This is a genomic window from Luteibacter sp., assembly GCF_009912395.1.
In the GTDB taxonomy this organism is placed as follows: Bacteria; Pseudomonadota; Gammaproteobacteria; order Xanthomonadales; family Rhodanobacteraceae; genus Luteibacter.
Window position 1 is genome coordinate 335,007 of the sequence record NZ_WNDO01000002.1, and the last position, 55,804, is coordinate 390,810.

Annotated in this window: 56 protein-coding genes (2 of these 56 only partly in view); 35 read left to right on the forward strand and 21 right to left on the reverse strand. The window is 65.9% G+C overall.

Annotated features, from left to right (window positions below; translation table 11 throughout):
* From GAK28_RS03990 to GAK28_RS04030, 9 genes are all read left to right on the forward strand, one after another.
* Nucleotides 1-495, forward strand: the 3' portion of a protein-coding gene (locus GAK28_RS03990) for an XrtA system polysaccharide chain length determinant (protein WP_291775354.1). The gene continues 1,038 nt to the left of window position 1, outside the view; 495 of the gene's 1,533 nt are visible here — the last part of the coding sequence; its start codon lies off the left edge, out of view; it ends in the stop codon at nt 493-495.
* Nucleotides 496-498: 3 nt separating this feature from the next.
* Entirely contained in the window at nt 499-1,251 is a 753-nt protein-coding gene (locus tag GAK28_RS03995; protein WP_291775357.1) for a polysaccharide biosynthesis protein, read from the forward strand.
* Nucleotides 1,252-1,289: 38 nt separating this feature from the next.
* Nucleotides 1,290-2,648, forward strand: a complete 1,359-nt coding sequence (locus GAK28_RS04000; protein WP_291775360.1) for an outer membrane beta-barrel protein — start codon at nt 1,290-1,292, stop codon at nt 2,646-2,648.
* A 2-nt stretch (nt 2,649-2,650) separates the two neighbouring features.
* Complete coding sequence (locus tag GAK28_RS04005) at nt 2,651-3,406, forward strand: alpha/beta hydrolase (protein ID WP_291775363.1); 756 nt, start codon at nt 2,651-2,653, stop codon at nt 3,404-3,406.
* Nucleotides 3,403-4,233: an alpha/beta fold hydrolase gene (locus GAK28_RS04010; protein WP_291775366.1), complete on the forward strand. Its 831-nt coding sequence runs from the start codon at nt 3,403-3,405 to the stop codon at nt 4,231-4,233. Before GAK28_RS04005 ends, GAK28_RS04010 begins: the two co-directional genes overlap by 4 nt.
* Complete coding sequence (galE, locus tag GAK28_RS04015; RefSeq protein ID WP_291775369.1) at nt 4,230-5,237, forward strand: UDP-glucose 4-epimerase GalE; 1,008 nt, start codon at nt 4,230-4,232, stop codon at nt 5,235-5,237. The genes GAK28_RS04010 and galE overlap by 4 nt, the downstream gene beginning before the upstream one ends.
* A gap of 62 nt (nt 5,238-5,299) precedes the next feature.
* Nucleotides 5,300-6,865 (forward strand): hypothetical protein, encoded by a 1,566-nt coding sequence (locus tag GAK28_RS04020; RefSeq protein WP_291775371.1) that lies wholly within the window; start codon nt 5,300-5,302, stop codon nt 6,863-6,865.
* Nucleotides 6,862-8,412, forward strand: coding sequence for an oligosaccharide flippase family protein (locus GAK28_RS04025; protein ID WP_291775375.1), 1,551 nt, complete (start codon nt 6,862-6,864; stop codon nt 8,410-8,412). The genes GAK28_RS04020 and GAK28_RS04025 overlap by 4 nt, the downstream gene beginning before the upstream one ends.
* Complete coding sequence (locus GAK28_RS04030) at nt 8,409-9,524, forward strand: GNAT family N-acetyltransferase (RefSeq protein WP_291775378.1); 1,116 nt, start codon at nt 8,409-8,411, stop codon at nt 9,522-9,524. Before GAK28_RS04025 ends, GAK28_RS04030 begins: the two co-directional genes overlap by 4 nt.
* A gap of 253 nt (nt 9,525-9,777) precedes the next feature.
* Here the strand turns inward: GAK28_RS04030 and GAK28_RS04035 are convergent, their stop codons facing one another.
* Complete coding sequence (locus GAK28_RS04035; RefSeq protein WP_291775381.1) at nt 9,778-11,082, reverse strand: NAD(P)/FAD-dependent oxidoreductase; 1,305 nt, start codon at nt 11,080-11,082, stop codon at nt 9,778-9,780.
* A gap of 703 nt (nt 11,083-11,785) precedes the next feature.
* Between GAK28_RS04035 and GAK28_RS04040 the strand changes: the two genes are divergently transcribed.
* Complete coding sequence (locus GAK28_RS04040) at nt 11,786-12,073, forward strand: hypothetical protein (RefSeq protein WP_291775384.1); 288 nt, start codon at nt 11,786-11,788, stop codon at nt 12,071-12,073.
* Nucleotides 12,073-12,378, forward strand: a complete 306-nt coding sequence (locus GAK28_RS04045) for a hypothetical protein (RefSeq protein ID WP_291775385.1) — start codon at nt 12,073-12,075, stop codon at nt 12,376-12,378. The genes GAK28_RS04040 and GAK28_RS04045 overlap by 1 nt, the downstream gene beginning before the upstream one ends.
* Nucleotides 12,379-12,816: 438 nt before the next feature.
* On the opposite strand, the gene GAK28_RS04050 is transcribed toward GAK28_RS04045, so the two are convergent.
* Nucleotides 12,817-13,164 carry a carboxymuconolactone decarboxylase family protein gene (locus tag GAK28_RS04050; protein WP_291775388.1) on the reverse strand — a complete coding sequence of 116 codons (348 nt, stop codon included), beginning with the start codon at nt 13,162-13,164 and terminating at the stop codon, nt 12,817-12,819.
* Between the two features lie 209 nt (nt 13,165-13,373).
* Here GAK28_RS04050 and GAK28_RS04055 point away from each other — a divergent pair, with 209 nt between their 5' ends.
* From GAK28_RS04055 to GAK28_RS04075, 5 genes are all read left to right on the forward strand, one after another.
* Nucleotides 13,374-14,114: a cyclic nucleotide-binding domain-containing protein gene (locus tag GAK28_RS04055; RefSeq protein ID WP_291775390.1), complete on the forward strand. Its 741-nt coding sequence runs from the start codon at nt 13,374-13,376 to the stop codon at nt 14,112-14,114.
* Nucleotides 14,115-14,210: 96 nt separating this feature from the next.
* Nucleotides 14,211-14,825, forward strand: a complete 615-nt coding sequence (locus tag GAK28_RS04060) for an OmpW family outer membrane protein (protein ID WP_291775393.1) — start codon at nt 14,211-14,213, stop codon at nt 14,823-14,825.
* 89 nt (nt 14,826-14,914) lie between these two features.
* A complete protein-coding gene (locus GAK28_RS04065) occupies nt 14,915-15,823 on the forward strand; it encodes an AraC family transcriptional regulator (RefSeq protein WP_291775396.1) in 909 nt (302 codons plus the stop codon).
* Nucleotides 15,824-15,918: 95 nt separating this feature from the next.
* Nucleotides 15,919-16,053: a hypothetical protein gene (locus GAK28_RS04070; RefSeq protein WP_291775400.1), complete on the forward strand. Its 135-nt coding sequence runs from the start codon at nt 15,919-15,921 to the stop codon at nt 16,051-16,053.
* A gap of 119 nt (nt 16,054-16,172) precedes the next feature.
* Nucleotides 16,173-16,898 (forward strand): TorF family putative porin, encoded by a 726-nt coding sequence (locus GAK28_RS04075; protein ID WP_291775403.1) that lies wholly within the window; start codon nt 16,173-16,175, stop codon nt 16,896-16,898.
* 1,088 nt (nt 16,899-17,986) lie between these two features.
* Here the strand turns inward: GAK28_RS04075 and GAK28_RS04080 are convergent.
* Nucleotides 17,987-18,685 (reverse strand): hypothetical protein, encoded by a 699-nt coding sequence (locus GAK28_RS04080; protein ID WP_291775406.1) that lies wholly within the window; start codon nt 18,683-18,685, stop codon nt 17,987-17,989.
* Nucleotides 18,686-18,782: 97 nt separating this feature from the next.
* Between GAK28_RS04080 and GAK28_RS04085 the strand changes: the two genes are divergently transcribed.
* A complete protein-coding gene (locus tag GAK28_RS04085; RefSeq protein WP_291775409.1) occupies nt 18,783-19,424 on the forward strand; it encodes a J domain-containing protein in 642 nt (213 codons plus the stop codon).
* Here GAK28_RS04085 and GAK28_RS04090 read toward each other — a convergent pair.
* The 4 genes from GAK28_RS04090 to tviB all read right to left on the reverse strand — a co-directional run bounded on the left by GAK28_RS04090 (nt 19,421) and on the right by tviB (nt 25,201).
* Nucleotides 19,421-20,821: a TIGR03013 family XrtA/PEP-CTERM system glycosyltransferase gene (locus tag GAK28_RS04090; RefSeq protein ID WP_291775412.1), complete on the reverse strand. Its 1,401-nt coding sequence runs from the start codon at nt 20,819-20,821 to the stop codon at nt 19,421-19,423. The genes GAK28_RS04085 and GAK28_RS04090 overlap by 4 nt on opposite strands.
* A 408-nt stretch (nt 20,822-21,229) precedes the next feature.
* The gene (locus GAK28_RS04095; RefSeq protein ID WP_291775415.1) at nt 21,230-22,873 is read right to left on the reverse strand and encodes a GMC family oxidoreductase; all 1,644 of its coding nucleotides are present in this window, start codon (nt 22,871-22,873) and stop codon (nt 21,230-21,232) included.
* Nucleotides 22,830-23,921, reverse strand: a complete 1,092-nt coding sequence (locus GAK28_RS04100) for an NAD-dependent epimerase (protein WP_291775418.1) — start codon at nt 23,919-23,921, stop codon at nt 22,830-22,832. The genes GAK28_RS04095 and GAK28_RS04100 overlap by 44 nt, the downstream gene beginning before the upstream one ends.
* Before the next feature lie 11 nt (nt 23,922-23,932).
* Nucleotides 23,933-25,201: a Vi polysaccharide biosynthesis UDP-N-acetylglucosamine C-6 dehydrogenase TviB gene (tviB, locus tag GAK28_RS04105; RefSeq protein WP_291775516.1), complete on the reverse strand. Its 1,269-nt coding sequence runs from the start codon at nt 25,199-25,201 to the stop codon at nt 23,933-23,935.
* A gap of 383 nt (nt 25,202-25,584) precedes the next feature.
* Here tviB and GAK28_RS04110 point away from each other — a divergent pair, with 383 nt between their 5' ends.
* From GAK28_RS04110 to GAK28_RS04125, 4 genes are all read left to right on the forward strand, one after another.
* Complete coding sequence (locus tag GAK28_RS04110; protein ID WP_291775420.1) at nt 25,585-26,202, forward strand: response regulator transcription factor; 618 nt, start codon at nt 25,585-25,587, stop codon at nt 26,200-26,202.
* The gene (locus GAK28_RS04115; RefSeq protein ID WP_291775422.1) at nt 26,199-28,484 is read left to right on the forward strand and encodes an ATP-binding protein; all 2,286 of its coding nucleotides are present in this window, start codon (nt 26,199-26,201) and stop codon (nt 28,482-28,484) included. Before GAK28_RS04110 ends, GAK28_RS04115 begins: the two co-directional genes overlap by 4 nt.
* Before the next feature lie 86 nt (nt 28,485-28,570).
* The gene (locus tag GAK28_RS04120; protein WP_291775424.1) at nt 28,571-29,431 is read left to right on the forward strand and encodes an aldo/keto reductase; all 861 of its coding nucleotides are present in this window, start codon (nt 28,571-28,573) and stop codon (nt 29,429-29,431) included.
* A gap of 90 nt (nt 29,432-29,521) precedes the next feature.
* Complete coding sequence (locus GAK28_RS04125) at nt 29,522-30,346, forward strand: TIGR04325 family methyltransferase (RefSeq protein ID WP_291775426.1); 825 nt, start codon at nt 29,522-29,524, stop codon at nt 30,344-30,346.
* On the opposite strand, the gene GAK28_RS04130 is transcribed toward GAK28_RS04125, so the two are convergent.
* The 5 genes from GAK28_RS04130 to GAK28_RS04150 form a co-directional block, all read right to left on the reverse strand.
* On the reverse strand, nt 30,313-33,438 hold the full coding sequence (locus tag GAK28_RS04130) for a CusA/CzcA family heavy metal efflux RND transporter (RefSeq protein ID WP_291775428.1): 3,126 nt from the start codon (nt 33,436-33,438) through the stop codon (nt 30,313-30,315). The genes GAK28_RS04125 and GAK28_RS04130 overlap by 34 nt on opposite strands.
* Nucleotides 33,438-34,448, reverse strand: coding sequence for an efflux RND transporter periplasmic adaptor subunit (locus tag GAK28_RS04135; protein ID WP_291775430.1), 1,011 nt, complete (start codon nt 34,446-34,448; stop codon nt 33,438-33,440). Before GAK28_RS04135 ends, GAK28_RS04130 begins: the two co-directional genes overlap by 1 nt.
* A complete protein-coding gene (locus GAK28_RS04140) occupies nt 34,445-35,689 on the reverse strand; it encodes a TolC family protein (protein WP_291775433.1) in 1,245 nt (414 codons plus the stop codon). Before GAK28_RS04140 ends, GAK28_RS04135 begins: the two co-directional genes overlap by 4 nt.
* Before the next feature lie 74 nt (nt 35,690-35,763).
* Nucleotides 35,764-36,129, reverse strand: a complete 366-nt coding sequence (locus GAK28_RS04145) for a hypothetical protein (protein WP_291775435.1) — start codon at nt 36,127-36,129, stop codon at nt 35,764-35,766.
* A 188-nt stretch (nt 36,130-36,317) separates the two neighbouring features.
* Nucleotides 36,318-37,904 carry an alkaline phosphatase D family protein gene (locus tag GAK28_RS04150; RefSeq protein ID WP_291775437.1) on the reverse strand — a complete coding sequence of 529 codons (1,587 nt, stop codon included), beginning with the start codon at nt 37,902-37,904 and terminating at the stop codon, nt 36,318-36,320.
* A gap of 65 nt (nt 37,905-37,969) precedes the next feature.
* On the opposite strand from GAK28_RS04150, the gene GAK28_RS04155 reads away from it, so the two are divergent.
* On the forward strand, nt 37,970-39,256 hold the full coding sequence (locus GAK28_RS04155) for a GTP-binding protein (protein ID WP_291775439.1): 1,287 nt from the start codon (nt 37,970-37,972) through the stop codon (nt 39,254-39,256).
* Nucleotides 39,257-39,394: 138 nt separating this feature from the next.
* Nucleotides 39,395-40,000: a hypothetical protein gene (locus tag GAK28_RS04160; protein ID WP_291775441.1), complete on the forward strand. Its 606-nt coding sequence runs from the start codon at nt 39,395-39,397 to the stop codon at nt 39,998-40,000.
* Here GAK28_RS04160 and GAK28_RS04165 read toward each other — a convergent pair.
* Together GAK28_RS04165 and GAK28_RS04170 are read right to left on the reverse strand one after the other, a co-directional pair.
* Nucleotides 39,972-40,223 (reverse strand): hypothetical protein, encoded by a 252-nt coding sequence (locus GAK28_RS04165; RefSeq protein ID WP_291775444.1) that lies wholly within the window; start codon nt 40,221-40,223, stop codon nt 39,972-39,974. The genes GAK28_RS04160 and GAK28_RS04165 overlap by 29 nt on opposite strands.
* A 21-nt stretch (nt 40,224-40,244) precedes the next feature.
* Nucleotides 40,245-40,796 carry a CHAD domain-containing protein gene (locus GAK28_RS04170; RefSeq protein ID WP_291775447.1) on the reverse strand — a complete coding sequence of 184 codons (552 nt, stop codon included), beginning with the start codon at nt 40,794-40,796 and terminating at the stop codon, nt 40,245-40,247.
* A 95-nt stretch (nt 40,797-40,891) separates the two neighbouring features.
* Here GAK28_RS04170 and GAK28_RS04175 point away from each other — a divergent pair, with 95 nt between their 5' ends.
* Entirely contained in the window at nt 40,892-42,478 is a 1,587-nt protein-coding gene (locus GAK28_RS04175; protein ID WP_291775450.1) for an inorganic phosphate transporter, read from the forward strand.
* A gap of 143 nt (nt 42,479-42,621) precedes the next feature.
* Nucleotides 42,622-42,867 carry a hypothetical protein gene (locus GAK28_RS04180; RefSeq protein WP_291775453.1) on the forward strand — a complete coding sequence of 82 codons (246 nt, stop codon included), beginning with the start codon at nt 42,622-42,624 and terminating at the stop codon, nt 42,865-42,867.
* A gap of 5 nt (nt 42,868-42,872) precedes the next feature.
* Here GAK28_RS04180 and GAK28_RS04185 read toward each other — a convergent pair whose 3' ends face one another.
* From GAK28_RS04185 to GAK28_RS04200, 4 genes are all read right to left on the reverse strand, one after another.
* Complete coding sequence (locus GAK28_RS04185) at nt 42,873-43,760, reverse strand: bestrophin family protein (protein ID WP_291775456.1); 888 nt, start codon at nt 43,758-43,760, stop codon at nt 42,873-42,875.
* 23 nt (nt 43,761-43,783) lie between these two features.
* The gene (locus GAK28_RS04190) at nt 43,784-44,128 is read right to left on the reverse strand and encodes a 2-hydroxyacyl-CoA dehydratase (RefSeq protein ID WP_291775459.1); all 345 of its coding nucleotides are present in this window, start codon (nt 44,126-44,128) and stop codon (nt 43,784-43,786) included.
* Between the two features lie 84 nt (nt 44,129-44,212).
* Nucleotides 44,213-44,941 carry a 2OG-Fe dioxygenase family protein gene (locus tag GAK28_RS04195; RefSeq protein ID WP_291775462.1) on the reverse strand — a complete coding sequence of 243 codons (729 nt, stop codon included), beginning with the start codon at nt 44,939-44,941 and terminating at the stop codon, nt 44,213-44,215.
* A gap of 146 nt (nt 44,942-45,087) precedes the next feature.
* Complete coding sequence (locus tag GAK28_RS04200; RefSeq protein WP_291775465.1) at nt 45,088-46,824, reverse strand: L,D-transpeptidase family protein; 1,737 nt, start codon at nt 46,822-46,824, stop codon at nt 45,088-45,090.
* Between the two features lie 86 nt (nt 46,825-46,910).
* On the opposite strand from GAK28_RS04200, the gene GAK28_RS04205 reads away from it, so the two are divergent.
* Together GAK28_RS04205 and GAK28_RS04210 are read left to right on the forward strand one after the other, a co-directional pair.
* Nucleotides 46,911-47,681 carry a murein L,D-transpeptidase catalytic domain family protein gene (locus tag GAK28_RS04205; RefSeq protein ID WP_291775468.1) on the forward strand — a complete coding sequence of 257 codons (771 nt, stop codon included), beginning with the start codon at nt 46,911-46,913 and terminating at the stop codon, nt 47,679-47,681.
* Between the two features lie 55 nt (nt 47,682-47,736).
* Nucleotides 47,737-48,072, forward strand: a complete 336-nt coding sequence (locus GAK28_RS04210; protein WP_291775471.1) for a hypothetical protein — start codon at nt 47,737-47,739, stop codon at nt 48,070-48,072.
* An 8-nt stretch (nt 48,073-48,080) separates the two neighbouring features.
* On the opposite strand, the gene GAK28_RS04215 is transcribed toward GAK28_RS04210, so the two are convergent.
* Nucleotides 48,081-48,467, reverse strand: a complete 387-nt coding sequence (locus GAK28_RS04215; RefSeq protein ID WP_291775474.1) for a hypothetical protein — start codon at nt 48,465-48,467, stop codon at nt 48,081-48,083.
* A 39-nt stretch (nt 48,468-48,506) separates the two neighbouring features.
* Nucleotides 48,507-48,911 carry a hypothetical protein gene (locus GAK28_RS04220; RefSeq protein WP_291775477.1) on the reverse strand — a complete coding sequence of 135 codons (405 nt, stop codon included), beginning with the start codon at nt 48,909-48,911 and terminating at the stop codon, nt 48,507-48,509.
* A gap of 132 nt (nt 48,912-49,043) precedes the next feature.
* Here GAK28_RS04220 and GAK28_RS04225 point away from each other — a divergent pair, with 132 nt between their 5' ends.
* From GAK28_RS04225 to GAK28_RS04255, 7 genes are all read left to right on the forward strand, one after another.
* The gene (locus tag GAK28_RS04225) at nt 49,044-49,448 is read left to right on the forward strand and encodes a hypothetical protein (protein ID WP_291775479.1); all 405 of its coding nucleotides are present in this window, start codon (nt 49,044-49,046) and stop codon (nt 49,446-49,448) included.
* Between the two features lie 72 nt (nt 49,449-49,520).
* Complete coding sequence (locus tag GAK28_RS04230; protein ID WP_291775482.1) at nt 49,521-49,760, forward strand: hypothetical protein; 240 nt, start codon at nt 49,521-49,523, stop codon at nt 49,758-49,760.
* A gap of 97 nt (nt 49,761-49,857) precedes the next feature.
* Nucleotides 49,858-50,097 (forward strand): hypothetical protein, encoded by a 240-nt coding sequence (locus tag GAK28_RS04235; RefSeq protein WP_291775485.1) that lies wholly within the window; start codon nt 49,858-49,860, stop codon nt 50,095-50,097.
* A gap of 46 nt (nt 50,098-50,143) precedes the next feature.
* Entirely contained in the window at nt 50,144-52,561 is a 2,418-nt protein-coding gene (locus GAK28_RS04240; RefSeq protein WP_291775488.1) for a DEAD/DEAH box helicase, read from the forward strand.
* 95 nt (nt 52,562-52,656) lie between these two features.
* The gene (locus GAK28_RS04245; protein WP_291775491.1) at nt 52,657-53,451 is read left to right on the forward strand and encodes a ribonuclease H-like domain-containing protein; all 795 of its coding nucleotides are present in this window, start codon (nt 52,657-52,659) and stop codon (nt 53,449-53,451) included.
* Between the two features lie 36 nt (nt 53,452-53,487).
* Nucleotides 53,488-53,664 (forward strand): hypothetical protein, encoded by a 177-nt coding sequence (locus GAK28_RS04250; RefSeq protein ID WP_291775495.1) that lies wholly within the window; start codon nt 53,488-53,490, stop codon nt 53,662-53,664.
* Between the two features lie 14 nt (nt 53,665-53,678).
* Nucleotides 53,679-53,825: a hypothetical protein gene (locus GAK28_RS04255; protein WP_291775498.1), complete on the forward strand. Its 147-nt coding sequence runs from the start codon at nt 53,679-53,681 to the stop codon at nt 53,823-53,825.
* 288 nt (nt 53,826-54,113) lie between these two features.
* Here GAK28_RS04255 and GAK28_RS04260 read toward each other — a convergent pair whose 3' ends face one another.
* A complete protein-coding gene (locus tag GAK28_RS04260; RefSeq protein WP_291775501.1) occupies nt 54,114-54,698 on the reverse strand; it encodes an FMN-dependent NADH-azoreductase in 585 nt (194 codons plus the stop codon).
* A 124-nt stretch (nt 54,699-54,822) separates the two neighbouring features.
* On the opposite strand from GAK28_RS04260, the gene GAK28_RS04265 reads away from it, so the two are divergent.
* Nucleotides 54,823-55,804, forward strand: partial view of a LysR substrate-binding domain-containing protein gene (locus GAK28_RS04265; protein WP_291775504.1) — the 5' portion only. Its footprint extends 47 nt past the window's final position; 982 of the gene's 1,029 nt are visible here — the first part of the coding sequence; its start codon is at nt 54,823-54,825; its stop codon lies beyond the right edge, outside the window.

A 55,804-nucleotide genomic window follows, 5' to 3' on the forward strand; every position in this document is an offset into this window, starting at 1 on the left:
GAATCGATGCTGCAGTCGGAGCTGGAGCGCAGCAAGCGCATCGCCAACTCCGAGAACGTCACGGCCGAACTCACCCGTGACTACACGGTCAACCGCGATGTGTATCAGGATCTTCTGAAGCGTCGCGAAAACGCCCGCGTGTCGATGAACCTCGACGCCGAGCAGCGGGGCCTCACCTTCCTCGTGCAAAACCCGGCCATGCTGCCGCTGGTGCCCTCGGGCCTGCGCTTCATGCATTTCGGCCTCGCCGGCCTCGCGCTCTCGGTGGCCATACCGTTCGGCCTGCTGTTCGCCGTGGCCCGTTTCGATCCCCGCGTACGTTCAGCGTCGCAGGTCGAAAAGGCCACCGGCTTCCCGGTGCTAGCCACGGTGCCGTTCTATCCCACGCCGGGCGACCGTCGTCGCGACCATGTGCGCAACGTGACCCTGGTGCTCATCGTTGTCGGCGTGGCGGCGGTGTACCTGCTGCTGTTCCTGATCCGGATGAAGGGCTGAGCCATGACCAAGATCGCCGTCGATACCGCCGACTATGCCGCGCACACCGACGATGTCGTGCCGCCGGGCCACTCCATCGCGCGCATGCGCGACGAGGCGCACGCGCTGGTACCGCTGGAGTGCGAGCGCAAGCGGCTGATCCATCGCGAGGACTCCGTTCGCCAGCAGTCCGATGCGTTCCGCGGCATACGTACACGCTTGTTGGAGATGGGCGGCGAGGGCAACTTCGTGACCCTGGTGGTCGCGGTCAGTCCGCGCTCGGGGGCGAGCTTCGTCGCGCGCAACCTCGCTACCGCGTTCGCTTTCGACGAAGCCAAGACCAGCCTGCTGGTGGACTGCAACCTGCGTTATCCCAACCAGCACAAGGCGTTCGGCGTCGAACCGTCCACGGGTGGCCTCATCGATTTTCTGGAACACCCGTCGCGCGGCATCGCCTCGATCATGTACCACACCGGGGTGCCGCGCCTGCGCCTGATTCCCGCCGGCAAGTCGCGCGAGAACGGCGGCGAGTACTTCTCGTCCTTCCGCATGCGCGCCGCGCTGGACTCCTTGCGTTGCCGCTACTCGGATCGCTACCTGTTTCTCGACGGACCGCCGGTGAAGGGATCGCCGGACGCCCGCATCCTGGCCGACCTGGCCGATGTGGTGGTGCTGGTGGCCGGCTACGGCCGCGACACCCCCGCCGCGATCAGCCAGGCCGTCGCCAATTTCGATCCCGCCAAGTTCGCCGGCGTGGTGTTCAACCAGACACCGTGAAAGCGGTCCGTGCCTTGGCAGGGGCCCGGGGAGGGAACATGGCTTCGTACAGGCTAGCCCGCGCGGTCGTCCTCGCGCTGGCCGCGACACCCGCCCTGGCGACGGCGGGCACGCTGGACTACACGCTCTACACCGGACTGGAACACAGCAACAATATCGCGCTGTCGTCGAACAACCCGATCAGCGAGAACGTGCTGACCCCGGGCGCCACGTTCCAGTTCATCCAGCAGGGTTCCACCTTCCAGGCGAATATCGCCGGCACCTTGGAGTACCGGAAATACCTCGATAACCATTTCGATTCCCAGGCGCAGACCCAGCTCGCCGGCCAGGCGAACTGGACGATCGTGCCTCAGCGGCTGGATTTTTCCGTTGAAGACTACGCCGGCGTGCAGCCGGTGGACCAGCTCGCCAGCAACTCGCCGAACAACCAGCAACAGACCAACGTACTGGTCCTGGGCCCGACATGGCGCATGCGCTTTGGCGATGCGGCGCGGGGTCAGGTGGAGTTGCGCTACATCGATAGCTACGCGTCCAAGGTGGACGATTTCGACTCGAAACGCGGCTTGCTCGCCTTGCGGCTTTTTCGCGACCTGAATCCCACCGACCAGGTCTCGGCGAACGTCGAGTTGCAGCGCATCCATTTCGATAACCAGCCGTCCACCGCCGACTACGATCGCCGGGAGGCCTTCCTGCGCTACACCAGCACGCTGGCGCGCTTCGACGCGGACGTGGTGCTGGGCGGCACGCAGCTTTCGTTCGATGGCGGAAGGGACACCTCCGCGCCGCTGTTCCGTGCACGACTGGGCTGGCAGCCCACGCCGCGCAACGCGTTCAACCTGAGCGGTACCTACCAGTACGCCGACGCCGCGCAGGACATCATCACGTCACCGGGCGTCTACACCAGCGCCGGTGCGGCGGATCGCGTCGAGTCGATCGACCCCTTCGCCAACACGGCGGGGCTGGGGCGGGGCATCACCTCGGGCATCGGCGTGGGCAGCGCGGTGATCGGCTCGCAGGTCTACAAGGAGCAGCGCGTCGAGGCGTCGTGGAACTGGCGCTCGGAGCGCATCAACCTGACGGTGTCGCCGTCGTTCAACCGTCTGCGCTACATCGACGACCGCACCTTCGACCAGACCGCCCACGACATCAGCGTGGGTCTCGGTTACCGGATCCGGCCGACGTTGACCCTGACGGGTTTCGTCACGGCCGAAAAACTCAAATACGACACCATCGACCGCAAGGACAACACCGTTCGCGTGGGGCTCGACCTCGGCCAGCAATGGAACCGCCACTGGAGCTGGCACGTATCAGCCGCCAGGGAGAGGCGGAACAGCGACGCCGTCGGACAGAGTTATCGCGAAACGCAGTTCTTCGTCGGCGTGGTTTACAGGAGGTAGACATGCGAGCCGGTTCCGAATCGCCGTTCTTCTTCGGCGCGCGCTCAGGTCTTTTCGGCATGTATCACGCGCCGGAAGGGCAAAAGCGCAGCGCGTTGCTCATGTGTCCGCCGCTCGGGCAGGATCTCATCCGCTGCCATCGCTTGTACCGGCAACTGGCCCAGGCCGTCGCTGCCCGTGGCTTCGCGGTGCTGCGCTTCGACTACCACGGCACCGGGGATTCGGCGGGCGACAGCGCCGATGTTCAATGGGATCGCTGTGTCGCGGATACCGTTGCCGCTGCCGCCGAATTGCGTGCCCGCTCCGGCGTGGATCGGGTGATCGCCTTCGGCGCGCGTCTGGGCGCCAGCGTGGCGCTTTCCGCCAGCGAAGCCCGCTTCGCCGACGTGATCGCCTGGGACGCCGTGCTCGACGGCCAGGGATACATGGCGTCGCTCGATGCCTTGCAGGCGGCCTTGCGCGAGGATGCGGGGCGCTTCACGCGACCGCGCGCGCACGCCGATGTCGCGGCCCAGTGGCTGGGTTTCGCCGTAGGCGATCCACTGCGCCGGCAACTCGCCGCGCTGCGTCCGGAGGCCTTGCGCGCACCCTCGCTGGCGATCGACTCCACCGCCACCACGCCCCGGACCGAGGGAACCACGCGCATACTGCCGCTCGGCCAGCCCACGCCCTGGAACGACCTGCGTCGACTGGAGTCGGCGATCCTCTCCCATCCGCTGATCCGTGCGGTAGGCGACTACCTAGAGGAGGCCGCATGAGTCGCGAGGAAGCCCATCGTTTCGGCCGTGCCGATCATCTCGTCGGCATCGCCGGCCTGCCGGACGGCGCTAGCGGCGGCACCGGCGTGATCGTGCTCAATGCGGGCCTGGTACATCGCGTGGGACCGTTCCGCCTGCACGTCGAACTGACCCGCCGTCTCAATGCCACGGGTTATGCCACGCTGCGTTTCGACCTTTCCACGCTGGGCGATAGCGGTGCGGCGCCCGGCCGCCATACCCGCACGCAGCAGGTGGAGGCGGACCTCGACGACGCCATGCGCCTGCTGGGCGAACGCGCCGGCTGCGAACGCTTCGTTCTGGTGGGCCTGTGTTCCGGCGCGCAGAACGCGCATACGGTGGCGGCGAGTGATCCGCGCGTCGCCGGTGCCGTGTTCCTCGACGGCTACGCATACCGGACGCTCGGCTACAAGCTGCGGCACTACCTGCCGCGCTTGTTCGACCCGACACGTTGGATGCGCCGCCTGCGGCGGCGCGGGCGCGTGACGGGCGGCGAAAGCGTGGAGCCGGTGTTTGCCGTGGCCCCCGCGCCGCGCGACGAGGTGATCGCCGATTTCACCGCCATGGTGGAGCGCGGCATGAAGCTCTACCTCGTCTACTCCGGTGGCATCAGCACGCACTTCAACCATCAGCGGCAGTTCCGCGAGTGTTTCGGCAGGGTCATGGACCATCCTTCCGTCACCACGCGCTTCGCCGCCGATACCGATCACACCTACATTCTCACCGGCGATCGCGAGCGCCTGCTCGATGGCATCCGCGACTGGCTGGTGGGCAATTTCCCCGGCAAGGATGCAAGGAGGATCGCATGAGCACGGTACTTGTCACGGGAGGCGCCGGCTACATCGGTAGCCACACAGTGCAGCAACTGGTGGAGCGGGGCGACCGGGTCGTGGTGGTCGACAACTTGTCCACGGGCTTCCACGAAGCGGTGGACCGTCGCGCCGTCTTCGTCTGGGGCGATGTCGGCGACCGCAAGCTGATGAACCGCGTCATGAAGCGCTGGCCCATCGACGCCGTGCTGCATTTCGCGGCGCATACGGTGGTGCCCGAGTCCGTCACCGATCCGCTGCGTTACTACGGCAACAACACGGCCAATACCCGCAGTCTTTTGGAATGCTGCGCGCGCTTCGGCGTGGACAAGTTCATCTTCTCGTCCACGGCAGCGGTCTACGGCAACACGGCGGACGGCATCGCCGACGAGAACACGCCGACGTCCCCGGCGAATCCCTACGGCCGCTCGAAGCTCATGTCCGAAACCATGCTCAAGGATTGGTGCGAGACTGGGGCCATGCGCCACGTGATCCTGCGCTACTTCAATGTGGCCGGTTGCGATCCGAAGGGACGCATCGGGCACTCCACGCCGCACGCGACGTTGCTTATCAAGGTGGCCTGCGAGCATGCCGTCGGCAAGCGCCACTGCCTGTCGATCTACGGCACCGACTACGACACGCCGGACGGTACGGGTGTGCGCGATTTCATCCATGTGGAAGACCTGGCGTCGGCGCACCTGCATGCCCTCGACCACCTCCGTCAGGGGGGCGAGTCGTTGACCCTCAATTGCGGCTACGGACATGGCTACAGCGTGCGCGAGGTGGCCAACACCGTTGCCAGGGTCTGCGGCCACGCGCTCAACGTGGTGGAGCTGCCGCGTCGCGCGGGGGATATCTCGATGCTGATCGCGCGCAGCGACATGCTGCGTCGCCGCTTCGGCTGGCATCCGCGCTACGACGATCTCGACGTGATCGTCCGCACGGCGCTGGACTGGGAATACCACCTGGCAGGGATGGCCGCACCGCTCGTGTCCGTCGCATGAGGCCTGTGCGCCGCCCTTGCCGGGAACTGGCGAGCGTTCCATCGACGCCCGCGGCGCGCCATGTGCTCTTCCTGCTGGCCTGCCTGCTGGGGTTGGCGACCTGGGCGTGGCCGGTCCATGCGCAGGAAAAGACACCTGCAGAGCATCGCATCGAGGTCACCCGCCTCGCAGGGGCCCGCGGCGATCTCCCCGTCTCGGTCGGCATCCCACTGCCACCGGGACGGCTTCGCGATCCGGCCCTTATCCGCGTCTTCGATGCGAAGGGCAAGGAAGTGCCGGCCAGCGTGAAACCCATGCTGACCTGGCACTTCCGCGATGGCAGCCTGCGCGCGGTGCGCGTGCAGTTCCATGGCCCGCCAGGTTCCTATGCGTTCGACATCGGCACGCGTCGTGCGGAGAACATCGACGGTTGGCCATATGCCCAGGGCCTTGTGGATGGCAAGCCAGCGGCGTTGGCGACGCTGACGCCCGAATGGCTCACCGCATCGCTGATCGCCGGCCCGCAACGGGTGGCAGCACGTGACGAGGCCTATGCGAAGTACGTGGACGGCCAGTTCCACTGGGCGCGCGAGCTGCCGGTAAAGGACACCACCGCGTGGTTGTTCGACCGGCCCTCGACGCTGTTCAAAGCTTATGTACGCACGGGCAGGGCGGACTACCTCGCCGCCGCCGAGGAAAGCTACCGCTGGTATATGAAAGGCATCGGCCGTGAAGGACGCTGCCCTGGCGGTTGGGTCACCGACGGCAAGCCCTGCGATGTGAAATATGTCTACATCGAGTCGATCCTGCTCGCCGTGGCCCTCTCCGGCGACGACAGCATGCACGACGCGTCGCTGGTGAAGATGATGGCGACGCTGTGGGACAACGGCGGCTGGAACGGTGCGCCGGGTCCGTACCACCGCCCCGACGACTACTTCACCGAGCGTTTGGCGGGGCTCGGCTTGCTGGAAACGGTGGCTGCCTATGAGCTGACCGGCGACAGCCATTGGCGCGATCGTGTCGACGCGCGCATCGGCTGGCTGCGCGAGCACCAGTCGCACAATCCGGACGGGCTCGGCGATGACGGCTCCTGGCGCAACAGCTGGAACGTCCACGAAAACGACCCGCATGGTGCGAACGATGTGCGTGGCAGCTCGCCATGGATGAGCGAGAACATCATCGATGGCTTGTGGCACGCGTGGCTGGTAACCAAAGACCCGCGGATCCCCGACATGGTGCTCGGCTTCGGGCGCTACCTGGAGCGCTACGGCTGGATCGCACCCTCGCTGCTCGTGTCGCCGCACGACTGGCGCAATGGTTGCTCGGGGGTGCAGGGGCAGATCGCCTGGTACTGGTCGTCCGCGAAGGCGACCAACGACGCCCTGATGAAGATCCAGGAATCCGAAGGCTGGTACAGCGACGGCCACACGGTGGAGCTGGGCCTGCCGGTCGCGGCGGCCTATTACTTCGCGACGGATGCCAAAGAAGCGGCGACCTTCAAGCACCGTTTCGACGCCATCGCCTCGTCCTATAGCCTGTCGTGCGCGTCCATCTCCGACACCTTGCGCCGGTTCAACTGGAACAACCGCGGTGCCGGCGTCGCCCAATGGCTGATCCGGCAGCCTGCCGGTGCGGGGCGGACGCCATGAATCGTCGTATCGCCGTGCTGCGCAGCGTGGGCATCGTCATGGTGTCCACCTATGTCGAGTACGCGCTTGGCCTGTTGATGAGCGTATGGATCGCCCGCGCGCTGGGTCCGCAGGACTTCGGACGCTACGCCTTCACCATCTGGCTGTGCGGCTGGCTCATTGTCTGCTCCAACCACGCGTTGACCACGTCATCTACCAAGTTCATCGCCGAAGCCGACGGCATGGGCAACCCGGGACTGGCTTCGCACCTCGCGGCGCGCTTTTCGCGCATCCAGGGCTGGAGTTCGCTGGCGGTGATACTGCTGTTCCTGCTCGGCGTCGCCATTTTGCGTCCTGCCGAATGGGCCGCCGATGGGCTTGCCGTCGCAGGGCTGGTGGTGGTCGCCGTGGTCGCGAAGGCCAACTACGCCATGCTTGTCGCCATCGGCAAGGGACAGGAGCGCTTCGAGCCGGAAGCCGTCGCCACGGTCGCCGGCGGCGTGCTCGGCATGCTGCTCGTGCTCGCCGCGATGTGGGCACACGCGGGCCTGCTGGCCTTCGTCGGCTTGTTCGCCGTGGCCTGCCTGGTGCTGAACCTCATCAACCGCATCGTCTTCCGTCGCCATTGCCGTCCCTTCGCGGCGGGTGCCATTCCGGCCGACGTGAACCGCCGGGTGGATCGCCATCTCAAACTTACGGCCGCGCTCGTGCTGATGGGCTCGTTCCGCCTCGGCACCATCGAGGTCTTCCTGCTCAACACCTTCAGCGGCTCGGTGGCCGTAGGCTACTTCGCCATTGCGGGCACCCTCACGCGGGGCGCGGTGCAGCTGTTCTCCGTGGGTCTCACCTCCACCTTGCTGCCGTACATGGCGCGTACCTACGGCGAGAATGGCACCGCGCGTGCTGCACGCTTCCTCTCCGAGGCCACGCGCTTTTACTGGGCGATGGGCCTGGCCATCGCCGGCCTCGGCGTGGTCACCACGCCCGAGATCGTGCGCCTGATGTACGGCGATCGCTATGTCGCCGCGATCCCCGCCATCGAAGCCACGCTGGTGCTCGGTGGCCTGCTGCTCATCGGCAATGGCATCGCCGCCTTCCAGACCGTGGTGGACCGCCAGGACGACCGCATCCGCATCGCCGTGGTCGCCCTGGTCGCCAATGCCGTGCTCGGCGTGGCACTGATTCCACCCTTCGGTCTGCCCGGGGCGGTGACGACCTACGCCGCCACCCGCATCGTCGAAATGGCCCTGGCCGTGCACTACCTGCGCAAGGCCACCAACGGCGGGCTGCCGCTGGCGGCCATGTCGCGCCTGTTCGCCGTTGGCCTCATCGCCACGGCCGCCGCGTGGGCCGCGACCGCCGCGACGCCGTCGCGCTGGGGTTTCCTCCTGGGTGCGATGGCCTTCCTGGCGGTGTACCTGCCCGGCAGCGCACTCGTGCGCTACTGGACGCGCGATGACCTGCAATTGATGGAAGGCCTGGGCCGCCGCCTCGGCGCGCCAGGACGCGTGCTGCTGCGCATTCTCGCCGTGGTGCGTCCCGCCACAGTGGAGGTCGCCGGGCGATGAGCCTCGTTTGCGACATCCTGCGCACGCGTGACGACCTGCGTGCCACGCGTGACGCCATGGCGACCCTGGCCGAAGGCCAGGGTCATGCGTCCTCGATTGTCCAGCACCCGGACTGGATCGCCTACGAGATCGATGGACGCGACGATGGCACACAGCCGTACGTGGTCGTGGCGCGTGACGAAGGCGGCGATATCGTCGGCTATGCGCCGCTGCTATCCGCGCCCCACATAGCCCGCCTGGATCTGGCCGGGCGACGACTGGATCTATACAAAGGCGCGGCGCTGCGATTGCTGGGTTCAGGCGTGGTCGCGTCGGCATCGCTACGCAAGCAGGTCAGTGATGCCATCGCTACCCACCTTGCGGCAGAGCGGGCGCTGCGTGTGCTTCGTATCCAGGAAGCCATGCTGCCCGACAGCCTGGCCAACGCCCTCGCGACGCATGGCGGTTTCCGCCTCGTCGCCGCGCACCTGCGCGAACAAACGCACTGGCTCATCGATCCGCAGCCGTCGTCCGACGCATGGCTCGCCACGCTGGACAAGAAGAAGCGCACCGACCAGGTGCAGCGGGTAGGGCGTGCCTATCGCAAGCTCGGCGGCGACGCGGCGCTGCACGTCTACACCCGACCCGACCAGATGGCCGACTATTGCCGCCTGCTCGACGAAGCCTACGCCCGCACCTGGCATCACGCCGAGCTACCGATCCACTGGCAGGCACCCGCACGCGTCGCACTGTTCGAACGCCTCGCGGCCGCCGGACAGATCGTCGGCCACATCGTCCTCCGCGAGGGCAGGCCGCTCGCCTACGTGCATGGCTACCGGCTAGGTGGCACCTACCTGGTAGAAGACCTCGGCTACGACGAAGACGTGGCGAAAGTCGGCATCGGCTCCGTCGCCGTGTTTCAGGCCATTCGCGGCATCATGGACACGTACCCCGGTGAGCGCATCAGCTTCGGCTACGGCGACAACCAGTACAAACGCCTCCTCGCCAGTCGCGGCGAGCCCTGCGGATCGCTCTACGTCGTACGCATCGGCCCGGCCACGATGGGGTTCCACATGTACGGCCCGGCGCGATGGATGTACCAGGGCCTGCGCCGCATACGCGAACGCAGCTGACCACACCCCCGTCATTCCTGCGAACGCAGGAATCCAGCGCCTCAGTGGTGGGTTGTCGCAAAAGCGCCGCATCGGTTCTTCGCTTCGCCCATATACAAGGCGCTAGGCTCCTGCTTTCGCAGGAGCGACGAGAGGAATCCTGGTACGTGCCACCACCTACCGCCCCGTCATTCCTGCGAACGCAGGAATCCAGCGCGCCGATACCCGGTTATCGCGAAGAAACCCCATCGGCTCTTCACCCCGCGCAACAACATCAATGCAACTTCACCGGCGGCAACGTCGTATTCCGCAACCAATCCGCCAGCCACAACGCCATCGCTCGCGGCCACCCATGCAACGTGGCCCGATGCATATGCTGAAGCGACACATAAAGCATCTTCGCAAACCACCCCCGCATCGGAATCACCGAACGCCCCTTGCCACCCGACGGCACTTCGCCCGTCGCCTGTCGAACGCCCAGCGACACCAAGGTGCCCTTGGAGTGGTAAACGAACGGATCGACTTTCTCACCACGTAGCGCCCGGGGAATCGCCCGCGCAAGATACGTCGCCTGCTGATGCGCGGCCTGCGCGGTGGGCGGCACGGGCGGGCCATCCGCCGACGTCGGTGCCCAGGCGCAATCGCCAATGGCGTAGATATCTTTCACACCCTTCGCCGCCAGCGTCCCATCGACCAGGATGCGACGATCCTTCGACAGCTGAAATGGCCCCAGCTCCTTCACCATGTCATGGCCGACCACACCCGCCGCCCACACCTGGATATCGCAATCGACACGGCTACCATCGTTCAGCTCGAACGCCCCATCGACCACCGCCTTCACACCCACACCCGTACGTATATGCACACCCATCCGCTCCAGCACGTGCTGTGCGGTAGCCGACGTACGCGGATCCACGGCAGGCAGTACGCGCGGCGCCATGTCCATCAGGGTGATATCCAGCTTGGACGCCGGATCGAGCCCGCCATACCGATGCATGTCGTTGAACGCGTGATGCAACTCCGCCGCCAGCTCCACACCCGTGGCGCCCGCACCCACGATACCGATACGGATGCGCCGCGTCGGATCGCCCGCCGTGCGGAAGGCGAGGGCGAGAATGCGCCGACGCAGATCCGTCGCCTGCGCCGGACTATCGAGCATGTCGCAATGCTCCAGTACACCCGGCGTACCAAAGTCGTTCACCCGGCTACCGAAGGCCAGCACGAGCGTGTCATAACCCAACTGCCTCGCCGGCAGCACGGTCTCGTCCGAATGCGGAATCCGCACCGCATCGAGATCGAGGGTCTTCGCCTCCGTATCCACCTTGCGCAAGGCGCCAGGCACATAGCGGTAGCCGTGCGCATGCCCATGCGCGAGGAACGGCACCGCCTCTTCACCATCACCTAACAAACCCACCGCCAGCTCGTGCAGCCGTGGTTTCCAGAAGTGGCTGGCGTCGCGATCGACCAGGGTGACCTCCGCGTCACCTTGCTTGCCCAGCCGCGTCGCCAGTTCGATGCCGGCGGCGCCACCGCCGACGATCACGATGCGATGACGCGTCGTTTGCTTCGTTGATGCCATGAGGAACATCTCCGGGGGAGGGGATGTGCCCAGCATATGAGACGTTGGCAGCCGAACGCGAGTCCGCTCTGGCGAATGATGCTCACATGGGCTTATCTGTAGGAGCGCGCTTGCGCGCGATGGGTGCTGGCGGTCACCCTGCATCGCGCGAAAGCGCGCTCCTACAAAATGAGTGGGTGCGGAGCAATGCGAAGGTGGCGGAAATGCTCAGGACTACAGACAACCCAGCATCGTTCTGCTAGCGTTGTTCACGTTGCTTGCGCTTCCGATGCAAAACGTCCTCGCAGGCAACCATTGCTCACCAAGGCGGTGAGAAGCGCTACCCCCCGGTGCTGTAACACCAAAGGGGTAGCTAGCCACAACCAACTAAGAGACAGTTGACCATGGATACCCTCAATCGTACGGCATTCTCACGCCCGTCGCTTGCGAGCGACCTTCCCGCGAGTGGTCATCGAGCGGCCTGGAATCCTTCCAGCCGCGTCTGACGCGCCGCGACGTCCGTTTTTCTCATGAGTTTTTTCTTGCCGTGACCACCCGGCGCGTTGCCGTGTGTCCGGCTGGGACGAACTGACGTCGTATTCCCAGAAGCGTAATGCCGCCCGGTCTTTCCACGAGGAACGACCGCAGGGCTTCCTGTCGCCGAGCGATGGGGGCATGTCGGGAGGCATGCCCCACCTCGGAGGCGGCGCACATGGAGTGAGTTATGAGCGAACCGAAAGACGATAGCGTCCTTGGGGAGGGCAGCTTTGCCCTGGATACCGAGGCGAGCGTGGATGTGTTGATGAACGATGCCACGTCGATGCAGGCGTATGCCGAAGCGATGCAGGCATTGCTTACGGAATACATGTGTGAGAACGAGGTGCCGAATCGACGGTATCTCACGCGGGCGATGGCAGGGGTGAACCTGCTGCATCGCATGAGCTTGCAATGCACGAAGCAGGCGAATGCGCGACGCATGTGGGACGCGGTGCGTTCGATGGGGGGTGGGTGATGACGATCGAGTTATGGGAAATCGCCATTGCGCTGATCCTGCTGCCGATCAATGCGCTGATCTTCATCGCGCGCCGCTATCAGCATTGTTCGTTGGCGATCGGCGCGAAAGTATTTACCGGGATTTCCTTGATCGCCTTCATTGTCGCCGCCTTCGCGCTAGGCAGTTTCGCCGGTCGCTATGATCTGCGTCCCCACCAGTACGAATGGCCGGATAACTGGCTGGAATTCTCCGGCGCATTGCTGATCGGCTCGACACTGGGCGCGATCTGGATGTGGTTCATTTCTCGGGAACCCGAACTGTAGGAGCGCGCTTGCGCGCGATGCCAGGTTGCCGCGAGCACCCATCGCGCGCAAGCGCGCTCCTACAGTGGTTCCGCGAAAGCGGGCCAGGGTGCCTCACCGTTCGGAGAGCCGTCGGGCCGCCGCCGGGGCGCGACTTGAGGAGCCGAGGGTAGGTGGTCGGACAAGACCGCGCAGCGGGGCCGGTCAGGAGGACCGACCTTTTTCGCCGAGACAGAATGTCGAGTCGAAAAATCCCGACCACCTGCCTGAGCCCGAAGGGGCGAAGCCATAAAACACGGGCCGCGCAGCGGCCCTCCTTTCCCGAGGGACGGCGGAGCCGGCGCGCCCCGGCGGCGGCCCGACGGCTCCCCCAGCCACGCCCGAGCGCCGCAAGCGATGCCAAAGGCGAGCCCACCCTACGAAGCAGCCAACCTCTTCAACAGCGCGACACGCCCAACGTCACGACGACGCCTTCGAATGCTGCTCGAACGCATCCATCACGCGCGCCGAATACACCAAAGCCGCACCCGCATTCAGGCTCACCGCCACACCCAAGGCCTCGGCAATCTCCTCCTTCGTCGCCCCGTGCTTCAACGCCTCACCCGTATGCACCGTGATACAGTCATCGCAATGCGTGGTGACCGCCACGGCCAACGCGATCAGTTCGCGCGTCTTGGCATCCAGGTGATTCGTCTTGGCGCCGGCACCCGACAACATCGCGTAGCCCTGCGTGGTGCCGGGGCTGAGCTTGCCGATCTCGCCGATGCGGCCAGTGAGTTCCTTACGGTATTCGAGCCAGTCGAGCATGGTCCTTACTCCAGTGCGGGAAGTCGCGGCATGCGCCCTCCGATGAAACCTAGGATGCGCCGATCCCCTGATCGGATGAATACGTTTTTGGCTCAGATTATGGCTCCTACGTCTCACCGTACAGAATGTCGCAGGCGCCTGACGCTTAGGAAACCGTTACAAAACCGAATGCTAGCCTCAGATGTCGCTTATCATCATACGGAGGTCTCATGTCAGGGATGGATCTGTCCGCCCCGCGCCACGGCTGCGCGGATTGCGGACTCCACGAGTTTTGCCTGCCAGCGGGCGCCGACGCCGACGCACTCGCCCGGCTCGACCGGCTCACCCGCCGCCAGCAACGCAACCTGGCGCGCGGCGAAACCCTGTTCCGCCAGGGCCAGCCCTTCCAGTCGCTCTTCGTGCTGCGCTCCGGCGCGGTGCGCACCGCCGTGGTCGACGCCGATGGTGCCCACCAGGTGATCGGCTTCGGCTTGCCGGGCGAAGTGATCGGTATCGACGGCCTGCTCGACGACCGTCACCGTACCGAAGCGGTGGCGCTGGAATCCTCGACGTTCTGCGAAGTGCCCTTCGAACGCATGGAAGACGTGCTCGAAGAAGTGCCCACGCTGCAACGCGGCCTCATGCGCGTGCTTGGCCGCGAAGTCGCCGCCGAGCAGGAACATGCCGTCGCCATGGGCCGCCAGCAGGCCGTGGCCCGTGTCGCGCTGTTCCTGCGCGGCATGGTGGAACGGCATGGCAGGTTGTCGCGGCAAGCCGACTTCCTGAAGCTGCCGATGCCACGTTCCGACATCGCGAACTACCTCGGCCTCGCCGTAGAGACCGTGAGCCGGGCGTTGGGGCGCATGGAGGACGAGGGCATCCTCTCGGTGAGCGGTCGATCCGTTCGCATCCTCCGTCACGACGCGCTGGCTGCGCTGTGCCGCTCGGCGGACGCCGACGCATCCATCTGAAAACTGACCCAGATCAGTAACCGCGGCAGGGCGGCTACCTACGCTGGTCATGTCCGGCCGTCGATGGCCGGGACGTGTCCCCAAGGAGTATTCCCCATGCGTCACCTGAAGTCCCTCGCCGCCGCCAGCCTGCTGTGCCTGGCGCCCGCCGCCGTCCTCGCGCAGACCGTCGAATCGCCCTGGCTGCTGCATTTTGGCGCGCACGTGGTCGATCCAAAATCGGATACCGGCCGTATCGCCGGGATGAAGTCGAGCACCACAAATAGCACCCGCCCGACGCTCAGCGTCGAGTACCGTTTCACGCCGAACTGGAGCGTGGAGGCCCTGGCCGCCGTGCCGTTCCAGCACCGCGTGCGCCTCGCCGGGCAGAGCGCGGTCAGCGTGAAGCAGCTGCCACCCGTGCTCGGTGTGAATTACCGCTTCCTGCCCGAGAGCAAGGTCACCCCGTTCCTCGGTGTCGGCGTGAACTACACGCGTTTCTTCGACGCCAAGGGTCGCAACGCGCTGGAAGGCGCCAACGTGGATGTCGGCAGCAGCTGGGGCGTGGCCTGGCACGGCGGTGTCGAGGTTGCGCTGGACGACCGCTGGAGCTTCATCGTCGATGCCCGCTATATCAACATCGACGCCAAGGTGAAGGTGGACGGTACCCGCGTGGGCACCGCGCACGTCGATCCTTGGGTGTACGGCTTCAGCTTCGGTTACCGGCTGTGATCGTGGGGGTGGCGGGTTTCGCCAGGACGGCGTTGTCACGGCCCGATGCCGGGCGGATACTCTCGCCGCCCTCCATCAGACACGCTCCCATGGATGCTTTGACCCGCGTGCTCGACCTTGCACGCATGCAGGGCGTTCCCGATCTGCGCTGCCAGCTCGGGGGCGCTTACCAGATCGACCACGACGACATGCCGACGGGTATCGCGCCGTTCCACCTCGTGCTGTCCGGCGAGGTGGATATGGAACTGCCTGGCGTCGCCCCCATGCGCCTGCGCGCCGGTGACCTGGTGGTGCTGCCGCATGGACGCAGCCACCGCCTGCGCGACCCGCACGGCAAGGGCGTGCCGAGCGCCATCCGGACGGAGACGGACGGCGCGATGCCGGTGCGGCGCAACGATGCCGGGGTGGAGTTGGACCTGCTCTGCGGCCGCGTGACGCTGGACCCTGCCATGGCCCGCTGGCTGTTCGCCAGCCTGCCGGACGCCATCCACGTCAACCTCGCGGCCGCACACGGCATGGGGGCGTTGGCCGGCATTGTGGCGATCCTTCGCGACGAAGTCGCGCGGCAGCCGCCGGGCGCAATCAGCATCGTCACGGCGTTGACCCAGACGCTGTTCGTGTTCGCCCTGCGCGAACATCTGGAAGGTGCGCAGCTCGCGCCGTCGTTCCTGGCCTTGCTTGGCGATCCGCGCTTGGCCCGTGCCGTCACGGCGATGCTGCGCGAACCTGAACGCGAGTGGTCGGTGGCCGCCCTGGCCGAGCTGGCGGCGATGTCGCGGGCGACCTTCGCCCGCCATTTCGAGGCGAAAGCGCGCATGTCGCCTCACGAAACCTTGACGCTGCTGCGCATGCAACTTGCGGGAGACTTGTTGCGGCGGACCAGCCTCACGGCCGGTGCGGTGGCCGACCGGGTCGGTTATCGCTCGGAGTCGGCCTTCGGCAAGGCCTTCACCCGCGTGATGGGCTTCACGCCGGCCCGCTATCGCCGGGAGGCGTAGCAGGCGTTTCCCGGGTAGTGCGGGGGCAGGGGATTAAAGGATCCGGCATCGCTGGCCGTTAAGCCTGCACCGGTATCGACGATGTGGAGGACAGCATGACTCAGCAACCACCCAGGGTACGTATCGCCCAGGCCCCTTCCGCGTGGAAGCGGGCGGATATCGTCGTCAAGCTGACGGTGGTCGCGGCCGCCCTCTACATGCTGCTGCACTGGGCATTCCAGGCGTCTTGACGGCGCCTTGATACCGGTGGCGCGAATACGGCGCCGTCCATAGACGGGCATGCCTAGCATGCCGGGTCATCCTTTCCGGCGCGATCGCCCTGCGGTCGCGTCATCACTTGTGGATGACCATGAAGCACACCCGTATCGCCTTGTTCGCCGCTGTCGCGGCGATGTCTCCCTGTGTCCACGCCGCCGACGACTGGCAGGTGACCGGCAACGTCGGCGCCCAGTCCGATTACATCTTTCGCGGCATCAGCCAGACCAACCGGCGTTCGTCCGGCTTCGCGGGCGTCGATGCCACGTGGAAGAGCAGTCTCTATGTCGGAGCCTGGACCTCGAATGTGGATTTTTCGCCGTCGGGTGATCGCTCCACGGACCAGGAGTACGACGTGTACGGCGGCTGGCGTCCGCATGTGGCGGGATTCGACCTGGATCTGGGCTACATCCGCTACGGGTACATGCACCAGCCGCGCGCGATGCGCGAGACCTATGTGGAGTGGTATGCGAAAGCATCGCGCGCGTTCGGCCCGGTGACGCTGGGTGTGGCCGCCTATCATTCGCCGAACTTCCCAGGCATCGTGCGCAAGGCCAACTACGGTGAGTTCAGCGCCGCGTGGACGTTCCGCGATAACTGGTCGGTATCGGCCGCGTACGGAAGGCAGCAGGAAGCGCATGCGTCCTTGCGTGAAGATGGTTCGGGTGCGAGCTTCGTCTATGCGACATGGAGCGCCGGCGTGACCTGGCAGTTCGAACCGCACGTGTCGCTCGATCTGCGTTACTGGAACACCGATACGCATGCGTCGGGCGATATCTACCATGCGCACCTGGTCGCGGGGATCAAGGCCACGTTCTGACCCTCGTCGTTCCTGTGAAAACAGGAACCCAGCGCCCCGGTTCACCAGTACCGCGAGGGCGCCTCATCGGCTTGTGCGTAGGAGGCCGTGAGGCGATAACCGATTGCCTCGCGCTGGGTTCCAGCGTGCGCTGGAACGACGGATCGCGAGCTCGTCGTTTCTGTGCAAACAGGAACCCAGCGCCCCGGTTTGCCAGCACGGCGAGGGCGCTGCATCGGCTTTACGTAGGAGGCCGCGAGGCGACAACCGATTGCCTCGCGCTGGATTCCAGCGTGCGCTGGAACGACGGATCGCGAGCTCGTCGTTCCTGTGAAAACAGGAACCCAGCGCCCCAGCTCACCAGCACCGCGAGGGCGTCGCATCGGCTTTGGCGTAGGAGACCGCGACGCGACAACCAACCGCCCCGCGCTGGGTTCCAGCGTGCGCTGGAACGACGGATCGCGAGCTCGTCGTTCCTGTGAAAACAGGAACCCAGCGCCCCGGTTCGCCAGGACCGCGAGGGTGTTGCATCGGCGTTACGTAGGAGGCCGCGAGGCGACAACCGATTGCCTCGCGCTGGGTTCCAGCGTGCGCTGGAACGACGGCTCGCTTGCTCGTCGTTCCTGTGAAAACAGGAACCCAGCGCCCCGGTTCACCAGCACCGCGACGCTGTTGCATCGGCTTTTGCCTGCAGTTCCCCGCATCGGACAGGGGGCCTTCTGTCCGATGCGGGGATAAAACAACGGCACCCCCCGGGGGTGCCGTTGCCCTACCACTTCCCATCCCTCACCTCGACACCACCTTGGTCTTTCCGCTCCGCTTGCCTGCGATCCTGAGCGCGAAAGGGCGTCTCCACTCCGGAGGCCATCCCTGGTCTACCACCCCGAGTCCTCTGTCCGCTGAGATGTCCTGCGCTCCGCGGAAAGGCTGTGCGTGGTGTCGAGGTTTCAGGCTATCCGTTTGTGCCCAAAGGGAAAATAGGTCGGTGGTTGTAGGCGCGATCGTCCATTTTCGGACGCTTCGGAGCGCAGGGATTCACGATGCCTCTACCTGCCCGCGCCGCTGCTCGCGGCTGGCGTCCGGATGCGGGTGAATCGTGTCCGCTTCCATCAACGGATCGCGATCAGCCACAAGGCCGCCCCTTGTTCGGGCGTGACATGCCAGCGCACGCGGTAGCGTCCCGCGTGTTCGACCTGCTTCCAGGCGACCACGCCCTGCACGCCGCTCTCGTCCGGAAGCCGGGTAAAGGTGTCGATGACCTGGAAGCCGTCGTCGGGTGCCACATCCATGCGTTTCACCCCGCCATCGCCCCACCAGAAGGCCAGCAGCGTGGCCGGTCCATCCACGTCGATGGTGTCGCTCGACACCGTGTCGGCGGCTGATGCGTAGTTTCGTGCGACGGCTACCACGCGATTCGCATGGATTACCTCGACGAAGGACAGCGACAGTTCGCCCGACGGATGGCCGTCTTTCGCGATCGACACGCTATGTGCCGGGCCACCCTGGCCGCCGACGAGTACATACGGCCTGACCATGAACGCACCGCCATAGCCCGCATAGGTCTGGCCGCCGTCGAGCGGTTTCCAGCGATTGCGGTAGTTGTCCGTAGGTGTCGCCGTGTTGTCGGCGTAACCGGCGTTGAAGGCGATGAAGACGCTACCGGCCCCCTGTGTGGCGACGGCCGGCGTTGTCGCCGGGTTGGCGCCTAATCCCTCGGGTTGACCGACGAAGACATGGGCACCGAGTGAGCTGGGCGCATCGGTGGCCTGGACGGGCAGGGACAGCAGGCCGAGAAGAAGAAAGGACATCGGTCGCACGGTGACTCTCCAAAAGTCGTACTTGCCAGGCGTTCGCGCCTGGGACACGCTTCACGTGAAGCAAGGCGATGCGCGCAGGGGACGCCACATGGCCGACGAAACCGACTTTCTCGAACTGTACGGCATGCTGCGCCTGCGGCCCGATTGCTCGTTGGACGAATTCCGGCTCGCCTATCGGCGTTACGTGGCGCACTGGCATCCCGACCGTCGTCGCGGCGAGCGGGCGCAGGTGCTTGCCGCCGAACGCCTGCAACGCCTTACCGCCCAGTACGACGCCGCCATGGCGTTCCATCGACGGCACGGCCGCTTGCCCGGAGGCGTGGCCGAGTGGCGGGCGACACCGCGACGCGTCGCCACGCAGGAGGATGCGGCCTTCCTTCCGGATAAGCGACCCGTGCGCAAGGCATCGTCGAAGCTGTTGGTGGTATCCATCCTTCTGGGTATCGTCGTGCTGGGCGCGGCGCTGTTTCCGTCGACGACACCCGAGGTGGCGACACCCGATGACGTGGTGACCGTGGCACGAGCGAATACGCCCGTGGCGACGGATGAACTGCATGCCGGCATGAGCATGGACGAGGTACGCCACGTCGAAGGCGAGCCAACCCGGCGTGGCGAACTGCGCTGGGAATACGGCGCTTCATGGATAGCGTTTGATCGGGGCTCGGTCAGCGACTGGTACAGTTCGCCATGGAATCCCCTGCATGCGCCCACGACGCGCATGCCCCGTTAACGCGCGCCGCGACCGAACAGCACCACTTCCACCGTCTCGATCAGGATCACCAGGTCGAGGAAGAGGCTGTGGTTCTTTACGTAGAACAGGTCGTACTTCAGTTTCTCGGCGGCATCTTCCTCCGAGGCTCCGTACGAATAGCAAAGCTGCGCCCAGCCAGCGAGACCGGGCTTGATGCTGTGGCGCAGGCCGTAATAGCGGATCTTGTTTTCCAGGTCGGACACGAATTGCGGTCGTTCCGGACGCGGCCCCACGATGCTCATGTCGCCGCGGACCACGTTCCACAGCTGCGGCAGCTCGTCGAAGCGCAGCTTGCGGCAGATTCGCCCCACGCGGGTGACGCGGTCGTCGTTGGCCTTGGCCCAGCGTGCCACGCCGTCCATTTCGGCGTCGGTGCGCATGCTGCGGAATTTGTACAGCCAGAACACGCGCCCATGCTCGCCGACGCGTTCCTGACGGTAGAGGATGGGCTGCCCCGCGCCGGATTCGAGGCGAATGGCCAGCACGACACCCAGCATCAAGGGCCAGCAGAGCAGGGCGATTGCGAGCGAGGCGAGGATGTCGAAGGCGCGTTTGACGAACAACGCCAGCGGGGATGCGTTGAAGCCGCCGGAGAACACCAGCCAGGATGGATCGAGCATGGTCAGCTGCACTCGACCGGCTTCGCGCTCGACGAAGGTGGTGAGGTCGGTGATCTGCACGCCCAGCTGGCGACAGGCAAGCAGGTCGTCCATCGGCAGGCTGCCGCGCCGATCGTCCACGCCGACCACGATCTCGTCGACGCGCTGGCGGCGGACGAGGTCGGTGAGCGCGGTGTCGCGTGAGATGAGGAGTTCGGTGGGGACGCGTAACTGTTCGTTGGCACCCGGCATATAACCGAGCAGGCAGAAGCCGCGACGGTCGGATCGGCGGCGCATGCGATTGTGGATCTGTGCTGCGCGCTCGCCCGCGCCGAGCACGATGACGCGCCGCTTAAGGGCTTCCAGTTCCACCAGGCGCATGAACAGCCCGCGGAACGCGGCCGTGGCTAGGAAGCCGATGACCAGCGCGATGCCGAACACGCCGCGTCCGACGTAGGCGTGTGGAATCACGTAATAGCCCACCACCAGTGCAAGGCCACCGAGGGCGAAGGCGATGGCGTGACGCGCGATCTGGCCTCGCCAGCTCATGCGCAGGTTGGCCCGGTATTCGCCGAGCGCCGCCATGCCAAGGAGAATCGCCAGCGCGAACATCGCGGCGCGGCCGGCGAGCAGGGCCGGTGAGGCGGTCAGTTCCTCGGGCGCGGGTGCGAAGCGGATCAGCGTCGCCAGTTGCAGCGATAGCGCAAGCAGGCCCAGTTCGCATACCGCGAGCAAGGTGATCCAGCGCAGGATGGGTTGCCGGAACAGGCGGATCATCGGTAGGTCCCCTTCATCGTCGAAACGACGTTAGGGGCCTGACGGGCATGTGTCGATTGCACGTTACGGCTTCCGTGCGGCTAGGCCGATAGGGTGTAACAGGGATGTGCCACTGAGGCGAAAAGCCGATGCGACGCTTTCGTGGTGCTGGTGAACCGGGGCGCTGGGTTCCTGTTTTCACAGGAACGACGTGAGGTGATGCGTCGTTCCTGCGCACGCAGGAACCCAGCGCGAGGCGATCGGTTGTCGCGAGGGACCTTCCTACGCCAAAGCCGATGCAACGGCGTCGCGGTACTGGTGAACCGGGGCGCTGGGTTCCTGTTTTCACAGGAACGACGTGAGGTCATGTGTCGTTCCTGAGCACGCAGCAACCCAGTGCGAAGAAGTCGGCTATCGCGAGAGAAGCAGTCACAGCAGATCGCGCAGCTGCTCCGCCAACCGGAGGCTCAGCGCGATCAGGGTGAAGGTGGGGAACGCCCAGCCTCCGGTCGGAAACACCGAACTGCCCGCGACATGCAGGTTGGCGATGCCGTGGACCTTGCCGTTCGGATCGACGACACCCTGGTCGGGCGAGGTCGCCATGCGCGTGCTGCCCATGTGATGCGCGGTGCCGTGCACCTCGGGGGTGAGGCGGTCGTCGTCCACCCAGGGCGAGGCCTCGAACTGCCCGCCGCAGGCGTCGGCCAGGCGTTGGCCGCTGAGGGCGGTAAGGGTGCGCCAGGTGTGGCGATCGAGGTCGGTGAGGCGCCAGTCGATACGGACCTTGCGTAAGCCGAGCGTATCGCGCCTCTCGTCCAGCACGACGCGACTATCGCGATTGGGCGCCTGTTCGAAGAAACCGACCAGGTCGACGCGCTCGCTGCGTACCGTCGGGCGATCGCCGATCTTCTGCGCCACGGCGCGCACGACGTCGCCGATATGCAGGCCCAGTCGGACTGCGCTGATGGCAAGGCCTTGCGGCACGGCCACTGTCCCCGTCGGTCCGTTCTGCAACGCGGCGCACAGGCGTGCTTCGAGCAAGGCACCTTCGTCGCGCGTGGGCGGCCGCAGCGCGGCACGGACATCGCGAAGCGCGCGAATCCCCGTGGGTACGTCGCCTTCCACGGCAAAGGGGTGCACGCGCCCATTCAGCACGCGGTGCCGGCGCTGTGCGGACATGGCCAGGCCGATCTCACTGGCCAGCGGTGCGCGCACCTTGCCGATGGTCCGTTCATAAGGACGGGTGAGGCGGTCCGGCGTACGGGAACGTACCGTGCCGATGCGTCCGCTGGGATGATCCATGAAGTAACGGCCCACGAGATCACGATCATTGCCGAGGCCGTGTGGCGCGACCTCGTCGGATAGCAGCAGGATGCGGGCGTTCTCGATGCCGCCGGCGGCCAGCACGTAATGACGTGCACGCACGCGGCCGCGACGCCCCTCGGGCGTACCGATACGTAGCCCGGTCACTTCGGTGGCCGTGTCGTTGGATTCCAGCGCCATCGCATTGGCATGCAGCAGGACGGTGACGTTGGGCAGGCCGCCCAGCTCGTCGCGATAGGCCTCGCCGAACGTGATGGGACTGCGGGCGAAGGTGTAGTTGGCCAGATGTTCCGGATCGAGGTCGAGCGGCGGTCGCGGCGTCGGCCCATCGAACGCGCCGGGACCGAAACCGTGGTTGGGTTCGATCCGGCAGAACTCGCGGGCACGCTCGTACCAAGGCGCAAGGTCGTCGTAGCGCAGCGGCCAGCCGCTGTCGGGGACCCAGTCGCGCGGTGCCATGTCGCTGTCTGCAAGGGGGATGCAGCCGCCGCCCCATAGGGTGCAGCTACCGCCGAACACGCGCATGCGCGAGGTGCCTGCGTCGAGCGCAAGGTCGCCGCTGGAGTGGCCGTCGTAGAGCGACTGGCTACGTTCCTCGCCGGTCAGGCCGCCGCCTTCGACAACGCAGACGCGAAGGTGGCTGCCAGCGAAAGCGCGCGCGATGGCGATGCCGGCGGGGCCGGCACCGACGATGCACAGGTCGGCGTCATGGTCGGACGGCGTGTCGCCATCCAGGTAATCCAGAATCACGGAGCGGCTCCTCGAAAGGTGCGTCGTCGTTGTGGGGATGAGGCTCGTAGTAAGCCAGGTACCAATCGACGAAGCGCCTCACCCCTTCGCGCACGCCGACGGTCGGGGCGTAGCCCGTGTCGTGCTTCAACGCCGCCACGCTGGCCTCGGTGTCGGGAACATCGCCTGCCTGCAGGGGCAGCATCCGCATGATGGCCTTCCTGCCCAGGCACGCTTCCAGCACTTCGATGTAACGCAGCAGCTCCACCGGCTCTTCGTTGCCGATGTTGTAGATCCGGAACGGCGCCACGCCACTGGACGCGGGATCGGGCCGGTGACCGTCCCAGTCCGCGTTGGCGGCGGGTACGCGGTCAAGGGTGCGCAGCACGCCTTCGACGATGTCGTCCACGTAGGTAAAGCTGCGCCGGTGCTTCCCGTGGTTGAACACAGGGATGGGTTCGCCGGCCAGGATGGCCTTGGTGAACAGGAACAGCGCCATGTCCGGACGTCCCCACGGGCCGTATACGGTGAAGAAGCGCAGGCCAGTACACGGCAGGCCGTAGAGATGGGCGTAGCTATGCGCCATCTGTTCGTTCGCTTTTTTCGATGCGGCGTAGAGCGTCAGCGGATGCTCGGTCGACTGGCTCTCCGAGAACGGCATGGCCGTGTCGGCGCCATAGACGGAGCTGGTGGAAGCGAAGACGAGGTGTTCGACGTCGTGATGTCGGCAGCCTTCCAGCACATGCAGGAAGCCGGTGATATTGCTCGCGACGTAGACGTGGGGATTCTCCGCCGCGTAACGGACGCCGGCCTGCGCGGCGAGGTTCACCACGCGTCGCGGCTTGTGCGTTTCGAAGACCTTCGCCACGGCGTCGCGGTCCGCCAGGTCGGCATGGACATGCGTATAGCGCGGGTGATCGGCGAAGCGCGCAAGGCGAGCCTTTTTGAGGCCCACATCGTAGTAATCGGACAGGCAGTCGATGCCCACCACCTCGTCGCCACGCTCCAGCAGGCGCATGGCGACATGCGACCCGATGAATCCTGCTGTACCGGTCACCAGCACTTTCATGGGCGGGTGACTCAGAGTCGGCCGTCCACCGCGTGACGCGGCAGAACGTACTTCACGTCGTAGAGCAGGGACACCGGCTTGCCGAACGCGCGGATGCCGTCGCTACCCAGGTCGACGAACTGACGATGCCCGACCGCCACCACCACGGCGTCGTAGCTACCCGGCTCGGGTGTCGCGACGGGCGTGATGCCGTATTCATGGACGGCTTCCGCGGGATGCACCCAGGGATCGTGCACGTCCACCGAGACGCCGTATCCGTCCAGCGCCCCCACGATATCCACCACGCGCGTGTTCCGCAGGTCCGGGCAGTTTTCCTTGAAGGCCAGTCCCAGCACCAGCACGCGCGCCGCCACCGGGTTGATGCCCTTGCGCACCATCAGGCATACGACCTCACTGGCGACATAGGGACCCATGCCATCGTTGGTCCGGCGTCCGGCCAGGATGACGTCGGGGTGGTGTCCCACCTGCTGCGCCTTGTGCGTGAGGTAGTAAGGATCCACGCTGATGCAATGGCCACCGACCAGTCCCGGCCGGAAGGGCAGGAAGTTCCACTTGGTGCCCGCTGCTTCCAGTACTTCGAGGGTGTCGATGCCGAGCTTGTTGAAGAGGATGGCCAGGTCATTGACCAGGGCGATGTTCAGGTCCCGTTGGGTGTTCTCGATGACCTTGGCCGCTTCGGCGACCTTGATCGAGCTGGCCCGGTGGGTTCCTGCGACGATGATCGAGCGGTATAGCCGATCGACAAAGTCCGCCGCTTCCGGGGTCGAGCCGGACGTGACCTTGAGGATGCCCGTGACACGGTGCTCGCGGTCGCCTGGATTGATCCGTTCGGGGCTGTAGCCGGCGAAGAAGTCCTGGTTGAACACCAGGCCGGATTCCCGTTCGAGGATAGGTACGCAGACCTCTTCGGTGCAGCCGGGGTAGACGGTGGATTCGTACACCACGATGTCCCCGGGCTTGAGGACCTTGCCGATCGTCTCGCTGGCCCGTATCAGAGGTAGCAGGTCGGGGCGTTTGGCGTCGTCGATGGGCGTGGGGACGGTGACGATATAGACATCGCAGTCTGCGAGATCGCCGATACCTGAGGAAAAGCGGAGCCTGCGGGCACCGGCGAGCTCGTCACCGTCGACTTCGAGGGTGCCGTCATGGCCGTTGCGCAGTTCGTCGATGCGCGCATTATTGATGTCGAAACCGAGGGTTGCGTATCGCTTGCCGAATTCGACGGCAAGTGGCAACCCGACATAGCCAAGACCGACGATGCCGATCCTCGCCGTATCCAGCGTTCGCGGATATTCGGCAACATAAAGTTGCGATCCGGCGCGCGGTTCATGTGCCGCGGCGCCGCCTTCGGTTCGGCGACTTGCAGTGTCCATTCGCGCGTCCTACCCCTGGTTGGCGATCGAAAACCCCATGGGACGGGGCGAAAGAAGCGTAGCAACGCGGCCCGCGCCTGCCTGTACCGCTTATGGCGCTGGCCGAATGGCCAATCCGGGGGTGGTACCGAACGATAGAGGTATGGACGGCCCAACGCCCGATTGACGTTTACATTGTTACGGCGCCGCGATAAGGTTCGTGACGCCTGCCAATGACGGCCGGGCCCTCGATGTTCAACCAGTTATGCGGCCTGCCCATGTCCACGCGACCCCACATCGGCCCTGTCCGCGTGGCCTTGCTCGATGACCACGCGCTTGTGCGCAAGGGACTCGAAGCCGAGCTGGCCGGCGATAAGGGAATGGTTGTCGTCGGTAGTTACGGCTCCAGCAAATCGTTCAAGGAGAATTTGGAAAGGTTCCCCTTCGATGTGGCCGTGATCGATTATTCCCTGGGCAGCGGTGAAGCCGACGGAGTCCAGCTCGTCAGGCAGCTGCTCTCCAAAGACGCCTCAATGAAGATTCTCATCGTGTCCGCCTACGACGACGGGGTCGTGGTGGGCAACCTGATACGCGCCGGTGCGAAGGGGTTCGTGGCGAAGAGCCGCCCCCTGGCGGAGGTCAGCACGGGAATACGGGAAGTCTTCAAAGGTGCGATCTACACGGCCTACACGGAGATCGTCGAAGTCCAGCTTCCGGCGGTTGATCTGCTTTCCCCCAACGAGTACGAGGTCGTCCGGTATTTTTCGGAAGGCATGTCGGTGAGCCAGATCGCCAGCCAGCTCAACAAGAGCATGAAGACCATCAGCACCCAGAAGTCGAATGCCTGCAAGAAGCTTGGCGTGAACAGCGACGTGGAGTTGCTCAAGGTGATCCTTCCCCATTTCAAGAGTATCGGTAGCTCGTCGTGATACGTACGGTGGCGCGCGCGATCCTTCTGCTGGCTGCGTGTACCGCCTGCATGGGCGCCTCGCCACCGCCGCCGGATGCGGCGGCGATCCGGCGGTGGGTGGCGGCACATCCGGTGGTGCGCGTCGCGTTGGACGACCAGCTCGGCGGTGAAGTCGTCGGCGGCAAGGCCAATCCGCTGGTCACCGAATACCTGCAGATCGCTTCGCGCAACTCGGGTGTCAAGTTCGAGCCCATGCACATGAATTCGTGGAACGACGCGGTCAAGGCGTTTCGTGAGGGTAGGGCGGACATTCTCCCTTCGCTGACCGACCGGCTCCTGGCGACGGATGCCGGTCCTGATACCCTTCTTTCCACGCCGTTCTACGTGGGACGCACACTCATCATCGCGCGGACGGTCGGCCCCGAAAAACTCGACCTGCATGCCCTGCGTGGACGCGCTGTCGCCTTTCGCAAGGGAGGTGCCTACGAGGAATGGTTGCGCCGCGAACATCCTGAAATCCAGCGTGTGCCCTTGGGCGATGTCATCCAGGTGCTCGGGGCGGTGGAGAGCGGCATCGCATACGCCGCCATTGGCGCCGACGTTTCCTATTATCCGATCGTGAGGCGTGACTACCCCGTCGTGCTGCATGTCGCGGGTGACATTCCCGACGTGCCGGTGACGGTACGGGTGGCCGTGCGTCGTGACGAGCCGGAGTTACTGGCCCTGGTACAGGGTTCGCTCAGCGGCGTGGCCGACAGTGACAACGAGCGCATCGTCGAGCACTGGCTACAGACGGTCTACATGAGGGCCCCGTCGATCGCGATGGTGCTTTCCATCTATTGGAAGCAGCTGCTCTTCGGCTCCACCCTGCTGATCTTTTCGCTGCTGATGATGCGTCGCGCGCAGATGCTGTCGCGAAAGAGCGAGCAGCAGAAAACCATGCTGCTCGCGGTCATGAGCCATGAGGTGCGCAACGCGGTGAATGCGGTGACCTCGTCGATCGACCTGCTCGCGCGTACGCCGCTCAGTGGTCCGCAACACGACCTGATGGCCATCGCACTGTCCAGCAGCCGCAACCTGCAGGGGTTATTGCGCAACGCGCTGGAGTTCACTCGCAACGAGACGGCAGGCTTCACGCCTGACCTCGCCTCGTGCGACGCCTATGCCATCGCACGCGACGCACTCCAGGCGCATCAGGCCGCCCTTGAGGCGAAGGGCGTCGATATCCGGCTCGATCTGCCGCGTGGTCCGTTGCCCTGGTTGTTGCTCGATGGACCACGCCTGCGCCAGGTGGTGGACAACCTTGTCGGCAACGCCGTCAAGTTCACCGCGCGAGGCCATGTCGGTGTCGCGTTGTGGCAGGACGACGGTGGCTCGGGGGCTGACCACGTGCGCCGGTTGTTCATCGAGGTGTCGGACACCGGCGAGGGCATACCGCAGGATCGCCAGCGCGACGTGTTCGAGGCGTTCGGCCAGGCGCACGGTAGCCGGTCGCGCCAGTTGGGCGGCGCCGGACTGGGCCTCGCGATCTGTCGCGACATCGTCACGCAACTGGGGGGCACGCTCGAGCTGAACAGCGCGGTGGGCGTGGGCACCACGGTGCGCCTCGTGCTTCCGACCAGCCTGATCCCGCTGGAGGTCGATACGGTCACGGCGGAGGAGATGCCTTCCGCATTCGATGACGAAGGCAGCGTCCTGCTCGTCGAAGATCATCCCGCCAACCGGCAGGTACTCACCGCTCAACTGCGTCATCTCGGCTACGACGTGATAGCCGTGGGCGAGGGGCGTGCGGCGGTCGATGCATTCCAGACCCAACGTTTCGATGCCGTGCTGCTGGATTGCGAGCTGCCCGACATGCCCGGCTACGACGTGGCGCGAGCATTGCGGGCGATCGAGTCCCGCCACGCGCTGGCCCCCGCGAAGCTCGTGGCGATTTCCGCGAGCACGGGCGAAGACCATGTGCGCCGCTGCGAGGCGGCAGGCATCGATGTCGTGCTGGGCAAGCCGCTGGACATCCCGACGCTTTGCACGGCGCTGTTCGCGCCCTTCGACATCGACCAGGCCCGGGACACGTTTCGCAAGGAATCGCGAAAGGATCTCACGAGGCTCCGAGCCGCGCTGGCCGCGGACGACAGGCACGACGCGGCGCGAGCGGTGCACCGCATGCGCGGCGGGGCCCTCATCTGCGGGGCGTCCGATCTCGCCGCGTTGCTCGGCGAGCTGGAATCCATGCTCGCGACCGGTCATGGCGATCATTCCGCGCTGGAAGATGCCATCGCTCGCGCCGAAAGCCTGATCTGAACGAAGGCGTCCGCATGACGCCCTTTAAACGGTCAGGCGTGTACCCATGTGTTTTGGGGTTTCCCGTCACGCAACGGAGTACATCGATGTCCGGCATCAACGCAGCCGCAAGCGGCACGTTCCGAATCGGTGGCGATCTCGAGGTGAACCGCCTCGGTTTCGGCGCCATGCGCATCACCGGCAAGGGGATCTGGGGCGATCCCGCCGACCCGCAGAAGGCTCGCGCCACGCTGCGCAAGCTTCCCGAACTGGGCGTGAACTTCATCGACACCGCCGACAGCTACGGTCCTTATGTGAGCGAGGACCTGATCCGTGAGGTGCTGCATCCCTATAAGAACCTCGTCGTGGCGACCAAGGCTGGCCTGACCCGTAGCGGACCCGACGTGTGGCCTCCGCTGGGCCGTCCGGAATACCTGCGCCAGTGCGTGCTCATGAGCCTTCGTCGCCTGGGCGTCGAGCGCATCGACCTGTGGCAGCTGCACCGTATCGACGCCAAGGTGCCCCGCGACGAGCAGTTCGACGTGATCAAACAGATGCAGAAAGAAGGCCTGATCCGGCACGTGGGCCTGTCGGAAGTGAACGTCGAGGAGATCGAGGCCGCCTCGAAGTACTTCACGGTGACCACGGTGCAGAACCTCTACAACCTCGGCAACCGCAAGAGTGAGGAGGTGCTGGACCATTGCGGCAAGAAGAACATCGGCTTCATTCCGTGGTATCCGCTGGCTGCTGGCAAGCTCGCCGAAAAGGGCTCGATCCTGTCGAAGATCGCCGACAAGCTCGGTGCGACCGATGGCCAGGTGGCGCTGGCCTGGCTGTTGAAGCGCTCGCCCGTCATGCTGCCCATCCCCGGAACGGGCAGCCCCGACCACCTCGAGGAAAACGTGAAGGCGGCTTCGCTGAGCCTTTCCGACGAGGACTTCAAGGCGCTGGAAGCAGCGGCGAAGTAATCGCCTAGGCCGCCTGGACTGGCCCTCCGTCGTATGGGCGGAGGGCCGTCGTCGTCGCATGATCTTGCTACCGTCGCACGCGGGATCGCCATGAACGCCCAGGTCGCCACGCCCATCTGGCAGGGTACGCCCAGCCGCCTTCCTTTCGTGCGGGCCTTGCAGGAAGCTCGCTATGCACGTCGGTTCTTCGCGCATACGGCGCTGACGCACCATATCTATCGCGGCGTGTTCGCCTCGTTCGACGAGGCGCAGGCCAGCATCCCCACCGAGCGGACCAGCGGGTACGACAACGCGGATTCCGCCGAGCTTTACCGTGAGCGTACGCGCCGCGTCTTCATCAACGATTACCCGATGATCCATTGGCTTGGCCGCTTCTTCGCAGAGGGCGCACGGGGTGTCTTCGACGTGGGCGGCCACATCGGCATCGCGTACTACGCCTATCGCCGATACCTGGACTACCCGCCCGAGCTGCGCTGGACGGTGCTGGACGTGCCGGCGGTGAATGCGGCAGGCGCGCATTGGGCACGAGAGCACGACACCTGGGGGCAACTGGGGTTCGCCAGCGACATCGTTGGAGCCTCCGGCGTGGACGTGCTTTTCGCCGCGGGCTCCCTGCAATACCTTCGGGTGACCCTGGCTGAAGCACTGGCCACGCTTGCCGACAAGCCTCGCTATCTTTTGCTCAATTCCGTACCGGTACACATGCGCGAGTCGTATTTCACCGTGCAGAACATCGGCGTGGCCTGCTGCCCGTACCGGGTGACGGCGGAACGGGACTTCCTCGGTGGCCTGGCGGCACTGGGGTACCGCCTGCAAGACCGCTGGGAGAATCCCCAGCGGCACTGCACCATTCCGTTCCATCCCGACCTGTCGCTCGACCGTTACTTCGGCTTCGCCTTCCGCCGCGACGATTGATCCTCCCGGCGCCGCTCCATCCAGTCGTACAGCACGGGCAGCAGCACCAGCGTGAGCAGCGTGGAGGTGATGAGGCCGCCGACCACCACGGTCGCGAGGGGGCGCTGGGTTTCCGCACCCACGCCCGACGACAGCAGCATCGGCACCAGGCCGAGGATCGCGACGCTGGCCGTCATCAGCACGGGCCGCAGGCGCAGTGCGGTGCCACGGATCACGGCTTCACGCACGCCAAGACCGGCCTGCCGTTGTTCGTTGAGGAAGCTCACCAGCACGATGCCGTTGAGCATCGCCACGCCGAACACGGCGATGAAGCCGATGGCCGATGGCACGGAAAGGTACTGCCCGGTGAGGAACAGACCGACCACGCCGCCAATCACCGCGAAGGGCACGTTGGCGAGGATCAGGCCCGCATAGCGCACGGAATTGAACGCCGTATAGAGCAGCACGAAGATGAAGAAGATCGTGGCCGGCACGATCAGCGAGAGCCGCTTCAGCGCGCGCTGCTGGTTTTCGAACGCGCCGCCCCATTCGGTGTAGTAGCCCGTGGGCATCGTCAGTTCCTTCGCGATGCGGTCATTGGCTTCCTGCACGAAGCCGTCGATGTCGCGGCCGCGCACGTCCATCTGGATGACGGCATAGCGTTGCAGCGATTCACGGCGGATGAAGGAATAGCCCTCCGCCTCGCTGACCTTCGCCACTTGGTCCAGTTGCACCAGCGCGCCGGTTGGCGTGCGGATCGGGATGCGCCGGATGGCGGTGAGCGACACCTTGTTCGCATCGTCCAGGCGCACCGTCATATCGAAGCGACGGATACCGTCGAGCAGGGTGCTCACGGCCTCGCCACCGATGCCGTTGCGGACGAAGGTCAGCACGTCGTCGGCGTTCAGGCCGTACCGGGACAGTGCCTCGCGATCCACCTCGATGCGCAGCTGCGGCTTGCCAATGTTGGCTTCCAGGGCGAGGTCGGCTACGCCGGGCACCTGGGCCAGCACGTCCTTGATCTTGCCGCTCAGGCGATCCAGTTCACCGAGATCGTCGCCGTAGATCTTCAGCGCGAGCGTGGCGCGCACGCCGGAGATCAGTTCCTCGATGCGCATCTGGATCGGCTGGGTGTAGCTGACCACCGCCGTCGGCAACGCGTCGGACAGTTCCTTCTGCATGTCCGCCTCGATGGATTCCAGGGTCTGGCCGCTGCGCCAGGTGGATTTGGGCTTGAGCGGTGTGTAGACCTCCATGTAGTTCACGTCCGCCGTCTCGCCCTTTTCGGCGCGGCCGATCATCGCCAGCGTGGTATCCACTTCGGGAAACTTCGCCTTGATCCGCTCGGCGACCTGGCGCGACAGATCGATGGACTCCTCCAGCGAGGCCGAGGGAATCGACGTGATGCGCCACATGATGGCGCCCTCGCGCAGGTTGGGCATGAACTCCTTGCCGAGGAAGGGGAACAGGGCAAGCGCGCCGACCAGTGCAGCCCCCGCCACGCCGATCACCGTGCGGCGATGGGCGAGGGCCCAACCCAGCAGGCGGCCGTAGCCCCGCTTGATCCAGGCCACCAGGCGCGTGTCCTTTTCTTGCTTGGGCTTGAGCAGCAACGCTGCCAGCACGGGAATCAGGGTGAGCGCGAGGATCAGCGAGCCGGCCATGGCGAAGCTGATGTTGAAGGCCATGGGCTTGAACATCTTGTCTTCGAGGCCTTGCAGACTGAACAGCGGCAGGAAGACCACGATGATGATGAGGATCGCGAAGGCGATGGGATTGGCCACCTCGCGCGCGGCTTCGAGCACGGCGGCCGTGCGGTCGACCTGTTCGCCGTGCGCCTTGCGTTCGGCCATGATGCGGAAGGCGTTCTCGACCATCACCACCGCGCCATCCACCATCATGCCGATGCCGATCGCGAGGCCCGCCAGCGACATTAGGTTGGCGGAGAGGCCGGCCTGGTCCATGCAGATGAAGGCGATCAGCATCGCCAGCGGCAAGGTCACCACCACGACGAGCGCGCTGCGCAGTTCGCCCAGGAACAGGAACAGCACCACGGCAACGAGTATCGAGCCTTCGACGAGGGCGCGCACGGCGGTGCCGACGGCGGCGTCGACCAGTTCCGTTCGCTCGTACACCGGCTTGATCTCGACACCCTTGGGCAGGGTCCGTTTCACGGTGTCGAGCTTGGCCTTCACGGCATCGACCACGCTTTTGGCGTTCTCGCCGATGCGGGCGAGGGCCTGGCCCATCACCACTTCCTTGCCGTCGCGGGTGACGGCGCCGGTGCGCGGCGCGCCGGCTTCCGTGACGCTCGCCACGTCACGCACGTAGATGGGCGTGCCGTCTTCCGTCTTCAGTACGATGTTGCCGATGTCGCGTGCGTCGCGAACGAGGCCCAGGCCACGCACGAGGTATTGCTCGCGGCCCACGTCGATGAAGTTGCCGCCGACCTGTGCGTTGTTAGCTTCCAGCGCCTGCATCACGTCCTTGAACGAGAGGTCGTGCGCGATGAGCTTCATCGGGTCGACCTTCACCTGGTACTGCTTCTCCTGGCCGCCCCAGGAGGTGACATCATCCACACCGGGGGCCGTGCGCAGGATGAGGCGCACGGTCCAATCCTGGAGCGTGCGCAGATCCATGTCGGAGGGCGCGTTCTTCAATGTTTCGTCCGCGCGCTCCACGGTGTACCAGAACACCTGGCCCAGGCCGGACGTGTTCGGGCCCATTTCCGGTTTGCCGTAGCCGGCGGGGAGGCGGTCGCCCACCTGTTGCAGGCGCTCGTTCACCAGTTGCCGGGCGAAATAGATGTCCATGTCGTCGGCGAAATAGACCGACACGTAAGACAGGCCGAACAGGCTCACGGAGCGGATCTGCTCGACCTTGGGCAGGCCGGCCAGCGCCGATTCCACGGGCGTGGTCAGCAGTTGTTCCACGTCCTCGGCGGCGAGGCCGCGGGCCTCCGTGTAGACGTTCACCTGTACGGGAGTGACATCGGGGAAGGCGTCGATGGGCAGGCGGCGCACCGCCTGGAAGCCGAGGAAGCCGATCACCACGAAGACGATCAGCACCAGCACCTTGTACTTGAGGGAGAGGGCGACGAGGCGTTGCAGCATCACTCTTCTCCCAGCTGCGAACGCAGGATGCGGGCCTTGAGCGCGAAGGCGCCCTTGCGCACGTAGGTGGTGCCGGAGGAGAGGCCTTGCGTGATGGCGGTCCAGCCGTCACGGGTTTCGCCCGTCTCGACCGGAGCGGCTTCGAACGGGCCGTCCTTCGTCTTGCGGACGAACACGGTCGGCTGGTTCTGCAAGAGCACGATGGCTTCGGCGGGCACGGCGAGCTGACGGGTGTCCTTGCCGATGGCGATGCGCGTCTCGACCAGTTCGTCGGGATGCAGCAGGTCTTTCCGGTTGTCGACACGAACGCGGACAGGGACGGTGCGCGTCTTCTCGTCGGTCTGGTGCGAGCGCTGGATCACCTTGCCGGGCAGCTCGTTGCCGTGGGCCAGGACGGTGACGGCATCGCCTTCCTTTACTTCCTCGGCAGCAGCGGGAGCGAGGCGAGCCTCTACCCAGACGGTGTCTTCGGTGACCAGGGTGAACAGCGTCTGCCCGGGCTCCACACGCTGGCCGACCAGGAAGTCGTCGGTGGTGACGCGGCCGGCGCTCGGGGCGAGCAGTTCGAAGCTACCGTCGGCGGCCGAGGAGCCGCGCTTGACGACACGCGACACCTGCCCGTCGGACAGACCATAGGCGCGGAGTTTGGCCCGAGCCTGGTCGCGCGCGACAAGCGCTTCGTTGTAGCGACGGGCGGACACAGCCTGTTCGCCGAGCACGGACACGCGGTTCCAGTCCTGGCTGGCGACGATCAGCTGTCCCTGGGTCTCGGCGACGTCGACGCGCGGTGAGACGAGCACGGTGGAATAGGCGTCCACTTTTACTTCGCCCGGGGCATTGAGTCGGTCGGTGACCGTGCGGTCGGTGAGCGTGTCGAGGACGATGCCGGCGTCGCGGATCGCCGCGGCGTCCAGGCGTAACGGATTGGATGGCGATGCTTCCTCGGCGAGGGCCGGAAAGACCGCGATGGACAGGGCGAGGCCAAGCAGGTGGCGGCGGAACGTTTTCATCGGGAAGCATCCTGTGGTCGACCGTCGATCCAGTCGGTGAGGCGGCCGGCGGCGGCGAGGTAATCGAACCAGGCCTGCCAGGTCTGGCTTTCCAGCGCGAGGCCGGACAGTGCGGTGTCGAGGCTCTGCTTGAGCTGCACGAGGTAGTCGGACGTGCCGATCTCGCCGGATTGCCACAGGCGCTCCAATGTCTTGGCGCGATCTTCGAAGGCGCTGGCACGTCCACGTCGGAAGGCTTCGCTGGCGTTGCGCAGGGCGTCGTAGCTGAGGGCGTTCTGGCGCAGCGTGGCGTCAATTCGCAGACGGGTGGCCCGGCCGTTCGCATAGGCGGCGTCGGCATCCGCGCGTGCGGCCTCGATATCCGCGCGACCGGTGTTCAACACGGGCAGGGGAATGGACACGCTGACGCCGATGACGCGGTCGGTGCGAGGGCCGCTGCGCACCTGTCCACCCGTCAGGCTGAAGGTCGGGTCGGGCAGGCGCGCGCGACGGGCCACGGTGACGCCGGCTTCCGCACGCTCCTGTTCGGCGCGGGCCTGGAGAAGCTCCGGGCGGTCGTCGGCGGAGAGCGCATGTACGGTGTCGGAGCCCGGCGGAAGTTCGGGCGGCAACGCGGGCAGGCGGCGATCGTCGCCGCCGAGGGCGGTCAGCGCGGCGAGGGCGCTGGCCTGTTGGCCTTCCAGCGCGGCTTGCTGTACCTGTGCCTCGCCGAGGGCCAGGCCGGCCAGGTCACGTTCCGGGCTGCTGATGTCGCCGACGGCGAGCCGTTTCGCCGCGAGTTCGTCGAAGCGGCGCATGAGTTCGACGCGCTTGCGGCCGAGGTCGCCCTGGGCGCTGGCGAGGATGGCACCTGACCAGGCCTTCAACCACTGCGCCGCGATATCCCGGCGTTGCAAGGTGTAGGCCGCTTCTTGCGCGCGGACCCCGGCGTCGCTTTCCGCCATGCGTGCGCGGCGCTTGCCGGTGACGTCGATCGCGAGACTCGCGCCGGCGGTGCGCCGATCGACATCCGCGTTTTCTCCGTCGAGGTTGAGGGCGGGGTTGTACACCGGCTGGGCGGCGGCACGCGCACGGGCGCGGGCGGCTTCCAGTTCGGCGTTGGCGGCCTGCACCTGGGGGCTGGCCGCCCACAGGTCGCGCACCGCATCGCGCAGGGGGACGGGCGCGACGGTCTCGGCCGAGGCGGTCGCGGCCAGGAGCACGCACACGGCGCCCAGGGCCGCGTTACGCAGCTGGAACATGGGGGGATTCTCCCGAAAGCGATCACAGGGCGACGCAACCGCGCAGGCGGTCGTCGTCGATCAACGCGAGGCGATCAGGCGATGGGAGGGCGTAGCGGGGAGCGCTGGAAATGCGGCGCAGGCGTGGCGGGCAACGCGATGCGCGGTTGCGCGGACGGCATGGCCGCGAGGATCGGTTGGAAATAGGCGGGCATGGCGACCGTATGCGCGCAGGCGCAATGGCAGCCCTTGCCTTCGTTGAGTACGCAGATGTCGCCATCGTCGTCCGCCACGGCGCTCATGGTCGGCGTGTCGCCGATAAGCGTGGCGAGCGGGCGGGGGCCGTCGAGCACGCAGAATGTGCTCATCGCCACCTTGAACAACATCACGGCCAACGCAAGCACCCACACGCCGCGATGGCGGCGCAGTCGGGTGAGCAGGCGTGGCGGGGAAGTGGACATGGTGCGTGATGCTAGGGATCGTGGGGGCTGTTAGACAATCTCATTGGCGAAAAGCCGATGTGGCGCCCTCGCGGTGCTGGTGGACCGGGGCGCTGGGTTCCTGTTTTCACAGGAACGACGAGGGTGAGGCAATCGTCGTTCCTGCGCACGCAGGAACCCAGTGCGATGCAATCGGTCTTCGCGACGACTCACCCATCCAGCACGCCAGGCCGTCCCGCCTCCACATGAAACCGCTTCGTCGTCGTACATGCCGCGTCGTGCGTGTCGATCGCGGCCATCGAACGAGTCTGCACGTCCATGCCGTCATGCCGCAGTTCGAAAGTGAGATAACCACGATGGACGCTGTCGCCGAAACGGGCATGCGGATTGAAACCGATTTTCGCGTCGAGCGTCGCTTGCGGCATGCCCGGCGACGTAAGCGAGGTGCCGACGAATTCGCTGCCGATGGTGACGGACTCGGGCTTCGCGTAGTCCGCCTTCATGTCGCAGGCGATCGTGCAGTGGTAATCGCCGCCGATCACGACGGGATTCTCCACGCGATGCTTGCGAATACTCTGGATGAGACGATCCCGCGCACCGGGGTAACCATCCCAGGCATCGGTGAAGAACTCCGGCCCGTTCTTTCCTGGGCTAGGCAATGGCGACACGAGGCTTTCCTGCACCACCACGTTCCAGCGCGCCTTCGAGGCGCCAAGCTGCCGATCGAACCATGCCTCCTGCTCGCCGCCAAGGATGGTCCGCTTCTTGTCGAGCCGCCCCGGACACGCCGCATCCGTAGCCTCGAAATTGCTGCCCCCCATCCCATCGTGGGAACAGACCTCCGGGTCGCGATGCTGCCGATCCTCCAGCACATGGAAACGGGCGAGATCGCCATATCCTGTCGACCCGTAAAGTTGCAGGCGCCGCTGCGGCAACAGCGCCTCCATGGGCAGCGGCTGATGTTCGAACCATGCCTGCAATCCGTTGCCGCGCCGTTCGGGAAAGTTCGGGTCGAGGTCTTCGCCCACGTCGCCCGCCCAGTCGTTCATCACGTCGTGGTCGTCGATGGTGAGCAGCCAGGGCACCGCCTGGTGCATGGCGGTGAGGTCCGCGTCGAGCTTGTATTGCGCGTAGCGATTTCGGTACGCGTCCAGCGAATACGGCTCGGGTGCCGCGTGCTGGCGCACGATGCCGTTATCGGCGTTGTACTCGTAGATGTAGTCGCCGACGAAGGCCACGAAATCGACATCGTCCTTCAGCATGTGCCGGTAGGCCGAGAAATAGCCGAACTCGAAGTGCTGGCAGGAGGCGAGCGCGAAACGCAGCCGGTCTACGTTCTGCCCGGGAGCGGGCAGGGTGCGGGTTCGTCCCGTCGGGCTGACTTCGTTGCCGACCAGGAAGCGATAAAAGTACCAACGCCCTGGCGCCAGCCCGGTGACGCTCACATGGGCGCTGTGGGCCAGTCCGGCCATCGCCATCCAGGTACCCGAACGCACCACGTTGCCGAACGCCTCGTCGGTGGCCACCTCCCAGCGTAGGGGCACCTGCTGGACACCCATGCCGCCGCCGTGGAGCGGGTCGGGGCAGAGTCGTGTCCACAGGACGAAGCCGTCGGCGGTTGGACTGCCCGAAGCCACGCCGAGCTTGAACGGGTAGTCGGAGAACAGCACTCGTCGCCCGGCCGCCTTTACGACGGGCGACAGCGAGGCCACCGCCGCCGCGAACAGGCCCGCTTTCAGGAGTCGACGGCGCGACGGGGAGAAAAGCAGGGACGACGCTTGCGATGGCTGGCGCATGGGGAGTAGGGTTTGCAATAGATGTTATAACATAACATTTCTGACGTCCCCACCGGAATATCCCCATGAACCCAGCCAACGCCATCGCCGCGGCCCGGCAGCCGCTTCCCGTCACCGTCCTGTCCGGCTTCCTCGGCGCCGGCAAGACCACCTTGCTCAACCACGTGCTGCGCAACCGCGAAGGCCGCCGCGTCGCGGTGATCGTCAACGACATGAGCGAGGTCAATATCGATGCCGGCCTCGTTCGCGAGGGCGGTGCGGAGCTGAGCCGTACCGACGAAAAACTCGTCGAATTCTCCAATGGCTGCATCTGCTGCACCCTGCGCGACGACCTGATGCAGGAAGTGCATCGCCTCGCCGCGGAAGGTCGCTTCGACTACCTGCTGATTGAATCCACCGGTATTTCCGAACCGCTTCCCGTGGCGGCGACGTTCCATGTCCGCGACGAACAGGGCTTCAGCCTGTCCGATCTTGCGCGTCTGGACACCATGGTCACCGTCGTCGATGGCCGTGCCTTCCTCGCGGACTACTGCTCGACCGATTCGCTCGCCGCACGCGGTGAAAGCAACGGCACCGACGATGGCCGCTCACTGGTGAACCTGCTCACCGAGCAGGTAGAGTTCGCGGACGTGATCGTGGTGAACAAGTGCGATCGCCTTGACAACCAGGAGCGCCATCAGTTGCACCGTGTCCTGCACGCTCTCAACCGCGACGCGAAGATCGTGGACGCGTCCTTCGGGGAAGTGTCGCTCGACGCGGTGCTCGACACCGGCCTGTTCGACTACGAGAAGGCACAGCAGGCGCCGGGCTGGGTGAAGGAGCTGATGGGCGAGCACACCCCGGAGACGGAGGAGTACGGCATCACCAGCTTCGTCTACCGTAGTTCGCGTCCTTTCCATCCCGCCCGCCTGCAGGATTTGCTCCTGCGTGGCATGCCGGGCGTGCTGCGCGCGAAGGGCTATTTCTGGCTGGCGACGCGCATGGACTGGGTCGGCAACCTTGCGGTGGCCGGCGGTTCGACGGAAACCGGGCCGGCAGGTCATTGGTGGGCGTCGCGTCGCCGCGTGCGCGCGGGTGCGCTGCGGCGTCCGTTCCGTCTCGACGACCTTCGCGTGCCGCCGCCCGATCCGGCGGAGCTGCCGAGCCCGGAACAGCGTCGCGCCTTGCTCGATGTCTGGCATCCGCGCTATGGCGACCGTCGCCAGGAACTGGTGCTGATTGGCGTGGACCTACCCGAGGCGGATGTCCGCCGTGCGCTGGACGCCTGCCTGCTCACCGATGATGAGATGGTGCGCGGTCCGGTCGCATGGCAAGGCCTGCCCGATGTGTTCCCGCGCTGGGCGCGGGACTGAGGCGGCATGCGGAGGCGGCGGGCGGCGTGGTGGTCGGCGGGTGTCTTGATACTGCTGGTGGTGGCGGCCGTCGTCCTTTGGCCGCGCCATGGTTCGGTAAAGACGCCAACCCCTCTGCCACCGCCAGCACCGCCACCGGTGACGATCGAGGCACAGGGCCCGGCGACCACGCATCTGGGCGAATTACTCGATGACGTCGAGGGCTTCGCCGAGGACGCGACCTATCTCGTCGCCGCCTCGGTCTACGCCCGCTGCCATCCCGAGCACGCGCATGAACTCGGGCGCATGGCAGCCCGTGCGCGCCTGCCGGTCCTGACCGGGGCCGGACAGGCGCTGGGTGAGGACGACGAGGCGCGCCGGGCCTTCCTCGGCCAGGTACGCGATCTCGCCACGCGTGCGCCCTGCGGTAACCCATTTACGGTCGTGATCGGGGCGTTCCGTCGCACGATCGACGCCGATGCCTATGCGCGAGCCTTTCCCGACAGTTACTTCGACGCGACCCTGACGGCGCCGCCCATGGATGCCGCCGACCGCTCGCTGGCCGAGCGCGCGACCGACCAGTGCGGCAGCGTCGTCTACGCCGTGCTGCCGTTGGACCAGCCGTATGCCTGGCAATGCACGGGCTTGCGGGCCCAGGCGCGGGCGAGGGTGCTGGCGCTGTGCCATGCATCAACCGATGCGGTGGATGCGGGGGCGATGAAGATCCGCGACGAGGTTAACCGGCTGCCAGCGACTTGCCGCTAGGCACGGCCCGCGAGGCCGTCCGGATGTCGTCGAGCAGCGGCGCGATGGCCTCGGCGTCGCCCAGGGAGCGGAGCACGCTGCGGAGTGAACGCAGGTCCTGGCGCGCCCCGAGCGCATCCGACAAGGTGGACATCCGATCCTGCGCCGCCTTGTCCTGATGGGCGCGATGGTGGGCGGAACGGCCGGTGGCCTTCAATGCCTTGCGCCAGAAATCGAACTGCATGCGCAGCCGGCGGGCACGTCGTCACCAGCGGTGCAGGTTGCCCGTGGTGGCCTGGGTGGCCGCCTTGCCCCCAGCCTTGGCGACCCGGCGCTCGGAGCGGGCCAGCGCGCGCTCGATGTCGGGGCGTTCCACGGTGTCCCAGGGCAGTGCGGTGATGGCCGCGCCGATCGCCGCGAGTCGCTGACGCCGTTTCCCGAAGCCGGGATCCTTGCGCAGGGCCTCGTCGAGCATGGCGTCGCGTCGTGCTTCCAGCCAGGCGATAGCCGTGCTCCAGCGCTCCGAGGGCGACTCGCCGCCCACGTGACGGGCGATGGTGACCGCCACGTGGGCGTCGCGCAGGGTGGACAGGCTGCTGGCCAGCCGGGTCAAGCCTCGCACGATCGGTTCGCGATTCGCGTCGAATCGCTCGCCACCCAGGTCGAGCAGGCTTTTCAGGCGCCGGAGCGATTTCCGGGCTTCGTGGACGCCGGTGTGTCGGTCCCCGTCATCACCCAGCGATCGCAGTGCCCGGCGGGCTTCACGCGTGGTCAGATCGGCCAGGGCGGCGGCTAGCGATGGCTTGGGCGTCGTCATGGGCGCCATTCATAGCACGGCAATCCGGCAAAAATGACACTTGTTCGTCATATTCGCTTGTTACCTGTGAGGTTCTCACGGGTGGAGGCGATGCCATGAACAGCACGGTCCTGAGTGAAGGTCTTCCCGGGTCGCCCCGGAGCCGGCTGGCAAGCCTGGCGGTGTTCGGGGGCTTGATGCTGGCGGCCTTGTTCTACGTCGGCTCGCAGCTGGGCCACGACCTGAACGACGCACCGGCCAGTCCCGCCTTCGAATACGTCCTGTTGGGCGTCGCTTTGTTGATCGCGCTGGGGTTCGAGTTCGTCAACGGCTTCCATGACACGGCCAATGCAGTCGCCACGGTGATCTACACGCGCTCGCTGCCCGCGAGTTTCGCGGTGGTGTGGTCGGGCGGCTGGAATTTCTTGGGCGTGCTGGTCTCCAGCGGTGCCGTCGCCTATGCGGTGCTGCAGTTGCTGCCCATCTCGCTGGTGCTCAACGCGGGATCGTCGGTCGGCTTCGCGATGGTCTTCGCGCTGCTGCTCGCCGCGATCGTGTGGAATCTCGGCACCTGGTACCTGGGCCTGCCATCGTCCAGTTCGCACACGCTGATCGGCTCGATCATCGGCGTGGGCCTCATGAACCAGATGATGCAGGCGGGCGACGCCAACGCCGCCGTCGACTGGAGCCAGGCCCTGAGCGTCGGCAAGTCGTTGCTGTTTTCGCCCCTGATCGGTTTCGGTCTGGCCTTCGGTTTGCTGATGCTGCTGAAGGCGCTGGTCCGCGCGCCAGAACTCTATGCCGAGCCGCATGGCGATCGCCCGCCGCCGTTCTGGGTGCGCTGCCTGCTGATCCTGACCTGCACGGGCGTGTCGTTCGCGCACGGTTCCAATAACGGCCAGAAGGGCATGGGCCTGATCATGTTGATCCTGATCGGTACCGTGCCGAGCGCCTATGCCTTGAACAAGGCGGTGACGCCAGGCGAGACGCAGAGCTTCGTCTCCGTCGCCCACCATGCGAGCGAGACGCTGGCGCGTTACGCGAACGGCGCGTCGCCGGTGGCATCGCCGCGTGCGGAGATCGAGCACTACATCCAGTTGCACCAGGCGACGCCGGCCACGGTGATGGCCCTGCGCCAGCTTACCGACACGATCGGCCAGCAAGTGGCCCATCGTCCGACGTTGGCGGATGTGCCGCAGCATGAGGTCAACAACGTGCGCAACAGCATGTACCTCGCTTCCGAGACGCTGCGGCTCATGGCCAAGAACGGACAGCCGTCCTTCAGCGAGGAAGACAAGGCCGTGCTGGACAACTATCACGGCCTGCTCGACAAGGCGACGAAGTTCATTCCCACCTGGGTGAAGGTCGCGGTGGCGATCGCGCTCGGCCTGGGCACCATGGTGGGTTGGCGTCGCATTGTCCGTACCGTGGGCGAGCGCATCGGCAAGCAGCACCTCACTTATGCGCAGGGTGCATCCGCCGAGGTGGTGGCGATGCTGACCATCGGCGCGGCGGACCGTTTCGGCCTGCCGGTAAGCACCACGCACGTGCTGTCCTCGGGCGTGGCGGGCGCCATGGTGGCGAACGGGTCGGGGCTGCAATGGGGCACCGTCCGCGCCATGCTCATGGCCTGGGTGCTGACTCTTCCGGCCTCGATCGCCCTGGCGGCGGGACTGTTCTGGCTGTTGCGGCACGTTTTCTGAGGAAACGGGCCGAATTTGTCAGGCCCTTCCGTGGGATGAGATCATTCGTGCCGATGACGGGGCACCCCCGTACGGCCCCGCGTCCCCACGCGGACCCCACGCAGAACCGGACGACGATGCTCAGCTGGCGGAACCACCCCGTAATGGACGACGGACTGTCGCTGGTCGACGCCGTGCGCGCAGGCGATCACGAGGAAGCCCGGTTCCTCTCCGGTCGGGTGCTGGAACAGGCCGAAGAGGCCGGTTTCGACCACGTCGCCTCCGCCGTGCTGGCGCTGGCACCCTGTGTCGACGGCAGCGCTGGTCGACTGGCACCCACGGGCCTGGCGTCGCTCAACCTTCTGGCCGCCTTGCTCGACGTGCAGACGGGGTTTTCCGCCAGGGCCTGAGGCCGTTAATCCGGCCGGGGCATGCCGGTGAGTGACAGCAGGTCTCGCTCCACCGTGGCGCAGTAACGCTCCAGTGGGAGATCGTTCGGCAGCGTGTCGAACGGGTCTTCGATCTGGTCGCCCAGCGCGTCCAGCCCGAAGAAGGTGTAGGCGAGCACGCCCACCACCAGCGGCGTGAACCAGCCCATCAGGCCCACCAGGCAAAACGGCAGCAGGAAGCAATAGATGTGCACCGTCCGGTGCAGCAGCAGGATGTAGGCGTAGGGGATCGGCGTGCCCTGGATGCGCTCGCAGCCGGCAAGCACATGGGACAGCTTGCTCAGCTCGGTGTCGATGGACGACAGCAGGATTGGGTCCACCTTCTGCGTACGCGCTGCCGAGGCATAGGCGATGCCAGCCTGGGCAAGCAGGGCGCTGGGACGGTTCGGCGCCGCGAGCGTGGCGTCCTGTTCGGATGGGGTAAGCCAGCGCGCGAGTTCCTCGGCGGGGTCGCTGTTACGCAGATGGTGTCGCAGCGCGTGCGCGAAGGCGATCAGTCGCCCTGTCAGCGACGCCCGTTCGCCGGCCGAGGTTTCAGGCAGGAAGGCGAGCGTCTGCCGCGCGAGGTTGCGCATCACGTAGATCATTTCGCCCCACAACGTGCGGGCGTCCCACCAACGCTGGTAGGCGACCGTGTTGCGGAAGCCCAGGAAAATCGCGAGCGTGAGGCCCATCAAGGTGAGGGGCGCCGCGTTGAGGCCGATATGCAGCGCAACGAAATGCCTGTCGACCAGGATGACCGCGATGGATAGCGCCACGGTGTAGAGCACGCGCTTCCAGATGACCGGAACGATCGAGCCGTTGAGCGCGAAGAGCAGGGAGGCGACGGTGGGCGTGCGTGAGCGTGTGGGCATGGGGCTGGCCGTGACGGAGAGGATTATTCCGTCGGCGTCGGATCGTCCGTGCTCTTGCGCCGACGGCGCGGCTTGACGTCGGTGGCAAGCAGACCCTGGAGATAGGCGATGCCTTCCTCCTCGGGGAACCATGCGACCACATCGGCCACGCTAAGATTGTAGCGCACGCGCAGGGCCTCGAATTCCTCCCGGGCGCCCGCGAGCGGATCAACCTTCTTCGGGCGACCACGCGGCTTGGGCTCGGGTTTGACCTGGGGCTCGGGCTTGGCCTTGGGCTTCGGCTCGGGCAGGCGATCGGCGATTTGTCGATCGAGGGCGGCAAGTTCATCCTGGAATTGCCGGAAATCGTATTTACCGGACGAGTTCATCGCTAATGGCTAAGGCGCTGAAAGGTCCCCATTGTCGCATGGATTTGGCTATTCCAAATTGAGAATTTCGCCCTGAAAAGCCGATCAGGCGTGTCGGAAGGTCACCACGAGCACATCGCGGTGCGATGCCAGGGCAGGATCCAGCGGGGTGACGGGGGTGACACCGTGGAACACCCGGGGGTCGTGGATCAGGGCGGCATCGAACGGCCGGGCCAGCGTGAATTCGCCCAGGGAGCGACCGTCGGGTGCATGGATGGTGGTGGTGCCGCTGGCGATGTTTTCGCGATCGACCAGCAGGACGAGCACGTAATCGACGCCATCGCGGTGGCTGCCTTCCGGCGTGGGCTCGCCGGCCGCGCCGGCGGTGGCCTCGATGCGGAACTGGTGCACCTCGATATGCCAGTGGGCGATCTCCGGCGACAGGCTGCCGAAGAATTCCCGGCAGTAGTCGAGGATGGCGTGCATGCTGGCGCTGTCCGCGATCTCGGGCAGCACGGGTTCGAACCAGCGCGCGATGTCGCCCTGGAGGGTGTTGTAGGCCAGGGTCTGGAAATGCGCCTGGTGCGGCTGGCGCTCGATGTGACCGGCGCGGCTTGCGTAAACCGCGTGGCGGCGACGGCGGAAACGTCCCGTGGCGGCCAGGTAGGTGTCCGGTTCCAGCGCGTTCCAACTGGCGGCGAAGGCCGGCCAGTCAGACATCGCATGGGTGTGTTCGAACAGCCGGCGCATGTCGTCGCCATGGACGAAGGCGAAGCCCTCGTCCCGTACCTGGTCGTGGAGGGTCGTTTCGGTCGCTTCGAGGGGGGCGTTCATCGCCGCAGTATACGTCCGCGCGAGGCCCGACGGGACTGCGGCAAACAGCCTCCCGCTCTTGTAGGAGCGCGCTTGCGCGCGATCCGCTTCGCGATATCGCCGGGTTGTCGCCTCGACGCGAGCACCCATCGCGCGCAAGCGCGCTCCTACGGGGCCTGCAACGGCTGCGGCTTGTCCAGCGCCTTCAGCAATCCGGCGTCGCGCTGGTAGACGTCCTGCTTGAACGCGAGTTTCCCGTCGTCGCCGATGTCCACCGTCCAGTAGGCCAGCAACACCGGCACCGCGGTCGGCAGGGTGACGTTTTGCGTCTTGCCCGTGGCAATGCGTTCGTCGATCGCCTCGCGACTCCATTTCTGGTCGTCGTTGAAAAGCAGTTGCACCAGGTCGAGCGGATGTTCCACGCGGATGCAGCCGGAACTGGTGTCGCGCTTGACCCGGGCGAACAGTTCCTGGTGCGGCGTATCGTGCAGGTATACGGCGAAGGAATTGGGGAAGCGGATCACCACCTGACCCAGCGAATTGCCGGGACCGGCGTCCTGGCGCAGCGTGATGCCGCGTGGGTTGGCCCAGTCGACGTTGGCGGGCGAAAGGGTGTTGCCGCCGCTGTCCAGCACGCGGATGCGGTTGGCGGCGAGGTAGCCCGGATTACGCCGTATCTTCGGCAGCATGTCGTTCTTCAGGATCGTCGGCGGCACTGTCCAGGTGGGATTGAACGTGACGTAGGTGATCTGCGAGCGGAAGATGGGCGTGCTGCGATAGGGCTTGCCGACCTGTACGCGCGAGCGCCATACCGGCTGTCCGTCGCGATAGAAGCTGATCTTGTAGCCGGCCACGTCGACCACGACGAAGGTGCCCTGCAGCGAATGCAGCAGCCAGCGCGCGCGCTCCAGGTTGACGCGCACCTGGCCGATGCGTGCCTCCACCGGCACGTTCAGCGCGGTGAGCGTGTCGGCGCCGACGCTGCCGTCGGTGTCGAGGTACTGATCGATCTGGAAACGCTTCACGGCGTCGGTGACCGCGTTGTCGAATGACTGGCCGTGGGCGAGCGTCGGGTCGAGATAGCCGTCGGCAACGAGCCGTGCGCGCAGCGCTTCCACCCGAGGGTCCTTCATGCCCGGCTTCAAGGTCGGGCCATCAGGCACGCTGGGCCAACCGCCATTGGCGGCAGTGGCGCGCAGTTGGACCAGCGCGTCGCGGAGTTTCGTGTAGAGCGGATTCTGCGGTCGGGCCATGCCGAAAGCCTGCTCGACGCTACGTTCCTCGATAGAGGACTCCAGCATGGACATGCCTTGCTGGGGATCGATAGCGGCTGGGTCGAAATTCCAGACGGGGTCCAGGCGCATCGGATCAACCTTGCCCCGGGCGAGCTGGACCAGCGCGGTGATGTACGCGCCGGTGGCTTCGATCTCGATCTCGGCGCGATGATCGGGCGGGGCCGTTTTCCAGTCGGGCGCCGAGAAGGCAGCCTTCAGCGCGCTGAGGTGGTAGTCCTCGGGCAGCAGGCCATCGCCGTCCGTGGACGCCAGGCCGGCAAGCAACTGGCGCACGTTTTCCTCGTCCGACCAGGCCGCCGTGTAGTGCCGTTGCGCGTAGAAATCGGAGATGGCCTTGCCCAGGGCGGCGTCCGAACGCGGCAGGGGGCCGCCTTGCATCGGCGTCATCCGCTGGATGCGGCCGTAGATCGCCTGCGCCACGGGATCGTCCGACGGCGGCTGCGGCAAGGCGCCGCTGGTGGCAGACGCGGGCTCGACGGCGACGATGGGCGGGGGAGACGCCGCGGATGCCGCGCCAGGAGGTGTCTGCGCGGCCGCCACCAAGGGCAGGGCGGCCGCGAGGACGAAGGCGGCAAGCGGGCCGCGAAATCGCTGTTCCATAGACATCATCGATCGTTCCTGGTTTTTTCTGCGCTGAGATGCACGCTCTTTCACATATATGAAAGGCTGCGATGTGACGGAATTGTGGTCAAGGAATGATCAGCACGTTAGGATCGACCGATGTCGTTTTCTCGGCTGGCCTGATGATTCGTCTGTTTCGTTCGTTCCTCGCCTGCGCGCCGCTACTGGGCGCCTCGATCTTCCTTCCCGCCACCGCCCACGCCGCCGATACGCTCGGCGAGGCCCTGGCCAAGCTCGCTCCCTCCGCCGACCCCAAGGTCATCAATCTCGCGGTGCAGGCTTCGGAATGCGCTCAGACGCAGAGCGGCGCGCCGTCCGACCGACTGGCGGTGATCGACTACTCCAAGCCGTCGTCGCAGCCGCGCCTGTGGGTCTTCGACGTGGTCCGGCGCAAGCTGCTGTTCCAGGAACTGGTCGCCCACGGCAAGAACAGCGGCGACGCCACGTCCACCCGTTTCTCCAACGCCCCGGAAAGCCTCGCTTCCAGCCTGGGCCTGTTCCGCACGTCCGACACCTACATGGGCAAGAACGGCTACTCGCTGCGCATGACCGGCCTGGAGCCGGGCACCAACGACCAGGCGCTCGCCCGGGCGATCGTCATCCACGGCGCCGCCTATGTGAACGAAGCCATGGCGCGTGTCGCCGGGCGCATCGGCCGTAGCTGGGGCTGCCCCGCCGTGCGCACCGCCATCGCGCACAAGCTGATCGACACCCTCAAGGGCGGCCAGATGGTGTTCTCCTACTATCCCGACAAGCGCTGGCTGGCGTCGTCGCCCTACCTCAAGTGCACCAGCAGCCAGCTGGCCAAGGCCGAGGCGCGTGTCGCCCCCCGTCCGGGCATCTGATTCCAGTCGCCGTTCCACGGGTTAGAATCCCCGGACCCTCACCGTGGAACCGAGCATGAAATACGTCGTTGCGTCCGTCGCCTGCCTCCTCATCGCCGGTTGCGCCACCAGCGGGATGAAAGACTCCCTGCCCAAGTTGAGCAGCAAGACGGGCAAGAGCGTCGCCGACTACGTGCAGTGCGTCGAGCCGAAGTGGCAGGCGATCTCCAAGGACGCCAAGGGCAGCGCCAAGGACGACAAGGGCGTTGTGACGTCCAACGATGACGGCAAGCACGAGCGCCTGGAAGTCACCGCCAACGGTTCCGGCGCCCAGGTCGTGATGTACGAACTGCAGAAGGGCAAGGGCGACTACGAAGGCCGCTTCCGCGAAGAAGCGATTTCCTGCCTCTGACGCCGTCGTCAGCTACGTGGACGCGCCTCCCGGGCGCGTTCCACGGCATCCAGCAACTGCGCCTTGTTGAAGGGCTTCTCCAGGAACACCGCCGATTTCGGGAACGGCGTGATGTCCTGGGGTAGCCGGCTCGACACCACCACCATCGCCGTGCCGGGCCGCTCCCGCAGCGCCGCCAGTAGCAAGGCGCTGCCCCGACGCTCGCCCGGGGTGTCGGCATGGACGACCAGCAGGTTCAGGTCGGTCATCTCGTGGAAGGCGTTCTTGGCGTCCCGGTAGGTCACCGTGAACCGGGTTTGATAGCCCGCGTCGTCCAGGACCATGGCCACGGTCTCGGCGACCATGGGCGCACGGTCGAAGACCAGCGCCGTGCGGGAAGGGGAGTGCTTGTTCATGCGGACAGTCTAGTCGGGGGATCGTCAGGTCGGCGCGACTCAGACGTTACCCTGTTCCGGTGGCCAGTGGGCGTTGATTTTCTTGATCCGGCCGACGAGGTCGCGCACCTCTTCGTTACGGTCGTGGATGCGTTTTTCCTTGGCCGCCTTCTGGGCCGCGAAATCCTCGTTGGTGCCCAGCACGGCCTCGTGGACCAGGCGGCAGCTCTCGTCCGCATGGGCGGCACGGGAATGAAAGCCCAGCCGATCGGCAATGATTTCCATGCGTAGCCCCGGGTGCGCCTGCTCCATGGTACGTGCCCGGACAGCGAAGAACTGCTGCCATTCGCGCTCGGGCGCGCCGCTCAGGATGGCCTCCACGCGGGGGATGTCGGGGCGGTCGAACTGTTCGCTGTCGTCGATGGCTTCGAACGATTCGATCTCGATCCAGTCTCTGCTGGCCATGGGAAATCCTGCGGTGGGAGGGCGCGCGATTCTTCGCCGGAGCATGTGGAGGAAACGTCGCGGCTTGCGTTCGTGGCGTCTTTCGGCATATACGGACGCGTGCTCTCCCCATCCTTCAAGGAGTTCCAACCCATGCGCTACCTCGTCATCGCCGGTGCCGTGCTGCTCGCCGGCTGCGCCACTCAGAACGAGCGCCACGTCGGCATCCACGACGTGCTCTCCAGCACCACCTTCTCCAACCAGTCGCCGGGCGATGGCGACGCCACGCTGAACATCGTCCGCGAACAGGGCCTGTGGGGCGCCGGTTGCTCCAGCGCCGTCTACCTCGACGACAAGGCCGTGGCGGACATGGAGATCGGCCAGCAGCTCGTGCTGCACGTGCCGTCGGGTACCCGCAAGCTCAGCGTGCAGCCGCACGGGGCCTGCTCGGCCGAGCGTCTCGACGCCGACGCCACCCTGGGCCAGGGCGAAACCCGTACCTTCACGATCCCCGCCAGTGGCGAGGGACTGGCCGCCCAGGCCGCTCCGAAAGCCTGACAGGGCTTGTTTTCAGGGTCGCGGTGGCGCAGGATCGTACGTGTCGCCGCGACGTGAAGAGGAGCCCTTATCGTGCACCGACGCATCGTTGGCCTGTACTCCGTTGAAGTCCGTACGCTGAAATCGGCGGGCGGCACCTGGAAGTCGGCCTATATCGTCGAACCCGCCGCCCACGCGGGTCCGCGCGATTTCGTGATGATCTCCCTGCTCGAGGAGTTCGTCGACGAGCGCGCCGCCGTCGATGCGGCCATGGATCGCGGCGTGAAGCACGCCGACTGGCTCGAGAACAGCCGGGCCCCGATCCCGGGCTGACGTGACCGCCACGCCCACCGCGCCGTAACGCCTCCACCACGATTCGCCGCCTAGCTTCCTCCTACGGGCAATGCCGCCCGATACCCGGGATGGACGCTTGCCGCACACGACCCTCTACCTGCCTTTCACCGCGTCGCCTCGTGGCTCGTGGAACGTCCGCCGGAACGCCGACCTGGTCGGGCAGTTCGCCACGCGGGACGAAGCCATGCGCCACGCGCTCTCGCTGGTCGAATCCATCGGCGCCCATGTCGGCGAACCGGTGGAGCTGAAGGTGGAGGACGAGGACGGCACCTGGCATCTCGCCGAGGTGCCCGAGGGCCCTGGTCGCAGGATCTGAGACGGCCCCGGGTCATAAGACGCATCCGTTCGTGCCGGATGCCTCCATGGCCGCCTACCTCAAAGCCCTGCGATCCACCGAGTCCGACGCGGCCTTGGCGACCCATCACGACGGTCAGACGCTGGCCCAGCGCCTCAGCGCGAAATACGGTGACCGGGTCTGTTCGGCGTTTACGGTGTTCGGCAGGGAGGGGCGTTTCGCGCCCTTGCCCGAAGATTTGCCTGAGGGCCTCGCCACCGCTTTGCGTGCCCGTGGGATCGAGCAGCTTTACAGTCATCAGCAGGAGGCCTGGGACGCGGCGCGTGCCGGGCGACACGTGCTGGTCGCTACGCCGACAGCGTCCGGCAAGACACTCTGCTACACCTTGCCGGTGATCGCCTCCGCGCTCGAATCCGGAGCGCGTGCGCTTTACCTGTTCCCGACCAAGGCGCTGGCGCAGGATCAGGTGGCCGAGCTGCTCGAGATCAACCGGGCAGGCGACCTTGGCGTGAAAGCCTTCACTTTCGATGGCGATACGCCGGGCGAGGCGCGTCAGGCGATCCGGCTGCATGGCGATGTCGTGGTGAGCAACCCGGACATGCTGCACCAGGCGATCCTGCCGCATCACACGAAGTGGGCGCAGTTCTTCGAGAGCCTGCGCTACATCGTCATCGACGAGATCCACACGTATCGCGGCGTCTTCGGATCGCACCTGGCGAACGTGCTGCGGCGGCTCAAGCGTATCTGCGCGTTCTATGGCGTGCGTCCCCAGTTCGTGCTGTGTTCCGCCACCATCGGCAATGCGGTGGAACATGCGCAGGCCCTCATCGAGGACGAGGTGTTCGCGGTGACGCAAAGCGGCGCACCCAGCGGCGACAAGCACGTGTTGCTGTGGAACCCTCCCGTGGTGAATCCCGACCTGGGATTGCGCGCGTCGGCGCGGTCGCAGACCAACCTGATCGCCCGCGTGGCGATCAAGGCGAAGATGAAGACCCTGGTGTTCGCGCAGTCGCGGCTCATGGTGGAAGTGCTCACCAAATACCTCAAGGATGTCTTCGACCACGACACGCGCAAGCCGCCGCGCATCCGTGCCTACCGCGGCGGCTACCTGCCGACGGAGCGACGCGAGGTGGAGCGGGAGATGCGCGCCGGCAACGTCGATGGCATCGTGTCCACTTCGGCGCTGGAGTTGGGTGTGGATATCGGTAGCCTCGATGCCGTGGTGCTCAATGGCTATCCGGGCTCCATCGCGGCCACGTGGCAGCGCTTCGGCCGCGCAGGGCGCCGGCAGCAGCCTTCGCTGGGCGTGCTGGTGGCCAGCAGCGCGCCGCTCGACCAGTACCTCATGCGCCATCCGGCCTTCCTCACCGAGGCCAGCCCCGAGCATGCACGCATCCAGCCCGACCAGCCGCTGATTCTTCTCGATCACATCCGATGCGCCGCGTTCGAACTGCCCTTCGTCGATGGTGACCGTTTTGGTCCCGACGATGCGGGAGCCTACCTCCAGGTGCTGGCGGAGTCCGAGGTGCTGCATCGCGAAGGCGATCGCTGGGAGTGGATCGCCGACAGTTATCCGGCCAACGCGGTCAGCCTGCGTTCGGTGGCCGACGGTAATTTCGTGGTGGTCGACCGCACGGAAGGCCGGCAGACGATCATCGCCGAGGTGGATTACTCGGCCGCCGCGCTCACGTTGTACGAAGGCGCGATCCACATGGTGCAGTCGGTGCCGTACCAGGTGGAGAAACTGAACTGGGATGGCCGTAAGGCCTACTGCACGCGCACGCGCGTCGATTACTACACGGACGCCATCGACTACACGAAGCTCAAGGAGCTGGAATGCTTCGATGGCACGCGGGCTGGCGAGGGCAGTGCGCGCCATGGTGAAGTGCACGTGGTCCGGCGCGTGTCGGGCTACAAGAAGATCCGTTACTACACGCACGAAAACATCGGATACGGCCCGGTGAGCCTGCCGGACCAGGAGCTGCACACCACGGCGGTATGGTGGCAATTGCCGCAGACGGTGCTCGACGAGGTGTTTCGCTCACGCCAGCACGCGCTGGATGGATTCCTCGGTGCGGCGTATGCGCTGCATGTCGCCGCCGTCGTCGCGGTGATGGCGGAGCCTCGCGATCTGCAGAAGGCCGTCGGCTCTGGCGATGGCGGCTGGTCGGCACAGGTGGATACGGCAGGCCGTGGACAGTTGCGTGCGGCCGATGGCGGCCTCGCCTCGCCCGACATGCTCGAGCGTTTCCTGCCGACGGTGTATCTCTACGACAACTTCCCAGGTGGCGTGGGCCTGAGTGAGCCATTGTTCGTTCGCGCGCGGGAACTCGTGCGCAGCGCGCTGGAGACGGTGCGTGGATGCGAGTGCAAGGCCGGTTGTCCCGCGTGCGTAGGGCCGGTCCTCGCGGCCGACGAACATCGGCAGGAAACGCCCAGGGCTCTCACGGTGAAGGTGCTGGAACTGCTGGGGGCGGAAGGGTGAGCGATCTCGCCTCGAAACTAGCGGCGCTCCGTCGGCAGGCGGGGGCGCCGATCGGAGGGCGTCCTGTAAGACCCGTTGCGCCACCGAAGGCGTCCGTGGATCTCGACGCGTTACGACGCATGGCCGGCGTGCGGGCGCGGCTCGGCTTGCCACGCACACCCGCGCGCGCCGTGGAACGCGAGGTGCCGGGCGAGGAGATCGCGCCGGGGCTGCGTTACCTCGAGCAATCTTTCGCATGGCCGGAGGCTCCCGAGGTCTTCGACCTGACCTTTGCCCGGCTCACGCAGGCGCACCGTGGGCAGCTCATGCATTTCGACACGGAAACCACGGGTCTTGCCGGGGGCACCGGAACGCGAGCCTTCATGATCGGCGTCGCGGACTGGCGGGACGATCGTCTCCGCGTACGCCAGTTGTACATGACGACCATGGCGGCGGAAACCAGCATGCTGCGCACGTTCGCCGGGTGGGTCGACGACGATACGGTGCTGGTGAGCTACAACGGAAAATCCTACGACGCACCGCTGCTGGCGACACGGTTTCGCCTGGCACGCATCACCAACCCACTGGTGGGGCTCGTGCATGTCGATCTGCTTCATCCGATGCGTCGACGCTATCGGCAGGTGTGGGAAAACTGTCGCATGCAGACGGCCGAGCGGCATCTTCTGCGCATTGTCCGTGAAGACGACCTGCCGGGATCGGAGGCGCCACGTGCCTGGCTCGATTACCTGCGAGGGGGCTCATCGACGGATCTGGTGCGCGTGGCGGCGCACAACCTGCAGGACGTGCGCAGCCTCAGCGCACTGTTGGTGGAAGCCCATGGCTGGGCGGCCCTCGACATGGCGTCTTCGCCGCCCGGTAACGAAATCTCCACGCCAGCGCGCGCAGGCTGACCCACGCATCGACGCGGTGTCGAGGAGGCATGAGGCATGAACGAGCAGAGCACGTTGACCAAGCCTTGCGATCACGACGGTTGCGGCTGCCAGATTCCCATCTCGCGGGACTACTGCAACGAGGCCTGCCGCATGGCGGCGGAAGAACAGAACGTGGGCTCGACGTGCGAATGCGGCCACGCCGCCTGCCAGCAGCTCCATCATCATCACTGATCGGAAGCACGGCCATGACCAACGACGGCAAGCAGGACACCCCGGGCTACAAGGAAGACAACCCGAAGCCCTCGCACGGCAAGCCAAAGGTGCCGGGCGAGGGACATCCGAAAGAGCACCAGAACATGCCGAAAGACAAGCCAGGTAAGCAAAACGGCTGAGGTTCCGGCATCTGTAGGAGCGGGCTTGCCCGCGACCCCTCAGGATCGCTATCGCGACTGATGCAATGCGATTCGTTGTGCGAGAGGCTTTCGCGACCTCGAATCGCGAGCAAGCTCGCTCCTACAGGCGTAGGCAAACTTGCCTCACGGGCATTTGTAGGAGCGGGCTTGCCCGCGACCCCTCAGGATCGCTATCGCGACTGATGCAATGCGATTCGTTATGCGAGAGGTTTTCGCGCCCTCGGATCGCGAGCAAGCTCGCTCCTACATGGTTGTGTGGCCTTGGCCTCAGGCTGCTTTGCGCAACAGCCCGCTGATGCCGGCCACGGCGTTACCGATGGCGGCAGTCTTCTGCTCGTCACCGCGCGACACGCCCTCGGCGCGGACGAATTCCACATCGGTGACGCCGAGGAAGCCGAGCACGGCGCGCAGGTACGGTTCCTGGAAGTCCATGGCCGCTGCCGGGGTGCCGTCGGCGTAGATGCCACCGCGCGACGATGCGATGATCACGCGCTTGCCGCCCGCGAGGCCTTCGGGGCCGGCGGCGGTGTAGCGGAAGGTCTTGCCAGCGACTGCGATACGGTCGATCCAGGCCTTCAGCGAGCTGCTGATCGAGAAGTTGTACATCGGGGCGCCGATGACGACGACATCCGCCGCCAGGAATTCTTCCATCACCGCGTCGCTTTCGGCAGCGGCAGGATCGTTCTCGCCGGCGGGCAGGGCCCAGTGGCCGAGCGGGGTGGCGTGGAGGTCGCGGTAGGTGACCTCGAGGCCCGGATGGTTCCGGGTGAACTCGGCGACGATGGCCGAAGTCAGGCCGCGCGACACGGAATAGGCGCCCAGGGCACTGGCATCGATATGCAGGAGTTTCATGGGGTTAGACCTCTGTCGGGACCGCGTTGGCGGGATAGAGGAGACGATACGCCGGCAACAATCCCGTGATTAGTCGGCTTGCGGTAGACTGATTGTTTCCAGACAGAAACGACCAGGACATCCGATGGAAGGCGCCCTCCAGGACCTGAACGACTTGTACTTCTTCGCCTCCGTCGTCGAGCACGGCGGTTTCTCGGCCGCCGGCCGGGCATTGGGCGTACCCAAGTCACGTCTGTCCAAGCGCATCGCGCAGTTGGAGGATCGCCTCGGCGTCCGCCTGCTCCAGCGCACCACGCGGCGTTTCGTGGTGACGGAGATCGGCGAACGCTTCTACGCGCACTGCCGAGCGGTGCTGGAAGAGGCGAGGGCAGCCCAGGACGCGGTCGACGAACTACGCACCGAGCCCCGCGGCGTCGTCCGCGTGAGCTGCCCAATCTCGCTCGCGCAGAACGTCCTCGGCCCGATGCTGCCTGCCTTCATGCTCGAGCATCCGAAGGTGCAGATCCGCATGACCGCCACCAATCGCCGCGTGGACCTGATCGGCGAGGGTTACGACGTCGCCATCCGCGTGCGTGAAAAACTCGACACCGACGCGACACTCGTCCTGCGCAGCATCGGCTACGCGCGCAACCTGCTGGTCGCCAGCCCCAAGTTCCTCGACAGCAACGGTCGCCCGAAGACCCTGGAAGAACTTGCGCTCCTGCCCGCGCTGTCGATGTACGAGCACGAAGGCGCGCAGGTCTGGGAGCTGGTGGACGCCAGCGGCAAGAAGGCCGCCGTGGAAGTGAAGCCACGCCTGGTCAGCGGCGATTTCTCCGTGCTGATCTCGGCGGCCGTGCAGTGCTGCGGCGTGGCGCTGATTCCGGAAGATTTCTGCGCCCCGATGATCGCCAACGGCATCCTCGAATGGGTGCTGCCCGAGTACACCACCGCGCAAGGCACCCTGCATTTCGTCTACCCCAGCCGACGCGGCCTGCTGCCGGCGGTGCGCAGCTTCGTTGACTTCCTGGCCGAGCGCCTGCCCAAGGCCCAGGCCGAGTTTCACAAGGACTGCGACCGCCTTGGCCGGCAGCCGCAGGACGCGGGCGCGATCAAGCTAGCCCGCA

What these genes read in the sequence shown, in the direction of transcription:
- GAK28_RS03995 (WP_291775357.1), top strand. Translation starts at nt 499, where the DNA reads ATGACCAAGATCGCCGTCGATACCGCCGACTATGCCGCGCACACCGAC.
- GAK28_RS04000 (WP_291775360.1), top strand. Translation starts at nt 1,290, where the DNA reads ATGGCTTCGTACAGGCTAGCCCGCGCGGTCGTCCTCGCGCTGGCCGCG.
- GAK28_RS04005 (WP_291775363.1), top strand. Translation starts at nt 2,651, where the DNA reads ATGCGAGCCGGTTCCGAATCGCCGTTCTTCTTCGGCGCGCGCTCAGGT.
- GAK28_RS04010 (WP_291775366.1), top strand. Translation starts at nt 3,403, where the DNA reads ATGAGTCGCGAGGAAGCCCATCGTTTCGGCCGTGCCGATCATCTCGTC.
- galE (WP_291775369.1), top strand. Translation starts at nt 4,230, where the DNA reads ATGAGCACGGTACTTGTCACGGGAGGCGCCGGCTACATCGGTAGCCAC.
- GAK28_RS04025 (WP_291775375.1), top strand. Translation starts at nt 6,862, where the DNA reads ATGAATCGTCGTATCGCCGTGCTGCGCAGCGTGGGCATCGTCATGGTG.
- GAK28_RS04030 (WP_291775378.1), top strand. Translation starts at nt 8,409, where the DNA reads ATGAGCCTCGTTTGCGACATCCTGCGCACGCGTGACGACCTGCGTGCC.
- GAK28_RS04035 (WP_291775381.1), bottom strand. Translation starts at nt 11,082, where the DNA reads ATGGCATCAACGAAGCAAACGACGCGTCATCGCATCGTGATCGTCGGC.
- GAK28_RS04040 (WP_291775384.1), top strand. Translation starts at nt 11,786, where the DNA reads ATGAGCGAACCGAAAGACGATAGCGTCCTTGGGGAGGGCAGCTTTGCC.
- GAK28_RS04045 (WP_291775385.1), top strand. Translation starts at nt 12,073, where the DNA reads ATGACGATCGAGTTATGGGAAATCGCCATTGCGCTGATCCTGCTGCCG.
- GAK28_RS04050 (WP_291775388.1), bottom strand. Translation starts at nt 13,164, where the DNA reads ATGCTCGACTGGCTCGAATACCGTAAGGAACTCACTGGCCGCATCGGC.
- GAK28_RS04055 (WP_291775390.1), top strand. Translation starts at nt 13,374, where the DNA reads ATGTCAGGGATGGATCTGTCCGCCCCGCGCCACGGCTGCGCGGATTGC.
- GAK28_RS04060 (WP_291775393.1), top strand. Translation starts at nt 14,211, where the DNA reads ATGCGTCACCTGAAGTCCCTCGCCGCCGCCAGCCTGCTGTGCCTGGCG.
- GAK28_RS04065 (WP_291775396.1), top strand. Translation starts at nt 14,915, where the DNA reads ATGGATGCTTTGACCCGCGTGCTCGACCTTGCACGCATGCAGGGCGTT.
- GAK28_RS04070 (WP_291775400.1), top strand. Translation starts at nt 15,919, where the DNA reads ATGACTCAGCAACCACCCAGGGTACGTATCGCCCAGGCCCCTTCCGCG.
- GAK28_RS04075 (WP_291775403.1), top strand. Translation starts at nt 16,173, where the DNA reads ATGAAGCACACCCGTATCGCCTTGTTCGCCGCTGTCGCGGCGATGTCT.
- GAK28_RS04080 (WP_291775406.1), bottom strand. Translation starts at nt 18,685, where the DNA reads ATGTCCTTTCTTCTTCTCGGCCTGCTGTCCCTGCCCGTCCAGGCCACC.
- GAK28_RS04085 (WP_291775409.1), top strand. Translation starts at nt 18,783, where the DNA reads ATGGCCGACGAAACCGACTTTCTCGAACTGTACGGCATGCTGCGCCTG.
- GAK28_RS04090 (WP_291775412.1), bottom strand. Translation starts at nt 20,821, where the DNA reads ATGATCCGCCTGTTCCGGCAACCCATCCTGCGCTGGATCACCTTGCTC.
- GAK28_RS04100 (WP_291775418.1), bottom strand. Translation starts at nt 23,921, where the DNA reads ATGAAAGTGCTGGTGACCGGTACAGCAGGATTCATCGGGTCGCATGTC.
- GAK28_RS04120 (WP_291775424.1), top strand. Translation starts at nt 28,571, where the DNA reads ATGTCCGGCATCAACGCAGCCGCAAGCGGCACGTTCCGAATCGGTGGC.
- GAK28_RS04125 (WP_291775426.1), top strand. Translation starts at nt 29,522, where the DNA reads ATGAACGCCCAGGTCGCCACGCCCATCTGGCAGGGTACGCCCAGCCGC.
- GAK28_RS04130 (WP_291775428.1), bottom strand. Translation starts at nt 33,438, where the DNA reads ATGCTGCAACGCCTCGTCGCCCTCTCCCTCAAGTACAAGGTGCTGGTG.
- GAK28_RS04135 (WP_291775430.1), bottom strand. Translation starts at nt 34,448, where the DNA reads ATGAAAACGTTCCGCCGCCACCTGCTTGGCCTCGCCCTGTCCATCGCG.
- GAK28_RS04140 (WP_291775433.1), bottom strand. Translation starts at nt 35,689, where the DNA reads ATGTTCCAGCTGCGTAACGCGGCCCTGGGCGCCGTGTGCGTGCTCCTG.
- GAK28_RS04145 (WP_291775435.1), bottom strand. Translation starts at nt 36,129, where the DNA reads ATGTCCACTTCCCCGCCACGCCTGCTCACCCGACTGCGCCGCCATCGC.
- GAK28_RS04150 (WP_291775437.1), bottom strand. Translation starts at nt 37,904, where the DNA reads ATGCGCCAGCCATCGCAAGCGTCGTCCCTGCTTTTCTCCCCGTCGCGC.
- GAK28_RS04155 (WP_291775439.1), top strand. Translation starts at nt 37,970, where the DNA reads ATGAACCCAGCCAACGCCATCGCCGCGGCCCGGCAGCCGCTTCCCGTC.
- GAK28_RS04165 (WP_291775444.1), bottom strand. Translation starts at nt 40,223, where the DNA reads ATGCAGTTCGATTTCTGGCGCAAGGCATTGAAGGCCACCGGCCGTTCC.
- GAK28_RS04170 (WP_291775447.1), bottom strand. Translation starts at nt 40,796, where the DNA reads ATGACGACGCCCAAGCCATCGCTAGCCGCCGCCCTGGCCGATCTGACC.
- GAK28_RS04175 (WP_291775450.1), top strand. Translation starts at nt 40,892, where the DNA reads ATGAACAGCACGGTCCTGAGTGAAGGTCTTCCCGGGTCGCCCCGGAGC.
- GAK28_RS04180 (WP_291775453.1), top strand. Translation starts at nt 42,622, where the DNA reads ATGGACGACGGACTGTCGCTGGTCGACGCCGTGCGCGCAGGCGATCAC.
- GAK28_RS04185 (WP_291775456.1), bottom strand. Translation starts at nt 43,760, where the DNA reads ATGCCCACACGCTCACGCACGCCCACCGTCGCCTCCCTGCTCTTCGCG.
- GAK28_RS04190 (WP_291775459.1), bottom strand. Translation starts at nt 44,128, where the DNA reads ATGAACTCGTCCGGTAAATACGATTTCCGGCAATTCCAGGATGAACTT.
- GAK28_RS04195 (WP_291775462.1), bottom strand. Translation starts at nt 44,941, where the DNA reads ATGAACGCCCCCCTCGAAGCGACCGAAACGACCCTCCACGACCAGGTA.
- GAK28_RS04200 (WP_291775465.1), bottom strand. Translation starts at nt 46,824, where the DNA reads ATGATGTCTATGGAACAGCGATTTCGCGGCCCGCTTGCCGCCTTCGTC.
- GAK28_RS04205 (WP_291775468.1), top strand. Translation starts at nt 46,911, where the DNA reads ATGATCAGCACGTTAGGATCGACCGATGTCGTTTTCTCGGCTGGCCTG.
- GAK28_RS04210 (WP_291775471.1), top strand. Translation starts at nt 47,737, where the DNA reads ATGAAATACGTCGTTGCGTCCGTCGCCTGCCTCCTCATCGCCGGTTGC.
- GAK28_RS04215 (WP_291775474.1), bottom strand. Translation starts at nt 48,467, where the DNA reads ATGAACAAGCACTCCCCTTCCCGCACGGCGCTGGTCTTCGACCGTGCG.
- GAK28_RS04220 (WP_291775477.1), bottom strand. Translation starts at nt 48,911, where the DNA reads ATGGCCAGCAGAGACTGGATCGAGATCGAATCGTTCGAAGCCATCGAC.
- GAK28_RS04225 (WP_291775479.1), top strand. Translation starts at nt 49,044, where the DNA reads ATGCGCTACCTCGTCATCGCCGGTGCCGTGCTGCTCGCCGGCTGCGCC.
- GAK28_RS04240 (WP_291775488.1), top strand. Translation starts at nt 50,144, where the DNA reads ATGGCCGCCTACCTCAAAGCCCTGCGATCCACCGAGTCCGACGCGGCC.
- GAK28_RS04250 (WP_291775495.1), top strand. Translation starts at nt 53,488, where the DNA reads ATGAACGAGCAGAGCACGTTGACCAAGCCTTGCGATCACGACGGTTGC.
- GAK28_RS04255 (WP_291775498.1), top strand. Translation starts at nt 53,679, where the DNA reads ATGACCAACGACGGCAAGCAGGACACCCCGGGCTACAAGGAAGACAAC.
- GAK28_RS04260 (WP_291775501.1), bottom strand. Translation starts at nt 54,698, where the DNA reads ATGAAACTCCTGCATATCGATGCCAGTGCCCTGGGCGCCTATTCCGTG.